Here is a 57,671-nt window from a genome sequence, read left to right on the forward strand (position 1 = left end):
TTCGTGACGGGATGGGCCAGTCCAGCAGCGCCATACGCAGTGAGGGTGTGCTCGATACGCTTATAACAAATGCGGTGATCATCGACCATTGGGGGATTGTGAAGGGAGATATCGGAATCCGGGATGGGGTAATCACAGCTATTGGAAAAGCAGGCAACCCTGACATCATGGATGGCGTGACGCCAGGTATGGTTGTTGGTGCAAGCACGGAAATTATTGCAGGAGAAGGTAAGATTGTTACAGCCGGGGGCATTGATGCACATGTGCATTTTATTTGTCCCCAGCAGATTGAAGTTGCATTATCCTCTGGAGTTACAACTATGATTGGGGGAGGGACAGGGCCTGCAACAGGGACAAAGGCAACAACCTGTACGCCGGGTGCCTGGCATATGATGCGCATGCTGGAGGCGGTAGAGGCATTTCCAATGAACATCGGGCTTACCGGAAAAGGAAATTCCTCATTCGTAGAACCTCTCATTGAGCAGATTGAGGCGGGTGCAATTGGTCTCAAGCTGCATGAGGATTGGGGCAGCACTCCGGCAGCCATTGATGCATGTCTGAAAGCCGCAGATCAATACGATGTTCAGGTTGCCATCCATACGGATACACTCAATGAATCCGGTTTTCTGGAGGATACACTGGAGGCTATAGGCGGCAGAACGATCCATACCTATCATACGGAAGGAGCCGGTGGCGGTCATGCTCCCGATATCATCCGGGCTGCGGCTGAGCAGAATGTTCTGCCTTCATCGACCAATCCCACCCGGCCCTTCACCGTTAATACCATCGAGGAGCATCTGGATATGCTGATGGTATGTCACCACCTGGACAGCCGTATTCCAGAAGATGTAGCGTTCGCTGATTCACGCATTCGTCCTGAAACTATAGCCGCAGAGGATATTTTACACGATATGGGTGTCTTCAGCATGATCAGTTCGGATTCCCAAGCGATGGGGCGTGTCGGTGAGGTGATCATCCGTACATGGCAAACAGCGGATAAAATGAAACGCCAGCGCGGACCGCTTGAGTCGGATACAGAAGAACGGGACAACGTGCGCATCAAGCGTTATATCGCCAAGTATACGATTAATCCGGCGATCACACACGGCGTCTCGCATCTTGTCGGTTCAGTTGAAATCGGAAAGTTCGCGGATCTGGTGCTGTGGAGCCCCATGTTCTTTGGAGTCAGGCCGGATCTGGTGCTCAAAGGCGGCAGTATTGCTTATGCACAAATGGGTGATCCGAACGCCTCGATTCCGACACCGCAGCCTGTATTCGGACGCCCGATGTTCGCCGCATACGGCAAATCGTTGACTGAAAGCTCAATTACGTTCGTATCGCAGGCCGCTTATGACAGTGGAATAAAGGAACGGCTGGGACTTATGAAGCGGGTGGAGCCGATTAGGAACTGCCGCAATGTATCCAAGAAGGATATGATTCATAACGGTTTTACGCCAAAAATTGAAGTTAATCCGGAAACGTACAAAGTGACGGTCGATGGTATACACATTACTTGCGAGCCTTCTGAAGTGGTTCCGATGGCTCAGCGATACTTTTTGTTTTGAACATGGAGAACGATAAGAGCATTTACACAACGGGCGTAGATTCACCGGCCTCTTGGTTGGCTTACCAACAGCTTCTTGACTCGGCTCTGCCAATCGGCGGATTTTCCCATTCTTTCGGTCTGGAAACGATGGTTCAGGAGATGCGAATTAACAATACGATACAGCTTCGTTCTTATGTGGAGAACATGGTCATCCACAATTGGGCATGTGGAGATGCTCTTGTGATCAAAGCGGTATACCGTGACGTTCCTGCTCAAGGCTGGGAGCGGCTATGGGCAGTGGAGCGTCAAATTCATATGCAGCGCCTGGCTATGGAGAGCCGAAAGGCAGCCGAAAAAATGGGGCGCCGTCTGTTGGCGTTGGCAATAGAAATCTTCCCTTCAATAGAGTGGCAGCCTCTTTCAGGCGCTTGCAAACAGGGTGATGCCTTGGGTACACATGCACTTGTTCACGGATTTGCTAGTTATCAATTGGGAATTCCAATGAGAAAAGCAGTAGAAGGTTATTTATATACTTGTATCGTGAACAGCATGAATAGTGCGCTGCGTCTGATGTCCATGGGACAGACTGAGGCTCAGAAGCTTATAGCGGCGATCATGCCTATAACTGAAAAAGCAGTATGGATCGTGGAGCAAACAGAGCCTGAAGAAGCATGGAACAGCATGCCTATGGCTGAACTGGCAATGGTTCGTCACGAGACTTTATATTCACGACTGTTTATGTCTTAGTGCGAAATATTACGATAACGAAAAGGAGGCATTATTATGTGTCAAGGACAAGGTCATGATCACCGGGAATGGGAGAAACCAGGTCTCCCAACCAACCGTCCAATTCGAATTGGGATCGGTGGCCCCGTCGGTTCCGGTAAAACAGCGTTAGTTGAGCGTTTAAGCCGTGAAATCAGCGAGGAATTCAGTATTGCCGTCATCACAAATGATATTTATACCAAGGAAGATGCACGCATTCTGGTGAGTACAGGCGTTCTTCCGGAAGAACGGATTCTTGGAGTAGAAACGGGAGGGTGCCCGCATACGGCTATCCGTGAAGATGCCTCCATGAATTTTGAAGCTGTAGAAGAGCTTGAGGGACGTTTTAAAGAGCTTGACCTTATTTTCATCGAAAGCGGCGGCGATAACTTGGCAGCGGCCTTTAGTCCTGAACTGGTGGATCGGTTCATTTATATCATTGATGTAGCGCAAGGAGAAAAAATCCCCCGGAAGGGCGGACCTGGTATTATGCGCTCTGATCTTCTGGTCATTAACAAAATTGACTTAGCTCCGTATGTGGGCGCTTCGCTTGACGTAATGAGGGAGGACTCGACCCGGATGAGAGGTGAACGGCCTTTCGTTTTCTCCAATTTATTCGGCGGTGAAGGAGTTGCGGACATCGTCTCTTGGCTAAAGCATGAGATTGCCCACGCAAAAGGGGTAATGCATAGCCATGATTCTGAATGAAAGGGAAACCTGCTACTGCTGAGTTGAGGGCGTACTTTCATCAAAGCGATGATCGGACTTTCTTGAAGGGGAAGTATCATACGGCCCCGATTAAAATTGCAAAATCCTTTCAGATGGATCAGGAGCTTGGTATCATCGTCATGGATGTTTCGCCTGGTATGCTTGAAGGCGATAACTATTCCATGGAGTGGTTTGCCGGACAAAATACTAGTCTTTATGTGACAAACCAGTCCTTCACGAAAGTTCATCCCTGTCCCAATGGTGGAAGAGCTGAGATGCGCCAGCTGTTTCAATTGGACCAGAGCGCGTTTGTTCAGTATATGCCCCAGCCAAGCATGCTTTATCAGGATGCGGAGTATATGAATACTACGGTTGTGAGGCTCGCTCCCGGAGCCGTGTGGATGCAGGCTGAGGTACTGTGCCCAGGCCGGACGCATCTTGGAGAGCGATTTAAATATCGGCATTACCAAAGTGCATTGTCTGTCTATTATCAAGACGAAATGATTTTTAATCAGCGGCAGAGAATAGTGCCTTCCTCTCAAAATCTTCAGGAAAAAGGGGCATGGGAGGAACAAACACATTGGGGAACTTTTTATGTGTTCTCTGACCGCATTAATTCCTCTCATGTAGAGGCGATCCGTGAGAAACTTCAAAGCTTGCCGCAAACACCTAAAAGTGAAGTTCTGTTTGGGGTTACGCTTACTTACCGTCATGGATTGGTGGTTACAGCGTCGGCACAGGCGGCCTGGCCTTTGCAGGAAACCCTGGAATGTGCATTTCATTTCATCCGCAAAACGGTGTTCGGAAAGGGTATGATCAATTAAACGGGGGCACAGCTTATGAATATGAAGACTGGATTTACCACTTCATCCTGGTTTAGATACATTGCGATCATCGTGTTGTTGCATATTATTGGCATAGGCGGACTGATCTATGCCGCAACCACTGCCAGCTCAGCGTATTGGGGGCTCGGTATTCTCGCCTACACATACGGTCTTCGCCACGCTTTCGATGCGGATCATATTGCTGCTATAGACAATACGGTTCGCAAGCTCAGCGAGCAGAAGCAAAATCCGGGAGGGGTAGGTTTTTTCTTCTCGCTTGGCCATTCATCCGTTGTATTTATTCTCGTTCTTCTGGTGGTCTTCTCCGTAAAATGGATTCAGACAAGCATGCCCGCTATGCAGGAAATAGGCGGATTTATCGGGATGAGCGTCTCGGGATTTTTTCTCCTCCTCATCGGAATTATGAACCTCTATATTTTGCTTCAACTACTGCAGGCTTTCCGAAAAATGCGCTCCGGCCAAATGGAGCCTGAGGCAATCAACCACCTGTTAGAATCCCGCGGTCTGCTTGCACGGCTGTTTCGTCCTTTGTTTCGGTTTGTAAACCGGAGCTGGCATGTTTATCCGCTTGGTTTTCTGTTTGGTCTTGGTTTTGACACGGCCACTGAGATTGGCTTGCTTGCTCTTTCCGCTTCAGCTGTACACTCCGCATACTCCATTCCGGGTATTCTCGCTCTTCCGGTCTTATTTGCAGCGGGCATGAGCCTCATGGATACGGCGGATGGCATGGTGATGTCCAAAGCGTACCAGTGGGCATTTATCACTCCAGCAAGGAAAATGTATTATAACATTCTCATCACCACAGTATCCGTAGCAGCTGCGCTTACCATCGGGTTTGTGGAAATCACCCAGGTGCTGACTGAAGGACTTCATTGGAGTTCACCCTTCCTGATGTGGATCAGCCGCTTGGAGTTTGGTGATTTGGGATATGCGATGGTTGCATTATTTATCAGTGCCTGGATCATATCTATCATAATTTGGAAAAAAACAAACACAGCTCTTCAATAACACATACTAATGCAATGAATCATGCAAGCCTTTCTTTGCCAGACGGCGGGGGAGGCTATTTTCGTATGGTCAGTTATGGCGTGCGTTCTGGAACTATTTAAATTTATAAATATACAAAATACAACAATAGGTGTAAAATGGCATTGTTTGAAACTGCCGGAATGACATAAAGGGATCTTCACAGAGTTGTTTGTGAAAAAAAGAGCAAAGATTTGACTGCGGCTGTGCAGGCTGCTGACAATAGGATTTCTGATGGAAAGGAGGAAGCCTTGTTCCTTTATGCAGGGCGTACCTGGCATTTGGCAAGTGCTGGCGGAACTGAAAGGGCCGGATACGGCTGTAACGGAGTTACATAGAAAACACATGGGAGATGGAACAAACGATGAAGAATAGAGCGACTGTGAAAAAGATGACGATGCTGCTAGCGCTGGTGCTAACAGTCAGTATAGTGGGCGTGGCATGTGGTAATAAGGCCAACAATGCTACTACAAGTAACGCTGCAGGAAATACTGCAACTGCTAATACACCTAAGGACACTCCGGCAGAGACCCCTGAGTTATCGCTGGGACTTCTGCCTTCGATCGATGCCATTCCGTTCATCATTGCCCACGAGCAGGGCTTTGACCAGAAGCGCGGGGTGAACCTGAACATTCAGACGTTCAAGAGCGCCAAGGACCGCGATGTAGCTTTTCAAGCGGGGAAAGTGGACGGGCTTAGCGCCGACCTGGTGGCAATCTCCATCTACAATCAAGCCGGTCTGGATGTGAAGATCACCAGCACGACCTTCGGCGAATTTGACTTGCTGACCGGAAACGATGAGATCAAGGACGTGAAGGACCTGAAAGGCAAAACTGTGATTTTGTCCAAAAACACTTCCACACAATACACAGTGGCTACGATCCTGAAGCAGGCTGGTCTGACAGAAGAGGATATCAAGGTAACTGAAGTGCCACAAATTCCAACTCGTCTGGAGCTGCTCAAGAATAACAAGGCTGACGCAGCTATTTTGCCGGAGCCTTTCGTAACGATGGGGAAAGCTGCTGGTCTGCGCGTGTTAAGCTCCACTATTCAGGCGAATGTGAATCCATTCGTGCTGGCTTTCCCGCAAACCGCAATTGATGCCAAGCCGGACGCGATCCGGGCTATGTATGCCGCTTATGACGATGCAGTAGAGTATATGAAGACGCATGACCAAAGTGATTATATCGATCTTGTGATCAAAGAAGTAGGCTACCCGGACACATTAAAGAACGAAATCAAAGTTCCGGCTTACATCCCAGCCAATCAGGTGGATGTGAAAGAGGTTGAAGCTGCCTTTGCCTGGGCACATGAAAAAGGTCTGCTGACTAAGGATATTAAGCCCGAAGAAGTGATCTCTGATGTCCAGTTTAAGAAATAGCGGACTGTGCGTGAAGGACCTGGAAGTTGAATATAAAAGCGGGCAGCTGGCGCTGGGGCGGATGAATTTCACCTTGCCAGAGCACGGCATCTATACGGTTATAGGGCCTTCCGGTAGTGGGAAATCCACGCTTCTGCGTGCCATTGCCGGCCTGCTGCCTGCCTACCAGGGCGAATTGTTGTTCAATGGGAAATCGCTGCGCGATAAAGCGACACTAGTTGGCCTTGTGCCACAGAATTACGGCCTGCTGCCTTGGAAGACTGTGCAGGCCAACATTAGAATGGCGATGAAGATCGCCCATCGGTCCACGGAGAGTAAAGCGAAGCAGGAAGAGGGGATCACCCGCTGGCTGACGGCCATGGGGATCCCGGAGCTGGCGGAACGTTACCCGCTGTCTCTTAGCGGAGGGCAGCAGCAGCGGGTGGCGATTGCGCGGGCGTTCGCTATTTTGCCTACTATTCTTTTATTGGACGAGCCATTCTCGGCCTTGGATGCCATTACGCGGGAAGCGCTGCAGCAGCTATTCCTGGACAGTTGGCTGGCGAACCCGGCCACAGCATTATTCGTTACGCATGATGTGGAGGAGGCAATTCTGCTGGGTCAGAAGATTATTATTATGCCGTCCAGCAAGCAGGATTCTCCGGTCTTTGTGGACAACGAGACATTGTTTGGCATGCAGCATGGGGAGAAACGGGACAGTGATGAATTTTTTGAGCAAATGAAGAGAATCAGAAAGGTAATGCAGGAGAAATGGTGAAAAAAAGGAAGCTCCATCAAGTGTTCAGGTTGTTATTGGTCTTCTTCTGTATGAATGTGGTCTGGTATATCGCTTATTTGCTGATGAATCACCCGATTCTGCCGAGTCCGCTGGTAGTCTATCAGGCCATGGGCGAACTCGGAGGACGGGATCTTGCGCTGAATGTCGGCTACAGTCTGATGCGGATTTTTGCGGGGGTACTGCTGGCGTTGCTTATCGGCCTGATGATTGGCTTGTTAATGGGTCGCTCGGCCACATGGAATAAGTTACTTGATCCGGTGGTGTACCTGACTTATCCGGTGCCGAAAATTGCCTTGCTGCCGGTGGTGATGCTGTTCTTCGGGCTTGGCGAGACCTCCAAGATTCTGATGATCATGCTGATTCTGCTCTTCCAGATTATTATCTCCGTGCGGGACGGCGTGAAATCTATCCCGGATAATACGTATGATGTGCTGACGAGTCTCGGTGCAGGCTCTGCGCAGAAATTTTGGAATGTTACGCTACCAGGTGCATTGTCTGTAATCCTCAGCACGATCCGGATTTCCCTTGGAACAGCCATCTCGGTGTTGTTCTTCACTGAAATCTATGGCACAGACCATGGCATGGGCTTCTTCATCATGGATGCTTGGCTAAGACTGGATTATCCGGAAATGTACGCAGGCATCATGCTGTTCAGCCTTGTGGGCTTTGTACTGTTCCTGCTGGTTGACCTTCTGGACTACAAGTTCATGAAGTGGCGGAATTAGGGGAGCTAGAGGATATTGAGGATATAGGCCAAGGATGACAAATGGTAGGCGATCTCTAATTAAGAGCATTTCTGTACTCTATTTCACCTTTTTTAAGGATAATAAGTAAAATAAGAGCATTATTGTACCTTAATTCCTGAAAAAGTGCGCTGAAAGGGCTATTGTGGAAAAATTAAGGTACAATATTGTCCTTAATTTCCACTACCCTTTAGCTGCAGCATATTTAGGGTACAAAAATGCCCTTATTTCATTTTGGGGCTTCTGTCGTGCTTTTAAAAAATGTCCCTCTAACAGCGGCACAGCGACCAGAAGTCCAAACATCCCATCGTAGTGCCGACAGACTGTTAAAACCAATTTTATTGCTCGATTAAGCTACTACCTGATTTCTCAACTTCTTTCGTTGTATATCTAAAAAACAAGGGTCGACTTTCTGTAGATGAGATGATCTTTCTTTGAGAGTCCGTTCTCCAGCATTTTAGAGCTGTTCACCATTCAGAAGCGGTACCACCAGCTGTCGGAAGACATCTACAGGCTTCCTCTTTCTGCCGTATTTATCGTTAGTAACAACTACGACTAACTCGAAGCTGGGGACAACCACGATATATTGGCCGCCGTAGCCAAGTGCATAGTAGTAGCTTGTCTCGCCGAGGTCTTCCTCAGCGTTAGGGAAGCTTGAGACCCACCAATGCCAGCCGTAAAATCCCTTGCGGGGCAGCGTTGCCTCATATAGTGGCTGCGTGGCTACATGTACAGTGGATGGGGAAATGATCTGCTGTCCTTCCCACCGTCCCTTTTGCAAAAACAATTGGCCGAATTTGGCCATGTCCTTCGGCTGCATGTAAAGCCCGAAGCCGCCGGTGTGATTGCCCTGCGGGTCGATATCCCAGCGGTACTCCTGAATGCCGAGCGGTCCGAACAGGTGCTGCTCGGCGAACTCTGCAACCGTCTGTCCTGCGGCCTGCCGCAGGATGGCCGACAGGAGCTGGGAGCCGCCGGAGTTATACTCCATGCGTGTCCCAGGCTCATCCTCCAGTGGCAGGGATAGCACATACTGGACCCAGTCGTCCGTCTTCGTCATGGTCGGAAAGGAATTCCGTCCGCCAAATTCTGTCCAGCCAAAACCTGCTGTCATCGTTAGCAGATGGGCCAAGGTGATCTCGTGCTTGCGGTGATCGGAGTCCAGCAGTAGGGAAGGAAAGAACCTTGTAACAGGGGTATCCTGGTGTGGCAGAATTCCCCGGTCTATGGCAATGCTGACCAAAGCAGAGAGAATGCTTTTGGTGCAGGAATTTATTCTATTAAGTTGTGCAGCAACCTCTGGTTCCCGGTAATGCTCCAGTACAGGGGAACCTTTGTGGAGAATCAAGGTGCTGCGGATTTCTAATTCCTCCAGCCCTTGAACCAGTGTTGTGAAGTTAAAGTCGTGTATGCCAATCATCTCCTAGGTAGTTAGTGCGCTTGTATGATGAATACGGTTCTGGAAAGTCTACCAGATCATCTGATGAAGTTCAAACTCGGCAAGTTCATTTTCGCATATATACCCGTAACGAGGTTCGTAGTTGGAAGTCTATAAGGTCGTTTATTGTATTCGTAGTGGTATTTGTTTACACTCCTATTGGAGAAGGTTATCGGACATGAAAGGGGAACAACCATTGATTGAGGAATTGCGTAAAATTGGATTATCCGATCTGGAAGCAAGATGTTATCTGACACTGCATGAAGAGGGCAACCTGTCCGGTTATGAAGTGGCCAAAAGAGTGTCGGTATCCCGTACAAATGTGTACGCGGCACTCCGATCGCTGACGGACAAAGGCGTGTGCAGGGCCATCGAGGCCGATCCGGTTCTGTATGATGCTGTTCCGATTGGACAGCTGATCAGACTCCTCAAGGCAGACTTTGAGCAGACGGCGGCGAATCTGCTGGAGCAGATGCAGAACCCTGTTCGGACGACTACCTCTTTTTACAACTGGCAGGGCGAGCGGGCGCTGAAGACCGCTATCCGGCGATTGGCTGCGAATGCAGATAAGAGCATCGTGGTTGATTTGTGGTCAGAAGATATTCATTGGGTCGAAGAACCACTGCTGGAGGCGGAGAACCGGGGTGTGGAAGTGGTGCTGATTACGATTGGTGAAAGCCACACACCGCTTAAGAAGGTGATCGTTCATGAGCGGCAGGAGGCATGGAACGGGGCGGAGAGCAGGCGGTTCTCAATCCTCTGCGATAACCGTTCCGCCTTGATTGGCAGTTTCGGTAAAACACTGCGGCTGACGGCTCTGGAAAGTGATCACCCCTCGGTGATCGAATTGCTGCAGAACGGCTTTTATCATGATGTCGTGATGGAAAGAATCGGGCAGGACTTCGCCGAGGAGCTGACAGCGAAATACGGCAGTTACTATGAGGCGATTATTGGTCCGTATAAAGGATTGCTTGAGTAGGTTTTTAAAAAATCGGGGACAGCATCTGCTACGTTTGTGGCCTGAGTTGTCCCTTTTTGTCGTCAGCAATGAGCTATGGGTGAGTTTAAGAATTTCCTGTCGTAAATAAATAATGGGAAATTAATGAAGCGGATGGTATAATTGCTAGATCATGTGTAGAGGAGGATGAACACTTTTGAAAAGCAACAACACTACTTTTATTCAGCAAAAGACTAGAACAGCACTAGTGGCAACCGTCGCACTCTCTCTGTTATTGCCCGCAGGTCTCGCCGGAGCGGCGAGCTCCGGTACTGTCAGCTCATCAACCGTCAATGTCTCGGCAAGCGCAGTTAGCGATTCTGCTGCAAACACGGAGGTCGTGACCGCTGACCCTTCCAAGGTGAAATTCTCGAAGGAAGCCGCCATTGCTAAAGTGAAGGAATTATTCCCTATACTTAAAGATGCAACCGTCAATTCCACGGAGTTGGGTTCAACCAATAGCTATCCGCCCCGCCCAAATCAAATGATCTGGAATACTCAGTGGCAATACCAGGATGGAAATTCTGGGTATGGATTCAATAGTGAAGTAGATGCCCTGAATGGTGATCTGATCAACATCCATCTTTATTTTTTTAATCAAAATAATGAAAGCTACTACCCGCCCAAAGTAACAGAGGCTCAAGCGCTGGAAAAAGCACGGGCTTTTATTGCTAAAGCTGCAGCTAGCATCAAGAGCAGTGATTTGAAGCTGCAGGAAAGCCCCCTCTATGATTATGGAAATGCATTGTTTGGACCGGTTCGCTACAATTTTACGTTCAATCTCTTGAAGAATGGACTTCCTTCCTCGGGCGATTATTTGAGCATCACAGTGGATGGCAATGGGGAAGTGGTCGGCTTTAACAAATCTTCAGACAATCTTGCCTATCCTTCGGCAGTGCCAAAAGTAACCCAAGCCCAGGCGGAGAAGAGCCTTCGGGACAGCTTTGATGTTGGATTATATTATAATCCGATTTATAAAAACGGGGTTCCCGACAGCTGGATTTTGAGCTGGTCTCCGGTGGAGCAGGCGCTCTATGCTGTTGATGCAGCAACTGGTAAGAGATTAACGGAGGAAGGCATCACGGCATCTTCCAGTCCAGTTACCTACACTGCTGTACCGCAGGCCAAGGAAGTTTTCAAGTCGCAGGGTAGTGCTGAACTTACTGCGGAGCAGGCGGCCAAGCTGGTAGAGAAGGTTGGTTACATTCCTGCCGGACGCAAACTGACCAACAAATGGCTGAACGATAGTTACCCGAGTCCAGGTCACAAGGTATGGAGACTCACCTGGGATGAAGGACAGCGAGGCTTTGGACCGGGATTTCCGTCCCAATCCTCTGCTGAGATCGATGCGGTTAGCGGAGAAATTATAAGCTTTCAGACGGAGCAATACAACTTTAGTGAAGATGGAAAACCGAAGACTCCTGCTGCACCAGCAGGTGCCAAGAAGCTGACAGCCACAGAAGCCGCGCAGAAGGCTACTGCTCTAATCAATGCACTTTACCCGCAAGCCAGCAGTGTATTGAAGCAGGTTGAATATGGTAGCGAATGGAGTACGCTTCCGGATGGCACAGGCTACAGATACCAGTACATTCTCCAGCATAATGGTATCCCTGTAAGTGGAAGTACCATCAGTTTGAGTTTGGATGTGTATGGAAGATTGCAGACCTACTACGGTAATCGCTTGAACACCGACAAGATTACCCAGGAGCCGGTAGCCAAGATTACCAAGCAGGATGCGTTGGAAAAGTATGCAAAGCAATACAAGGTGGAGCTTCAGTATAAACGGACTGGCGGCTATGCTTTCAATAATAGCTATGTAGAACCAAAGTTAACGCTGGTGTACGCATTGGTGCCAACCGAAGAGAAGAACTCGTACGAAGCTCTGAACGCTGTCACTGGTCAGTGGACGACCATCTATTCGAACCCTGTGAAGAAGGGTTCTGAAGCCAGCGACATCAAGGGCCATGCGGCCGAGCAGCAGCTTACCGAACTTCTGAAATACGGAGTATTCGAGGCGGATGAGAATGGCAAATTAAACCCCGATCAGGAGATTACTGCCGGGGATTTGATTAGCTATCTGGCCAAAGCTACTCAACCTTATTATACCAACTATAATAATGGTAGTGAACGTAAAGCAGTGGCCGGTACCAGTGTTGATAGCCCGTATTATGATGCTGTAAGTTTTGCCGTGCAAAGCGGCTGGATCAGCAAGGATACAGCGTTCCAAGCTGATAAGAAACTGACTCGTGAACAGTTGGCTGTTCTGCTAACCTCTTTTGTGAAATACAGCAAAATCTCGGCTTACCTTGACAAGGATGCAACGGTAGAACAGTTCAGTGATGCATCCGCTATCGTCAACAAGGGAGCGGTTGCTATCACTGTGAAGCTAGGACTTCTAAAGGATGAAGGCGGCAAGTTCAATCCTGGGCAGAATGTAACCAAGGCGCAAGTTGCCACTATTATCATGAAGCTGGTAGAACTGCAGGGTAAAACGGATCAAGCTATCGGCAGCGGCAGCAGATACTAATCCCAAGTATAAGCTTGTACCAAAAGAACAGCCTGCTCTCCGCCATATGGCGGGGCAGGCTGTTTGTTTTTTGCATTATTCGATATTTACTTGCCCAGTTGTTAATGCATTTCCTTGACCGGGTTGTCATGAGTTTGATCTTCCTCTTTCTTACTGCTCATGAACCATCCGATTACAGCAATAAGCACTAATACTACGTAGAAGGTCAACTTCCACCAGGTGCTGTGGGCGAAGTCCTCAGACAGCACACCGAGTGAAGGATGCGCCATGGTGATGATCGACAGCTTGACGCCGACCCAGCCGACGATGAAGAAGGCTGCAATCTCAAGTCCAGGGCGGGATTGAAGCAGCTTGACGAAGAAGGTAGCCGCAAAACGCATAATGACCAGTCCGATGAATCCGCCAGCAAAGATAACGAGGAATTGTCCACCGTCGAGACCTCCAATTTTAGGCAAGCCGCTTGCAGGGAGTGCTACGGCCAAAGCTACTGCCGCCAGGATGGAATCGACGGCAAAAGCGATATCAGCGATCTCGACTTTAAGTACGGTAAACCAGAAACTCGATTTCTTTTTAGCCTCAGGGGTCTCGCCCTCATTAGTTTCTTCGGCAGAGGGCTTCTTGACCAATAGTTTTCGGAAAATGTGGTTACCCGCAATAAATAACAGATAAATTGCACCAATAGCTTGTACCTGCCATATATCTACCAGATAAGAGATGACAAATAGTGAACCGAAACGGAATATAAATGCCCCGGCCAATCCGTAGAACAGTGCTTTCTTCCTCTCTGCATCCGGCAGGTGCTTGACCATAATAGCCAGAACCAGCGCATTGTCTGCCGCCAGTAGCCCCTCCAGTGCTACGAGGACAAGCAGTACCCATCCATACTCTAATAATAATCCCCAATCCATTGTTGTTTCCTCCTCTTTGACTGTAAGTATCCCGTAAAAAGACACTTGTTATACCATAAAATGGTAATATTAATATATAAAAAAGACCTTTACCAAACAGATTAGCCTTTGGAATAAAGGTCTAACCTGATTGGTAAAGGTCTCGCTAACAATGTATATTGCCAATAAAGCCGGAGAACATCCTCACGTTCTCGTACTGACGACTTTACTTAACAGCTACTCCCCTTTACGGGATATATGAAATTTTGAAGTTTCAGTAATGATTCTAGGTAGATCATATATTAGTTGAATCCCTATGTCAATGGTTGTGTGAGTGATCGCGGGGCACGATAATTTTACTTTTGCATGTTGTGGGGTTAGGATGTGCATATGAGGTCTATATAATTGATAGGGCATCGAATTTACGTGAAAGAGAGCGTGATCCATGATGAGAAAGCCAAGGTTTACGTTCCTGACCGCTGCGTTACTGCTCATCTTGGCGGCATGCAGCAGTATAGCACCGGCACCCGAAGGGGTCAAAGATAACAATGAGGAACACCCGCCGGTTCAGGCGGAAATCCCGTTTCTCTTCTACCGTGCGGGGGATGGAGACAGCGGGACGGCGAAGCTTGGAACCTGGGATCTCTCCCGATCAGAGCTAGCCTACGGAGATGATCTTTATTCGTATAAGGGTGACCATGCTTCACCGCTGTATTGGAGCGGAACCACATTAGTTCTGGATCGGCAAAATGCTGTGCCTGTAAGCGGATCAGATCATGGCTACACGCTTCAGCTGACCGATGTGAAGCAGATGCCTGAGGAGCAGGAGTATGTGTTCAAAGGGTTTGAGGTGGCCGGTTCTGGAAACGAAGAGAACCCTGAGTACACAATACAGGATCAAGAAGGCAGTTATAAGCTTACTCAGGATGAGCTCCCGGCATTTACAGACAGACGCTTCTATCTGGCTAACGCAACTGCTACGAAGGATAATAGAGGCTTCAGACTTGTCTTTACGGCAGCGCCCAAAGTCTTTAAGCCGGGCGAGGGCTGGATTGTCGTTGTTGATTACAGCAAGAATTCGTCCACATTCGCGGTAAAGGAATTTCCTGCTACAGGACTCCCTTTTGGCGATATGATTGTGAGTCCTGGTAATTCGATCTTGGATGGCGATCATCTGTACGTGTGGAGAAGCAGAGATTTCGGATATTTTGATCTGAAGAAGGAGACCTTTGTTACGCAAAGTGCGATTTATAAGGACATTCAGGATTTCCTGCCAGACCGGAAGCCGAACCCGAATGTGGACCCACAGATCATTCCTGTTGGCCTTGTGGGCAATGTGCTACTGCTCTACGATCCGACGCTGTACTTTGATGAGAGCACCAGTGGAGCGGTTGTATACGCCTATAATGGCGAGACACCTGCTGGTAAGCTGCTAATCAAGGGCGGTCAGCTAACCGTTTACGACAGCAATAACAAGCAGGTTGGTGAGCCACAGACTTTTGATTCCACCCTCACAGGTGGAGAGCGGTTTTCTTTTCCGAAAGTGATGGGTGATAGATAAGGATACATGTAAGGAACGGGTAAGGACAAGGAATGGATACGGAAAAAATAAAAGCATGGAGACACTCTCATTCCGCGAGAGTTCCCATGCTTTTCTTATGCCTAGAAGCTTAGCCTTTTACCGCTCCGGCTGTGATTCCTTTGGTCATTTGCTCGGTGAAGAGCAAGTAGATCAGGATCGTCGGGATGGCGATAATCGTCATAACCGCGAACTGTGCGCCGTAGTTGGACGAGTATTCCCCAGCGAATTTCATGATGGAGAAGGGTATGGTTTTCAAATCCTCCGAGGTGAGGAAGGTATTCGCCATAATGAATTCATTCCAGGTACTGATGAAATTGAGTACGCAGACCGTAGCCAGTGCAGGCTTGGTAATCGGAAAAATGATTTTGAAAATGACGCCGTAAATGCTGGCTCCGTCGATCACTGCAGACTCTTCAATTGCACGTGGAATGGTTTCCAGGAACCCGGTCATAATCAGCACACTCATCGGGATCACAATAGCTGAGTATGGCAGGATCAGGGTGTACATATTGTTGAGCATGCCCAGCTTGTTGAACAGAATGAAGTTCGGCAACAGGGTGGCATGAATCGGAATAATCATCCCCATCATGATCAGGGAGAGGACAACTCCGCTCAGCTTCCATTTCATACGGGTGAACGCATAGCCCATCATCAGGGAGACCAGGGCAGACAGCATCACCGTAATGACTGTAATGATAAGGCTGTTGGCAAAATAGCGCGGGACCCGTCCGTAGGTAAAGGCATTGACGTAATTTTGCCATTCCGGCGGGGACGGCCATTTCAGAAATGAGCTTCCGAAGAATTCACCGCTCTTCAGCAGGGAGTAGTCTACGAGCCAGATCAGCGGGAAGAGCTGAAACAAGGCAATCAGGATTAGGAAAGCCATCATCAGGATTTTTCCGCCGGATACCTTGCGGCGTTCCTCTTTATGCGGCTTCGTGCTTGGCAGCGGAGCTGCCGGTGATAAGGAATTGGTCATATGGGTTCCTCCGGTTAAAGTCTTTTCTTAGCGTTATGGAAATGCCGGCGGTATTCCGGCCCTAGAATTCACCGATATCTTTTTTGAGTACTTTGTTCAGCACAACCGTCAGCACCAGACAGAAGATGATGAACAATATCGAAATCGCATTCCCGTAACCGTATAGCGACGAGGAGAAGGCGGTTTTGTACAAGTAATTGCCGAGGAACTGCGTGCTGTTCGCCGGACCGCCATTCGTCATCAGGAATACGGTCTCCATCTGCTTGAGACAAGTCGTTACGGCGATGATGATGGCTACCCGCATCATAGGGGAGAGCAATGGAATGATGATGCGCGTGTAGAGCGTGAAGTTATTCGCTCCGTCGATCTTGGCGGCTTCGCTCAGATCACTTGGAATACCTTGCAAGCCTGAGTAATAGAGAAGTAGCGCATACCCGAAACCTTGCCACATGACGACGATGATAATACACCAGATGGCCGTATTGGGATCACCGAGCCAGTCATGCTTCAGGGCCTCCAGGCCAATGCCGTCCAGCAGCTTGTTGAGCAGACCGTAATTGGGATGGAAAATACTGCTCCAAAGCTTGGCAGTTACAACAATGGAGATGACTGCAGGAATGAAGAAGATGGTCCGGAATACCTTCTCGTATTTACCCGAATGCGTCAGGAAGATCGCCAGTAGAATGGCGAAGGGATGCTGCAGGAATACAGTCGCTGCCGTCAGCAGCAGTGCATTGCCCAGCGAGGTCCAGAATACTTTGTCGTGAAACAGGATCTCACGATAATTGTCCAAGCCGATAAAGTTGTATTTGCCGATTCCGCCCCAGTCTGTCGAGCCGTAGTAGGCGCTCATAAAGATAGGAATGCAGATCATAAAGGCAAACAGGAACAGACCGGGCGCGATAAGCAGGGCAATTGCTTTTTTGTCGCTTAATACTCTGTGCATGGAATCTCCGTCCTTTTAAAAGGGTAATCTATCTACTTCCATCGTACCGGGAAGCCACCCGGCGGAACATGCCGTAAATTTCAGATCGTTGTATGTATTTTTTAAAAAGAAAACCCCCGGCTCTGGAATAAGCCGGGGGTCTTAAGGATAGGGGGATGTGCAAGTCTATGACTTACTTGCCGGCGAATTTATCCGAAGCGGCATCCAGCGCTTTGGCGAAATCTTCGGCAGACATTTTATCGGACAGCAAGCTTTGGTGAGCCTCCATAACCTTTTGCTTGAACTCGTCGTCACCGATATCCTGCAGCGGCGTGCCGCTGGAAGATGTCATAGTGCTGAAGACGTCGATAAGTTCTTTTTGGAGATTGGTTTCAGAGCCAGTCAGGAATTGGTCAAACTGCTGCGCAGGTGTACCCGCGCCGGCTTGCCAGAGCAATTTGGACCAGTTCTCTGGAGTGAAGAAGTATTTCAAGAAATCTACTGCAGCCTCAGGATGCTTGGAGTTCTTGCTGACAGCATAACCGCCGCCGTACCATGCAGCGACATCTGTAGTCTTGCCTTTGTCAGAAGCAGGGAAGGCGAATGCGCCGACATTGTTGCGGAAGTCTTCCGAGAAGTTCTCGTCAGTAGCCAGACCGGATTCCCAGGCACCCATGAAGAACATCGCAGCCTGACCTTGACCGAACAGGTTGCGCGCTGCGCCGTAGTCAGCTGTTAACCAGCCGTCAGCGAAGGCTTTGGCATCTGCGAATGCCTTCATGTCTTTGGCGGCAGTAACGAGATCAGCGTCGGTGAAGGAGATTTTGCGGGCAACCGCTTCATCCATTTTGTTGAAATCACCGTTCACACGCTGAGCGGCAAATTCATACCAGATTGGCAGCGTCCAGGCATCCATACCGTTCATGGCAATCGGGTTGATCTTCTTGTCGCGAAGCTTTTTAACAACATCCATTAGCTCGGCAGTAGTCTTAGGTACTTCAATGCCATTGTCGGCGAAGATTTTTTTGTTATAGTACATGACCATATAGTCGGCTCCGCGTGGCAAACCGTATAGCTTGTCGTCTTTGCTGAATCCGTCCATGGAACCGGCTACAAACTGATCGCCTTCAAAATCAGACTTGTTCAGTTCAAGCAGCAGATCGTTATCCAGCAGCGGGCTCAGGAAAGACGGCTGGCCCCAGGCCTGGATGATGTCTGGCAACTGGTTACTGGAAGCATAGACTTTGATTTTGGATTTGTAGGGCTCATCTTGAAGCGCTTCCACTTCTATTTTGACGTTGGGATGCTCTTTCATGTACGCATCAATAATATCCTGTTCCACTTTGCCGGAGCCGTTAGCACGATCCGCGAGCGCGGTGAAGAACTTTAGTGTAACCTTCTCTTCAGGTGTATTTCCGCCAGAGTTGGTAGCAGGAGCCGTGGACTCCGGTGAATCTGTAGGAGTACTCGCAGCTGGCGCATTATTGCCGCCACCACAGCCTGCCAGTCCGACTGACACCATCAGACTCGCTAGCACAAGCTTTATTCCTTTTCCGTTCATCATAAACCCACCTTTTTTTGGAGATGTCATATTTTCGTTGCATTCTCATCTTAAAAGGTTCCGGCCCGCTTAAACATGGTCCAAAATTAAGAAATATGTACTCATTTTTCAGTTCTTGTAAAAAGCGCGACCGGCCAATTCGATTTTAAGCTATAATTGTTTTACCAATAAACTCCTATTTATAAAAGAAGGTGGTTCCCATGGTCTATAAATTCCGCCTTGTGAGCCGTTACCGCCATCTTCCGCTCCAGTTCAAGCTGCTCTTGTGGTTTGTGCCCTTGCTCCTCGTAACGATATTCGCGATGGGCTGGAATTCCTACAGAATTTCCTCCCAGCAGGTCGTGGAGAAGATGAGACAATCCCAGGACCATTTGACCAAGAAGACGACAGAGCAGATCGACGAGATGGTGAAAGGCATGGTTTCCTTTTCCAACACCATGTTTCTGGATGAAGGCGTGCAGCGGCTTCTGAATGCGTCAACGGAGGCGCAGAATGACCGCAATTCTGTCTTCAAGACAGTTACGAACCTGATGATTGCCAGCAATTCCATCCAGTCGTTGATCTTGTATACGCTTCAGGACCAGAACCAGGCGGCAGAGCCCTTTGCCACGAATCAGGCTGGATTGACGACCGCTATGAAGTTCTCTGATTTCGTACATACCTCATATTATGCTGAGGCGCTTGCCGCAGCGGGTAGTCCGACCTTTGGTTTGACTAGACCTTCCGACGGGATCTTTGTCGGGGATCATTATCATAAAATTGTCCTCTCTCGAATCATCAAGAATGTATATACCCTGCAACCCGCGGGCTTAGCCGTGATCGGTGTGGATGCGGGGAAGATCGGCAGCCAATATCTCGATAATTCCAAGGATGATGTGGATATGTTCGTCATCGACAGGCAGGGTATGGTCATTACGGCTTCGAACCGGAGCTGGATCGGTAAGCAGGATATCGAACTTCCATATTTTGCGGACAGCGATTCTGCTTTGACTGTGAAGGAAAGGCTGGATCAAGCTGTCGGTCATGACCAATGGATTGTGTCGCATCTTCAGTCAGAGATGACCGGCTGGTATGTTGTCGTTGTTCACTCCAAGCGGCAGCTTGTGAAGGAACTGGGACAGATCTCCCAGGTGACGTTCACCATTGCCTGTCTGTGCCTGATCATGAGTTTGATGGTGACCTGGTTTGCGGCAGCGGCCATTACAAAGCCCCTTAAGAAGCTGTCACGCTCGATGAGGAGATTGCAGACCGGGGATTTCTCACAGCGCGTATTTTTCGAAGGTAACGACGAGATTGGACTGCTGGGCCATGGCTATAATCTCATGGTACAGCGCATCAAATCATTGATCAACGATGTTTATGCCTCCACGCTCAAGCAGCGCGAAGCAGAATTGAAAACGCTTCAAGCACAGATTCGCCCGCATTTTCTCTACAACACTTTGAATACAATTTGTTGGGAGGCCGAGAAGAAGGGCGACAAGGAGATTGCTGACATGGTTTATTCCCTCTCGCAGGTCTTCCGGCTTAGCCTGAATGACGGCCGGGATACGTTTACGCTGGAGCAGGAGATGGAGCTTGTCACCAATTATTTGTTTCTGCAGAAGAACCGTTTTCGTGACCGCTTTCAATTCGAGATCTTCCTGGACGACAGCCTGAAAGATTTCATCGTGCCTAAGCTGCTGCTGCAACCGCTGGCCGAGAACGCTGTCATTCATGGCATCGAACCATTGTCCGGCAATGGACTGATTGCTATTCGCGCGTACCGCAACGAGCGGATGATTGTGCTGGAGGTGCAGGATAACGGAGTAGGCATTACGCCGGAAGGACTGAAGGAACTGCGCCAGCGTCTGGAGCTGCGCAAACCGCTAGTGGAGCCTGAGAACGGGATCCGTACCGGGTTTGCCCTTGCCAATGTACAAGAACGGCTGGAGCTATTCTTTGCAGGAACTCAGTTGGAAATTGAGAGCATTGAAGGAATGGGAACTCGCATTATTATTCAGATCGCTGTGGAGGGGCCATGATAATGAAGCTGAGGCTGCTGATTGCCGAAGATGAAGATACCATTCGTGAAGGTATTGTAAACATGATTGACTGGAGGTCACATCAGATAGAAGTGGTTGGCGAAGCGGGTAACGGCACCGAGGCACTAGCGCTAATGGAGAATCATCCACCGGATCTCCTGCTGACGGATATTCGGATGCCGCAGATGAACGGGCTGGAATTGATTGAAGCTGCTCAGCGTAAGGGCTATGGCTTTCGCTCGATTATTCTATCCGGCTACAATGAATTCTCCTATGCCAAGCAAGCAATCTCTCTGGGCGTTGTGGATTATGTGCTGAAGCCCTGCCGTCCCGAAGAGATTCTGAAGACAGTGCTGAAAGCCAAGAATGCCATCGAAGCCCAGCGCAGTCAGGAGAATGTGCTGTTCGAGAAAGAACGCTCCTGGCATAAGAACGCTCCATTGGTCAAAAGCCAGGTGCTGTCGCAGTGGATTCATCATCCCCCCGTTCCGCTGGAACGCCGCGAGGAATTGATTGAAGAGCTATCCATGGCGATTGCGCCTGAAGGCCCTCAGATCGGTCTCATCAGCTTTGACATAGAGCCGCTTTCCGCGAGAAGTAAAGGTCAGGATTTTGTCTTGCTGCGATATGCAGCGCTCAATATTATCAGAGAGACACTGGGGCCAATCTATAAAGGCCGTATCGAGACCTTTCATGACGGGAATCACCTGCTGTGGATCGGTAGTGGCCTTGCGGCAGGTGACCAGCGGAAGGTCTATCGTGCGCCTGCGAATCTGAAGGATGACATTGGGAAGCTGCAGGACAATCTGGAGAAATATCTCAAGCTCTCGATCAGTATTGCGGTCGGCTCCTGTCGCACACATCTCTCGGAAGCACATCTGTCCTACATGGAAGCGAACCAGGCGATGGAATTACGCTTTCTGAACGGCAAGGGCGGTGTCTATTTTTACACAGAAGGAACTGCGGGACAATCTGGTCCTTCTGGGGAGCTGGTCAGCATACTGGATGACGAAGAGCTGAACGCTCTGGAGGATGAGATGTTGTCCGCAGTGACTGCAGGGAGCTATGAAGTTGCTCTGGATTTGCTGGAACGTTGGCTGGACCGCTTCCGCAGCAATCCGGGCAGCCTTAAGCAGGAAGTCAATATCCGGGCGACAGCGCTGGTGGTTCGTCTAAAGCGGCTGACTCAGGAGAAGCAGGTAGCCGGTTTTGAATGGAAGCAGCATCTCGTGAACTGGATGGAACAGGCCCCGCAGGTGGAGACGCTGGAAGAGCTGTCGGCGATCCTGAACATGGTGATGCAAAGTGTCGTCGAGGCATTCTCCAACCATCGTCCGCTGCACCGCACCGTTGTAACGGCGCTGGAGATTATCAGGCAGAAATACAACACGAACCTAACGCTGGAGTATGTAGCCAAGGAAGCTTACGTGTCCAACACTTATTTGAGCTCGTTGTTCAGGCAGGAGCTGGGAGTGAATTTTCTGGATTATCTGCACCAATACCGGGTGGAGGAAGCGAAGAAGCTGCTCCGGCAGAACCTGAAGATGTATGCAGTGGCGAAGCTGGTCGGATACGGAGAAGAACGCCATTTCAGTGCCACATTCAAGAAGTGGACGGGGCTCACGCCTTCACAGTATCAGAAAGGTCTGGAGAAATAGTCTGAGGAGCGGTGTTTTCGCCGAAAACAGCAGCAGGGGGATGTGCTAGATCGTAAGGGGACAATACATTTCAGAGCAGAACAGGAGAAAGGAGTCTATTATTAGGAAGTTATCAAAAAAACTACGTTATTTCGAAAATGACTCCGGCCTCTAAATATTGCTCTTCCTGTAGCCTAAGAACAAAATGAACCCTCGGTTCTGGGCTATCTGGAGTAACATTCCGTAGCCGATCATTTATGAGTTCAGTGACTAGAGATCCTTTAACCTGTTCAATTTATAACAACCGCTCGCCTCTGCAATCACCGTAATATTCACTACCCGTGCCCTCCCTCATTCGAGGTTAAGAGGGGTTTGGATAGCGGGAAAATATACCGTTATTCGTTCGTTTTTGCTTCATTTTCCATTAATAACTGGAATTTCTCCCGTTAAATACCTCTACTTATTCGTAATGGCCTAAATATGAGGGGATTAGCGGGAGTTTTTCCAGTTATTTTTAGAAATAAGGAGATTTAATTAAAATAACAGGAGCTATTCCCGTTATTCCCATGCCCTGTAGATTAAGGTGGGCTTTTCGCATTTGTCACCCCAGTGATTGAAACCCTTGAGATCCAAGGGTCATTTTGTACTTAAGGCTACAAGAAGGCTGTTATCTAGACGTTGGGGTCATTTTCAAAATGACAATCGGCTACGGATGTACTACCCCCCGCCCCTCGCAACCTGTTCCCACATCCAGTCCCCCTCATCCTCCCCCAGCTTGTATATCAAGGATTCACCCATCATGACGCTGGGTTTGTAAGTTCACACTACATAGGTATCGCTCCTGCTCTGTTGTGGCACTCTATACGAAGCATGAGCAACTCCGCAGCTATCCGCTTGGCTCACGTTGGTCCTCGGCATCGGCCTGCTGCCAGCTTAATTACACGGGAAGCTTCGGAAGAATTATAGCAAGATGTTATCTCCTTCTGCCGCAGTGGTTAAAATATATTTACGTGTCCGCACAGCCCGGCCTTTGTTCCTGCTTGCTGCACTCATACGGACGCTGCACAGAAGGAGGCTCTCAACATGAACCCCAAATGGTGGAAAGAAAATGTGGTATACCAGATTTATCCGATCAGCTTCAAGGACAGCAATGGCGATGGCATTGGAGATTTACGCGGCGTCATCTCGAAGCTGGATTATCTGCAGGAACTGGGCGTGGATATGATCTGGATCTGCCCGATTTATAAATCGCCGAACCATGATAATGGTTATGATATCAGTGATTATTGCGACATCATGAAGGAATTCGGTACGATGGATGATTTTGACACGATGCTGCGTGAAATCCATGCCCGAGGCATGAAGCTGATGATGGATCTTGTGCTGAATCATACTTCCCATGAGCATCCTTGGTTCATAGAATCCAGAGCCTCGAAAGATAATCCTAAGCGAGACTATTATATATGGAGAAAAGGAAAGAATGGCGGTCCGCCGAACAATTGGGAATCCTACTTCAGCGGCTCGGTATGGGAACTGGATCCCCAGACGGATGAGTATTATTTGCATCTGTACTCCAAGTACCAGCCGGACTTGAACTGGGAGAATCCAGTGGTGATAGACAAGCTGCATGAAATGGTGCAGTGGTGGCTGAAGAAAGGTGTCGATGGCTTCCGTTTCGATGCGATTGCGCATATTGCCAAAACACATGGCTACCCGGATGCTCTGAATCCGGCTGGCACGCCAACCGTAAGGGCGTATGAGATGTTCTCCAACCTGGAAAATGTCCACACCCTGCTGCAGAACCTGCATGACCAGGTACTTTATTATTACGATATTATGACGGTGGGCGAGACTTCAGGGCTGGGACCGGAGCAGGCGCTGGATTATGTCGGTGACGGACGGCGGGAGCTGAATATGACCTTCCAGTTTGAGCATATGTTCATCGATGCAGCTTCCCCGGGTAGTGGAAAATGGGATGTCGTGCCATGGAGCCTGCTGGACCTCAAGCAGATTATCACGAACTGGCAGACGGTTCTGCATGATCAGGGCTGGAATGCCAATTACCTATGCAACCATGACCAGCCACGCTCAGTGTCACGGTTCGGGAATGATCTCTATTATCGTGTCCCGTCGGCTAAAATGCTGGCGACCTTCATCCACATGCTGGAGGGAACGCCTTATATCTATCAGGGCGAGGAGATCGGGATGACGAATGTTGCCTTTGAATCCATTGATAATTACCGGGATGTAGAGACACTGAATTATTATGAAGAGAGACGTCGTGCGGGGGTGCCTGAAGAGAAGATCATGGCCGCGATTCATGCCAAAAGCCGTGATAACGCCCGCACACCCATGCAGTGGGATGACAGTCACGAAGGTGGCTTCACGACCGGTGTTCCGTGGCTCAAGGTGAACTCCAATGTGATGGAGATCAACGCCATGAACGCAGTCAAGGACCCTGACTCTATCTATCACTACTATAGACAATTGATTGCGCTAAGAAAGCAGCATAAGGTAATCGTCTATGGTAAATATGAATTGCTGCTACCGGATGATAACGAAATCTATGTCTACACCCGGACCCTTGAGGATCAGCAGCTGCTGGTTATCCTGAACTTTTTTGACAAGGAGCCTGTATGTCAGCTACCATCCGGGGTCGTATCGGAGAAGAGTCAACTGCTGATATCCAACTATCCCTTGGTAAAAGGGGAGGACTTGGCTCAACTAAAGCTTCGTCCATACGAAGCCAGGGTCTATTTGCAGAGTCTGAAAGAAGGAGCCGCGAACTGAGCTTAAGAACAATGAATGGCCAGGGCGCATTCAATACAGAAGACAGGCGGGGAGTTGCTCCCGGCCTGTTGCTTTTTTACCACGGCTGCGACTTTGCTTTAAATGGAAAAGGCGTTACAATAAACGGTAATATACATAAGACATGAATGGGAAGCAGTTTGGAGAGGAGAGACATAATGGCTGAGTGGTATGAGAAGAGCTTCGGTGAGGATTATCTGATCGTCTATAGGCACCGTGACTTCGGAGGCGCGCGGCGAGAGGTGGAGCAGATGATCAATTGGCTGGACCTGCCGGCGGGTTCGAACGTACTGGATCTGTGCTGCGGGATGGGCCGTCATTCGCTAGCCTTGGCGGAAGCAGGTTTTAACGTCACTGGTGTGGACCTGTCAGAAGCGCTGCTGCGAGAGGCACGGTCACAAGAAGGAGCGGAGCAGGTAACCTGGATTCGCTCGGATATGCGGGAGCTTCCCCTGGAAGGCGGCTTTGATGCGGTGGTGAACCTGTTCACTTCATTCGGCTACTTCGAAGAGGATGGGGAGCAGATTAAGGTACTTCGTGAGATCTACCGTATGCTGAAGCCCGGCGGCAGATTCATTATTGATTTTCTGAACCCTGCTTATGTTATCCATCATCTGGTTCCCCATTCTACACGTGAAGACGGCTTGAATCATATTGAAGAGCATAGAGTGATTGAGGACGGCTATGTGAAAAAAGATATTATTCTGACTGCAGGAACGGACGGGGAACCCCGTCGTTATCATGAGCGGGTAAAGCTGTATTCACTAGAGAAATTTCGTGAGATGCTAGAGCAGGCGGGGCTGCGGATCCAGTCTGTTCATGGGAGCTATGACGAAGCTGACTATGATGCGGAGACTTCCAAGCGGATGATTTTCCGGGGCGTACGGCCGTAGATGGTATCGGGCAAAAGAATTCGTGAAGACGAAGGCTTCCCGCGGAAAGCCGACATCACCTCTTGGGACAATGGCGCGATTCTGCAGATATCGGTACCGATGGACCCGCCACTGCGCCGGGTGAACAGCTATCTGTTGCCGGGGGCCGACGGAACGGTCACGGTGATAGACCCTGGTCCGCATAAAGAGGAAAGTGTGCTGGCTTGGCAGGGCGTAATGAAGGAGCTGGACTTGCGATGGGAACAGGTGCGGGATATCGTTGTAACGCATCATCACCCCGACCATTATGGCTTGGCCGGATGGATGCAGGAACGCAGCGGCGGCAAGGTGTGGATGACGGAGCGTGCCCATGCCGAGGCGTCACTAATGTGGGGCGAGAAGTCCATAATGAATGAGGCGCTGCCTTTGTTCTTTGCCAGACATGGCATGCCGGAAGCCCTGACGGCGGAAATCCGGGTTCATCTGGAGAGCTTCACGCCGCAGGTCACCCCGCAGCCGGAGATTACCGCCCTTGATCACTCGGCGCCCTTTATTATGGGCGGCCGGGTGTGGCAGCCGGTGGTGACGGGAGGACATGCCCCGGGGCATGTCTCCTTCTACCACGCCGGCAGCGGGGCTATGATCTGCGGCGACGCCGTGCTGCCGCAGATCTCCCCCAACATCGGCCTGCATCCTGGCGGCGATGGTAGGCCGCTGCTCACGTTCCTGCAGGGACTGGAGCAGCTTGGGAGTTACCCGGTAAGCTTCGCGTATCCGGGTCACCGGGAGCCGTTCAGTGGCTTTACGGAGCGGACCCAAAGTCTGCTCCGTCACCACGAGGAACGGCTGGACACCGCCGAGGCGCTGCTGCAAGGCGGCCCGCTCAGCGGCTTCGCAATCTGCGAAGCCTTGTTCCGGGGCCGGGTGACAACGGCGCATCAGATGCGCTTCGCCATGAGCGAGGCGCTGGCCCACCTCGCCGAGCTGGTGCGGCGGGGCCGAATTGTGGAGTCCGGGACGGGGGACGCCATTTTGTTTGCACTGGTGAAGTCGGGATGACGTAATCCCGCGATAAGCTGATTTTATTATTATCAAGCATAGTACAAGATTACGCTTATGAGCGTTCTCTCTAGGGGATTGGTGATTAAACGAGCCCTGTGCCATAAATAAAGCCTCCATACCACTTTACGAGTGGGGATGGAGGCTTCTTTTTGTCCTATAGAGCATGTCCGGGGACTTTTTGGTTCATCCAAGAGGGAATTTGCGCGAACATTGATGCGGCTAATCTACATCATTTCAGGCTTAAGAATTATTCTGGCTGTTCCCCATCCTGAGGTGCCGTCTTATTGGCCGCAGGTTCGCTGTCCTCCGGAGTATGTGGCAGCCCATAATCTTTTTCCCGCTCGGCCTGCTTGCGGTGGGCAATTCTGCTGCTTGCCGCTGCGGCCACAGCGCCTACAATATCATCGAGATAGGTATGAACCTGTCCCGTGCTCTTGTCATTCAAGCGCTCCAGTACCCCTGGCTTCAGCTTATCTACATAACCGTAGTTGGTGAAGCCGATACTGCCGTACACATTGACAATGGAGAAGGCGAGAATCTCGTCCACCCCGTATAGACCCTCATCATTTTCAATCATATCCTGAAGCGGCGGGAATAGCTTGCCTTCCTCGGCCAGAATATCCAGCTGAATACCAGTCAGCACCGCATTCTGTACTTCCCGCTTGCTCAGCACCATCTCGACGTTGTGAACACACTCGTCCATCGTTAGGCCCGGATAATATTTTTGCTGCAGCAGCATTACCAGCTCTGCAATTTCCAGCAGTGTTACTCCACGTTTGTGCAGCCAGGCATAGGTTGCGTCTGCGACCGCCTTGCTGTTCAGACTGTAAGGCATTTTTGCATCAGCCATGCTCAGTCACCTCGTTAATGAGTCGTTGGTTGTCAGCGGTGGTTCCTGTCGATATAATCTTTCCGCTGTACTTGGAATTTTACTTTTACGGGACAGATTTGTCCAGAAAGGCGAAATTAGGATAAGCTCTTGTTATTTTTTGGACAGAGGGCTCGTATACATAGCAGTATTAAATGCTTATCCAACCTTGAAAGGGGCAATTCATTATGAATCGAAAGCAATATATCCGCGGCTTGTCCGCAGCCTGCCTGCTGGCCGTTCCGCTCACGCTCTCCGGCTGCAACTGGTTTGGTTCGGAATCTGCCGCAGTTGATCCGCCGCCAAGTGAGGTCGAAGCGCAGATGCTTCAGATCAGCGGGGATTCTACACTGGATTCCGGTGTGATGGGGCGAGTGACGGAAGAAGATACAGGCAACGTGGCAAGCAAGGATAAGAAGGCATCGGCCAAAGCCGATGGTCCGCGCACCACGGTATATCTGGAGGATGAACACGGCCTTCTCGCGCCGATCTCGCTCGCGCTTCCCAAGGGTGATAAGAATGACAAGGATGCCACTCTGAAGAACTCCCTTACCGCACTGGTAAGCAAAGGTCCGCTAGCAGCTTCGCTTCCGACAGGATTCCAAGGCGTACTGCCTGCCGGAACAGCTGTGAAGAACGTCACCGTTGATGCTGCAACGGGACTTGCCGTAGTCGAGTTCAATGATTCCTTCGGTTCCTATGAAGCCAGAGATGAGCGCAAGCTGCTGGAGGCGGTCACCTGGACGCTGACCGGACAGGACAATATCAAAGGCGTTCAGCTATGGGTAGACGGTAAAAAACTGACTGAAATGCCGCTCAAGGGTACACCGCTGGATCGCCCGCTCTCCCGCACCATGGGCATCAACCTGCCGAAACACAGCACGAATGTCATGAATTCCAGTGCGGTTACGGTTTATTTTTCCGCAGAATCGCCTGATGGTACTCAATATTATGTTCCGGTCACCCGTTTTGTAGACCCGGCGCAGGAGCCGCTTAAGGCAGCGCTGAATGAATTAATTACAGGTCCGGAATCAGACAACGGTCTGCAGATGGTGATGACGGAGGGAACGAAGCTGGATTCAGTGGATGCGGGCCAGAACGGTGTGGTTACTGTATCGCTGAGTGACGATATGTTCGCTGATGCCAAGGACGTACCGGCGGAAATGCTGGAATCCGTCGTACTTACCGTCGCTCAGAATACAGAGGATTCCCTTGTACAGATTGTGATGAACGGAAAGACTGCGGTGACTGGAACGGATCATGTGGATTACGGTAAGCCGGTTTCGGCCCCGGAATATGTGAACGACTTGCCGCTCTAATCACTGATTATGGCGGTCAAAAAGATGCTTTTGTGCCTGCTCTTTGGTAGAATAAAGGTTGCGCAAAAAACGTGCGCTTACACCCGCGGTTCAAACTGCGGGCAGGCGTATGGGGAAACGGCCAGGACAAACTTTTAGCTATTCGATGTAGGAGGCAGAAAAGATGAGATCAAACGGGCGAAACGTCGACGAATTGCGTCACGTGAAGATAACGACCCAAGTAAATAAATATGCCGAGGGCTCTGTACTTATAGAGATGGGCGATACCAAGGTAATCTGTACAGCGACAGTGGAAGAGAAGGTTCCGCCCTTTCTGAAGGGGCAAGGCAAAGGCTGGGTAACCGCAGAGTATTCCATGCTCCCACGGGCAACCCAGACTCGTAACCAGCGGGAAGCCGCTCGGGGCAAGCTGACAGGCCGGACGATGGAGATCCAGCGGCTGATTGGCCGGGCACTGCGTTCCGTTGTGAATCTGCAGGCTTTAGGCGAGCGGAGCATCACACTGGACTGTGATGTGATTCAGGCGGACGGGGGAACCCGGACCGCTTCGATCACAGGCGCGTTTGTAGCCATGGTGTTCGCCATCAACAAGCTGGCACAGGACCGCAAATTGAGTCAATTCCCAGTCACAGATTACCTCGCAGCCATCAGTGTCGGAGTTGTGGGTGATAAAGCTCTGCTTGACTTGAACTATGAAGAGGATTCCAAAGCGAAAGTCGATATGAATGTCGTTATGACCGGCGCCGGTGCATTTGTGGAACTGCAAGGCACTGGTGAAGACAGACCGTTCACACGCCAGGAGCTGGATCAGCTGTTAGAGCTTGGCGAGAAGGGGGTTTACGAGCTCATTGCCGCACAGAAAGAAGTTCTGGGCGAGGTCGCTCTGAAAATCCAATCGGGTCAGCCGGGTCAGGAGGTCTAGTATGAGCTCCGCTGGTGATATTCTTATTGTAGCTACGAAGAACAAAGGAAAACTGCGAGAATTCCAGCATGCCTTTGAGCCTCTGGGACTGACGGTCAAGAGCATGTATGATTATCCTGAGCTGCCTGATGTGGTAGAGGATGGCGAGACTTTTGCTGCGAATGCGTTCAAGAAGTCAAAGGCAGTGGGTGATGCCCTCGGGCTGCCTGTGCTTGCCGATGATTCCGGCCTATGCGTAGATGCGCTTGATGGCAGACCGGGTGTCTATTCTGCCCGTTATGCCGGTGAAGGCGCCACAGATTCGGATAATAATCTGAAGCTGCTCGGCGAACTGGAAGGGCTGAAGCAGGGGGAGGACACTGACCAACCGCTCTTGAGCACAGCCCGGTTCGTGTGTACCTTGTCGCTCTATGATCCGTCTACGGGGCAGGAGCTTACGGCAGAAGGATCAGTGGACGGCTGGATTACTTCCGAGCCATCAGGGGCCGGCGGCTTTGGTTATGATCCGCTGTTCTACCTGCCAGGGCATGAGAAGACAATGGCGGAGCTGACTCTGACCGAGAAGCAGGGCATCAGCCACCGGGGCGCAGCACTTCGAGCGCTGACCGAGAAGCTCGCGGCGCAAGGTGGCGTCCGGCCATAAAGGCTGATCGCTTCGTGTCAGCATAAGGCAGAAGCTAACAGGATTTACAGCCTCCCCGTTTAGCGGGAGCTACGGGCGTATAAATAAGCTTGCAGGACAAGGCGTGAGCCTTGGTTCTGCAAGCTTATTTTGCATTTATGAAAATCTTCAGTAATAAAGCGCATTTTAGAACACCACGTAGCTTCGAAAATGACGTCCTCGTCTCAATAAGGTCTCTTTTATCGCCTAATAGTAGAAAATGCGCCCTTTGAGCTTCCTTAGAACCTCCTTTGAATCATTCATTATCACAAAAGGTTAACTCTTCGGGTAAGAAATTTGCTGAAAGATAAATTTCGCTCGATAGGGCACGGGAATAACGAGAATAGTTCCTGTTATTTTGGTTAAGTTCTTCTTTTTTTAAAAAAATAACTGGAAAAACTCCCGTTAATTTCTTCTGGTTTACGCGTTCTACGGATAAAAGAGGTTTTTAACGGGAGAAAATCCAGTTATTTGGGATAAATAAGATAAACGAAAGACATTTAACGGTATATTTTCCTGCTATCCAAACGTCAAAATCACTTTATGCTCAAACGCGGGCTTAGACCAATATTCAGGCGAAGTGTGAAGTGTGGACTCCCAAATGTAGACTGTGGTCGCAGTGACTCGCCTATCCCCTGGGTTCCACCGTCTCGGCTCGCCAGACTTAGGAATGCCCGGCTACAGATGTTTTGCTCAGATGCGCCAGATTCCCAAGCCACACTAAGCCATTTCAAGCTACTCAACTTACTCCAAACCCACCCACCCCGGATTTAGAGTTAAATTAAAACTGTCTATTCACTTCTTTCGAGTGAACGGGATTCCATGAAAAGCAGAAGAAGCACCTGTTCAAGCTAGCAATCCTATACACCCACAATGGCCTAAAATCAGTCATGGTGTCTGAAGCCAGCTTAGAGCAGCTTCCAAAGTGCAGGGGTAGTAGCAGGCTCCCAGCCTGTCAGGGAAGTGTGGGGCTGGAGGCAGGTATACGTCTTGCCGCTGTAGGTGACGGTATCGCCTGCTTTGTAGGCAATCCCTACTGCCCAGGCTGTACCAGCAGGTGAAGGCGCCGGTGTAGGCGTAGTCGCTGGTGTCGGTGTCACCGTTGCAGTTGGCGCAGCTGTTGCAGTAGGTGAAGGGGTTGCAGTGACAGCAGGTGTTGCTGTCGGCGTCCCGCAAGCACTAATGAATTTCCAGACGCCATCCGGACCGCTGAGATCAGGACGGTCGCCCTGAGTCCACCATTTCGCTTCATACAGCGAGCCGTTGTAGGATACACGCTGGCCTTGCGTGTAGATTAAGGATGCATTCCAGGCTGCAGCCGTACACGACCCCGGCGTTGAAGTAGCGCTAGGTGTTGGCGTTGCGGTTGGTGTAATCGACGGTGCTGGGGTCGGTGTTGGTGTTGCTGTCGGTACAGTAGTTGGTATAGTTGTAGGTTTAGCTGTCGGTGTGGCAGAAGGTGTCGCTGTTGCTGTAGCCGTTGGTGTTGCTGTCGGTGCAGTAGTTGGTTTAGTTGTCGGTGTAGGTGCTGTTGTCGCAGAAGGCGTCGGTGTCGGCGTGACACCTCCGTACAGTTTGTCATACTCCTGCTGGGATGAGCTTCCGTTAAGCGTGACCCGTTGCGGGCCGCCGGAAAAATTCAGCTTCATCATCCCCGGAATGTCCAGGGTTGTTCCATTCGCGAGAGTCTGGCTGGCCGTACCGGTAATACGGTAGCGGTTGAAGTCCCAGGCGGTAGCGATTTGCTCCACAGTGCCTGCTCCCCAGGCGGAAGTCAGGGTGGTGGTGGTAGGCAAATCGAATTCCAGCTTCCAGCCGCCCGGAATATCGGCGCCGGTGTTGTTTGTAATTTTCAGAGAGTAGGTATAGTTCGGATGATCATAGGATCCGCTGAAGTTGATGCTGAAGTTCTTCGGTGCTGGAAGCTGCGGCTTGGGAGGTCCGCCCGGCAGTGTAGCATTCTTGAGCTGATTATAGGCGTAATCGGTTAATGAGGTGCCATACGTGTAGGTGCCGTCCGCTTGTTGGGAATAGTCGCCGGTCAGCTCCCAGAACATCATTCCGCCGAGGCCCTTTTGTTTGATGTAATCAAGCTTGTAGCCAAGGGATTCCTGGTCTTCATAGGTCAAAAATATTTTCTTATCCGCATTGAAGAGGTAGGGCGTCTTGGTTACAGGATCGAAGTAGCGCTTGTTCGCCGGGTCCTTAAGCAGATTGAGAATGTGCCAGATCGGATTTGCTCCGGCAGGCTGCTCCGGCGCTGGATCATTCCAAATCCCATAATCGCCGTCCGCGCCTCCTCCGGTGGTCGGTGCCGTGCCGTAGAGGCCGGTGTTGTTGATACCGCCGCTTACATTCTTCCAGCCCCGTGAATAATAGGGAACACCAATCACGATTTTTTCCGGGGGCAGAGTGCCCAGGTAGTAGCGGACGGCCCAATCGGTGTTCAGGACGGGCGTCCCCAGAGCGGCGGTCTCCGTATCCCGGGAATCCGGGTACAGGGCGGAATGCGGTCCGACATAACCGTTCCATGCGCCGTGAAAATCATAGGTCATGAGATTGGCCCAATCCAGATATTGATTAGCCTCTCCCAGATTCATGCCGCCGAGAATCCAGGAGGAAGCAGTGGCAGCGACAGTGAGATCATACTTTTGATTGTCCTGCGCGCCGGCTTGATCCAGCTTCTCCCGTAGCTTCTTCATAAGCAAAACGTAGTTGTTATAATTCACGCCGCGCAGCGGTTCCGCTGCCCCAAAATCATTAGGATTTCCGGACTGCGCCGTTCCAGACGGATACTCCCAGTCGATATCCACGCCGTTGAATTGGTAGGTGCGCAGGAAGCTAATAACACTGTTCGCGAACGCTTCCCGTCCGGCTTCTGAATTGGCCATGTTGTAGAATCCACCGGAGCCTGCCCAGCCACCAACCGATATCAGGGTGCGGACATCCGGATAGAGATGCTTGAATTTGATAAGCTGGTTGAAATGACCTTTAAACGGAAGAGTGGTCAATTGTCCGGGGTAATCCTTCTCAATGGCCGCTGTGCGGTCCATGAGTTCAATTGTATTCTGAGCGCTCACCTGGGCGAAGGCATAGTTAATATGGGTGATTTTGCCCCACGGAATTTTATCAACAGTGTAAAAGCCTTTGTTCGCCTGGTCTCCCCATTCCGGGAAATAGGCGACAATCTTGCGGGGATGATCTGGAGCAGGTGGAACTGCGGAAGCATTCGCTCCCTCAGCCTGGGCAACGCTTTGTGATCCGGCACCGGCACCCGCATACAGAGGAATAAGCAGAATCAGGCTCAGAATAGCGGCGAGAAAACGGGCGGGGAACGGATGCTTTGAACGTGCATTTGTTTTCATCGGGCATTCCTCCTTTGAACTCGGTCGTGTACTAAGATTAGTTCAGTTTCCACAGGGCCGGTGTATTAGCTGGTTCCCAGCTTACAATGGAAGTGTGGGGCTGGAGGCAAGTATAGGATTTTCCGCTATAGCTGACCACATCACCGGCTTTGTACGCTACACCTGCCGTCCAGGCGGAACCGCCCGGCGATACCGTTGGGCTTGGTGTAGGTGTAGCTGTCGGAGCTACTGTAGCTGTCGGCGTTGGTGTTGGAGCCACGGTGGCTGTCGGCGTTGGCGCTACAGTTGCTGTTGGGCTAGCTGTCGGAGCGCCGCATGTGCTGATGAATTTCCATACACCATCAGGGCCGCTAAGATCGGGACGGTCACCTTGGGTCCACCATTTGGCCTCATAGAGCGATCCGTTGTAGGAAGCGCGCTGACCCTGGGTATAAATCGCTGTGGCACTCCAGGCTGCAGCGCATTGTCCCGGTGTAGTAGTCGGCGTAGGTGTTACAGTTGGTGTGGCCGTAGGTGTTACCGTTGCTGTTGGTGTTGCGGTGGCAGTTGGTGTTGCTGTTGGGGAAGGGGTTGGTGTTGTAGACGGTGTCGCTGTTGGGGAAGGGGTCGGCACGACGCCTCCGGACAGATCCGCGATAAGTTTGTTCTGCAGTGTTTTGTTACGGTCGCCGCTGACCTCCCAGAACATGGCGCCGGCCAGACCCTTGGATTTCAGGTAACTGGTTTTGTAGCTGAAGGACTCCACATCGTCATAGGTGATGAAGATTCGGGTCGAAGGGTTATAGAGGTAAGGGACCTTGGCGGTATTGTTCCAATATCGGGTGTAGCCGTTCTTGTTAATATAGTTAGCTTCAAGGTCATAGAAATCGTAGCTTCCGTTCTCCCAAGTGCCTGTGCCGGAAATGCCGGCCGATACCTGATATTGTCCATTGCCTGCACTCGGTGCTCCGCCGTAGCCGCGACCATAGAAGGGCATACCCATTACGAGTTTGCTGGCGGGCACGCCACTTGCCAAATGAGATGTAATTGCTTTGTCGATATTGTAATTCTGCGGATCGGTAAGTCCTGACGAGCCTGCTGCCGGATCGTAGTACAGCGGAGCATTATGACCGGTGGTTGGATTCCAGCTGCCGTTAAAGTCGTAGGTCATAATGTTGATCCAGTCGACCACAGAGGCGATGCCAGCCATATCATTATTAGCTACATAAGACGGACCTGCGCCGGAGGCAATGGTCAGCAGATAGGTTTTGCCGTCTGCTTGCCCGGCAGCGTTCAGCTTCTCCCGTATTTTTTGCAGAAGCAGTACATAGTTCTCCCTATCCGCAGGACGAACACTATTGCCAGCCAGACCGCCGCTCACCGGGTATTCCCAGTCGAGATCGACGCCGTCCATCTTGTATTTGCGAATGAAATCAACAGCGGAGTTAGCAAACACCTCACGGGTTGCCGCCGATGCTGCTACGTCCGAGAAGCGGTTCGACCAGGTCCAGCCGCCAACGGAAATGAGGGTTTTGAGGTTCGGATTGCGCTCTTTCAGCTTCCAGAGCTGCTTCAGGTTGCCTTTAATGGGATCATCCCATTTGTCATCCCCGAAGCTCTTTCCGGCATCGATCCAAGGATCGCCGAGAACAATCGTGCCGTTTGGAACATTTATAGTTTGAGCTTGTTCATTTTGACAGGTCCAGGTTACGGGATTCGGGCCGGTAGGGTCGGAATTGCCATGAATGCCATTCCAACAGATATCAGCGAACGCGTAGTTAATTACATTCATCTTGGTAGGGTCGATATCCGATACGTTATAATTGCGTGCATAGGCAGCCCACGAAGGATAATAACCAACTAGCTTGTAATCCTGTGCCGCATTGGCGGTTTTGATGTTTGCACCCAAAGCGGAGAAGAGGGTAACCAGAAGTGCTGCGACCATTCCGATGGCAAAGGTTTTGCGTGAGCTTTTTTTCTTGAATATCATTGACGAACTACCTCCCTGGTTCAATGTTTGGATCGATACCCGTACAGCAAGAAGTTCTGGCGCTCACCCCCATCGTTTTAAAAGATTCACCTTCACCCTGTTCATTTCTATCATTTAACAGGCTAATAGAATGTAGAAAGAGCCGCAAAATGATAGAGTAACCCAATTTGGTTTAATTGTGAGTGCTTCTTTTAACTCTGTGTGCTCAATGTCAATTTTCCTTACTTCTGGAATGTAACACGTCCTATAGGGGTTGGGATAATGCCAAGAAAGACTGAAAGGGATAGGGAAAGTTGAATTAGAAGGATGATTTACATATGAAGCGGTGAAGGTAATTTCTATTTTCGGTTAAGTTTTGTTAATATGCTAGGGATAAAATTACATAATAGAGGGATAAAATTTTCAAATATATGGACTAATGCTCATAAAAACCCTTTTATAATCTTCATACAATAGTCGTTTTTAGTAGTTCATGGTATGTTAGTTGCCCTTATAGGTTAATTAGTGTGCATTGATGTATACCTATTCTCACTTCAAAAGGCGATTGAAGGAATCTATTAGTCTATTTGTTTTGGATTTGTTGGTTTTTGGGCCTAAACCATCTTTTTCAGATGAAAGTGCAGATCGACACATATCCCCCGAGACGAAGAAATATATATCATATGTATGCCTTAGCGACTTTTTTTTCAACGGATGCAACGCGCTGCCAATTTTTTCGTTATAGTAGTATACAGGGAAGGTGGTGGTACCCCATGGTCATTTGGGCTGTCTGGTTTATTGTAGCCGGTCTCCTGCTCGTTGTAGAAATGATGACGCTTACGTTTTATCTGCTTTGGCTATGTATTGGTGCTGTAGTCGGGGGTCTAGTCTCACTTATCGTGCCGGATGCTATTCTGCTTCAGGTTGTGCTTGGCTCGCTGGTTGCCATTGGTTTGACTCTGTTCTCCAAGCCGATTGTGGCCAGGTTTCGCAGTTCCAGAGGATTCAAGGATACAGGGACGGATATTGTCGGAAGACAGGGGATTGTTGTCGAGCCGATTGAACCGGGGCGTTATGGCCAGGTCAAGGTTGGCGGGGATACCTGGAGTGCATCCTCGTCACAGGTGCTGGATAAAGATGAAGTTGTCAGGATCATTGGAAGAAGCAGTACCATTATTGAAGTAGAACGATAGGGGGCATGTAAGGATGGAATGGGTCATTATTGGAGTTGTACTTTTTGTTGTGATTGTATTTGTAGCTTTGACGGTCAAAATTGTACCACAGCAGCGGGTGGGGGTTGTCGAGCGTCTCGGTAAATTTCACCGTCTGTTAAAACCGGGTCTGAACATCCTTATTCCAGTTATTGATCAGGTACGCACATATCATGATTTGCGGATTCAACAGGCGAATGTACCGCCACAGACAGTGATTACGAAGGATAACGTGCAGGTGCAGATCGACACCATCATTTTCTACCAGGTAGTTGGACCAGAAGAAGCCACTTACGGCATTTCCGATTACGTCTATGGGGTGCGCAACATTTCCACAGCAACTATGCGGCAGATTATCGGTAAGCTGGAGCTGGATGAGACCTTGTCTGGCCGGGAAAAAATCTCTACCGAGATCCGGATTGCCCTTGATGAGGCGACGGAGAAATGGGGCGTGCGGATTGAGCGCGTCGAGGTTATTGACATTAAGCCACCAGTTGATATCCAGGAAGCTATGGATAAGCAAATGAAGGCGGAACGCAGCAAACGGGCGATCGTATTGGAAGCCGAAGCTGCCAAACAGGACATGATCCTGCGCGCGGAAGGCGACAAGCAGAGTAAGATCCTGAAGGCGGAAGGGGATAAAGAAGCCCGCATTCGCGAAGCGGAAGGTTTGCGTCAGGCGCAGGAATTGGAAGCACTGGGTGAAGCGAAGGCGATTCAAGCCGTAGCGGAAGCGGAAAAGGTTCGGATTGAGCTCCTTCGTACTGCGGGTCTGGATGAGAATGTATTGGCGTATCGCTCCTTCGAGGCTCTGACTGAAATCGCTAAGGGGCCGGCGAACAAAGTGTTCCTGCCTTCTAGCACAGTAGAGACCCTGGGTAGTCTTGGGGCGATTGCTGAAGTATTCAAGGCCAGTAAGGACGGAAAGTAAGCAGATAATAGACAAAGGCTCCTTATTCCGTTAAAGTGGAAGCGAAACCGGGGGAATCAACCGGTTGAATTTCCCAAACGAGTAAGGAGAGAAGACAGTTGACACAAAGAGAAATTTCCCCGTTAGTGGAGGCGCTGGGCTTGCAGCCCCATGTCGAAGGCGGCTGGTACAAAAGGCTTTGGGTATCTTCTTTTGAGATTCCGCAGAACACGCTTGGTGAGGCTTATTCCGGCCCGCGAGGTTCGGCCTCTTCCATTTATTTTTTGCTCCATGGTGATGAAAGCTCTGATTGGCATACCGTGCTGTCTGATGAGGTTTGGCTTTGGCATTCCGGCAGTCCGATCGTCTTGAGTATTGGCGGAACCGGCGATAAGCCGGAAGACGTACAGGAAGTGATTTTGGGTACGGATATCGCAGCCGGCCAACAGCCGCAGGCGATTGTTCCGGCAGGGGCATGGCAAGCGGCCCGCACCCTTGGCGATGAGCCAGCGCTGGTGTCGTGCATTGTTTCACCAGAGTTCCATTTTGATGATTTCAAGCTGATTGAAGAGTAGGAGAGAGGCGCGGGCAGCGATTGCCCGCGTTTTTTTTGTTTGTTTTTTTCTTGGAGGACAATCTGCTATACTTATCTTTGGTTAGTACCAGATTCTGGAACCTGTTTTAAGGTTAAGTATGGTGAAGCGAACAATACACGTTTGGAGGGTGAAGCAATGAGTACATTGAACGGACCGTTCACGGGTGGACCTACATTAAATGACGGAGCGACAATGCCATGGCTCGGGATCGGTGTCTGGCAGACCAAGGATGGCGACGAGGTAGTTCATGCGGTGAAATCAGCACTAGAGGTAGGCTACCGTAGCATTGATACCGCGGCGGCGTACAAGAATGAAGAAGGTGTCGGACGAGGCATACGGGAAAGTGGAGTGTCGCGCGAAGAACTGTTCATCACCACCAAATTGTGGAACGGCCATCAAGGCTATGAGTCTGCGCTTCAGGCGTTCGAGGACAGCCGGCGCAAGCTGGGACTTGAGGTCATTGATCTGTATCTCATTCATTGGCCGGTTGCAGGGAAGTACCGCGAGTCATGGAAAGCGCTAATCCATCTGCAAAAAGAGGGCTTGGTCAAATCCATCGGCGTGAGTAATTTCCAAATTCATCACCTCAAGGACATTATAGAAGATACCGGGGTTGTGCCTGCCGTCAACCAGGTTGAATTTCACCCGCTGCTGACCCAGCGCGAATTGCTGAAGTATAGCCGCGAGCAGGGGATTCAACTGGAAGCCTGGAGTCCGCTGATGCAGGGGAACCTGGATCTTCCGCTGATTCAGGAACTGGCGGCGAAATACGGCAAAACGCCTGCACAGATTGTGCTGCGTTGGGATATCCAGCAGGGCGTAATCACTATTCCGAAATCCGTTCATGCCAACCGTATTCAGGAAAATGCAGGCATCTTTGACTTCACGCTCAGTGATGAGGATGTCAAGGCGCTGGAAGATCTGAATCAGGACAGCCGGTTTGGGCCGGACCCGGATAATTTTAATTTTTAAAACGCCCTAGCTTCGTAAAGGCATTCAATAGCTTGAATATCGTAAAATAGCAGGCTCCCAACACGGGAACCTGCTATTTTTGCTAGGATATCGACATGTAGCAATTAACGGATAGCTACGTTATATGTGCGGAGCCAGAGATCTACCTGTGACAGGTAGGCGAATAGCTGTGGACCGGACATCAATTGCCCGAACCAGGGCAGATTGGTGGAGGATTCCGGTGACGCGGCAATCTCACGGATTTTAGCAGCATCAATCAAAGGAAGCAGCGGGGACGAGGCGTCATCGAGAATATTCAGCATCCGCTGGCGCACGGCATCGAGATAGGCCGGATTATGTGTTTTGGGATAGGGGCTTTTCTTGCGGTAAAGCACATCATCCGGAAGGACGCCTTCCAGTGCTTTGCGCAGAATGCCTTTTTCCCGGTTGCCGACATTTTTGATCTCCCAGGGAATGTTCCAGACATACTGCACAAGCCGATGGTCGCAATAAGGTACGCGAACCTCCAGACCCACGCCCATACTCATCCGGTCTTTGCGATCGAGCAGGGTGGGCATGAAGCGGGTGATGTTCAGGTAAGACATAACCCGCATTTGCGCTTGCTTGCCGGTTTCCCCGGTTAAGACAGGGACTTCGGCGACCGCATCGCTGTACCGGTCTCCCAGATATTCCAGTGGCCGAATCCATTCGCCGATTTCCGGAGACAATAATCCGGCCCGCATCTTCGGAGCTACGGACCAAGGGAAGGTGCCGGAAGAGAGCATCTCTTCCCGGTGAAACCAGGGATAGCCGCCGAAGATTTCGTCAGCTGCTTCACCCGAAATGGCCACGGTTGCCTGCTTCTTGATCTCACGGCAGAACAAATAGAGGGAAGAGTCCACATCCGTCATTCCTGGCAGATCGCGAGAGTATAAGGCATTATCAAGCGCTTCGACCAGCTCGGGGGTATCAAAATTGATGTAGTGGTGGTTCGTGTTCAACTCTTCCGCCATCCGCTTGATCCAGGGACCGTCAGCACCGGGCTGGAAGGTATGGCTCTTGAAATGCTTGTCGTTGTCGACATAATCGACAGAGAAGGTGTTGATTTGCCCCTGACCGGTACGGTTGTAGTAGTTGACGGCCAGCGCAGATAAGGCGCTTGAATCCAGCCCTCCGGACAGGAGGGAGCAGACCGGTACGTCGGAAACAAGTTGGCGCTCTAGCGTATCCTGCAGCAACTCGCGCACCTTGGCGGCAGTTTCGTTCTCATTATCTGTGTGCTCGAAGCTTTCCAGCTTCCAATAGGCATAATTGCGCAGTCCTTCCCGGCTGTAGATCATAGCGTGGCCAGGGCGAAGTTCGAACATATCCTTGTAGACCCCTTGCCCGGGAGTGCGGGCAGGGCCGATGATGAAGATTTCTGCCAGACCCTCAGGGCCCACGACGGGCTGCACTTTAGGATGCTGGAGCAGAGCTTTGGGCTCGGATCCGAAGACAAAGACATCATCCACCTGACTGTAGAAAAGCGGCTTGACGCCAAGGCGATCACGTGCGAAGAACACCTGCTCCCGCCGGCCATCCCATATGGCAAAAGCGAAGATGCCGTTCAGCTTCTCTACAGAATCCGGTCCCCATTCAATATAGGAATGGAGGAGAACCTCGGTATCGCATTCCGTGCGAAATTGATGACCGCGCACGAGCAGCTCTTTTTTCAGCTCAGGTGCATTATAGAGTTCTCCGTTATAAACAATAGCATATGCATGGTCCTCATGGCGGGTAATCATCGGCTGTGCGCCGTTCTCTGGATCAATTACGCTAAGTCTGCGATGTCCAAAGGCGACAGGTCCTGAAATCCAGGTGCCTGCTGCATCCGGCCCGCGGTTAGCTAATGTATCAGTCATTTTGACCAGTAGTCCCGAGTGCTGCGTAAGATCATCGCGCCACTGGATAAATCCGGTTATTCCGCACATGATGTTTCATCCTCTCTTTTGTGCGATTGTTGTCCTTTCTTTTTGCCAAGTAATACAGATATATGCCGAAGCAAGGAATAAAATGTATGTCCTTATCCGAACACTAGAGAAGAGGGAAATTTGCCGGGAAGGATGGATGACAAGTGTATTATATTAAAGATGCCAAAATTCGCAGAATGACGGAATATGACGGTGCGCCATGCGCAGAGGTAGGGGTATTGTCAGGGGCTGCCGAGGATTCCGGGCTGCTTGTATATATCGTGGAGGACGAGCGCGAGGACGGGTACGAAATTGTGCGTATTGTGACGAATGATGCCAGCACTGCTACGGATTGGTTCGACAATAACCTGCATGATGCCTTTGTGGATGTGACTTCAAGTGCCTTTACCGGCAGCATTGTTATGAGCCCTGAAGAGGAACGATCCAAGTTCCAGCGAGAGCTGTTGATTTTTGGGGATTTGAAGAAGCAGCTGGAGGATCATTTTCGGGGACTCTCCTAAAAAAGAAAGCCCGGTTTCGCTTTGTCAAAGACCCGCTTAAGGCGGGTCTTTGTGCATGGTGATCTCGTGAGAGCGCCCGGAAGAAGGTGCTGATTAGATGAGAAAATGAAAAAAATATGCGTTTTCCATTGTTATGCCTTGAAAAAAAAGCTGAATAAGGTATAATAGATAACGTTGCGTTAATACATAGACATGTCCCGGTAGCTCAGCTGGATAGAGCATGCGCCTTCTAAGCGCACGGTCGGGGGTTCGAATCCCTTCCGGGACGTCATGAAAAAGCCTTCCATATGGAAGGCTTTTTCTGTGTTTTCTGTTACTTTTCTCGGATAGGAGTGCTGTCGTCAGCTTACAACTGTGGCCATATCTCTGACCATACGGCATTCAAGATTCCTTGCATATTCTCCTCTTGGCTGTTAATGGCGATGACAGCCTGCTTGTCCGGTAGGACAATACAGAACTGTCCGTAGGCTCCATCTGCCCGGTAGGCCTGATGCGTACACATCCAAAACTGGCAGCCGTAGCCTTGTCCCCAATCCGCCGGTCCATCGTTATCGATCCGCTTCCCGGTAGCATAGTCAATCCACTCGGCCGGGATCAATTGCTTACCTTCCCACTGTCCTCTTTGCAGCATAAGCTGTCCAAAACGACTCAATTCTTCTGTATTGATCACAAGCCCAGCGCAGCCGAGTGTTCTGCCAAGCGGGGTAGTCTCCCAGTAGACATCGTGGATGCCAAGCGGTGCGAACAGGCGCGGGACGAGATAGTCTTTCACAGTTTCACCTACGGCTTCTTGTATCATAGCCGAGATCATGATGGTGTCCCCACTGCTGTACATGAACTTTTCACCTGGTTCACGGTCGAGCGGCAAGGATAGATAATGCTTTACCCAATCTTTCTCGGGCAAAGTGGCTCGTTCTTCCGCCCAGAATGGCGGGTTATCATGTCCTGAAGACATACGAAGTAAATCATAAAGTGTCAGCTCACCCGGCTGCATGGAGTCATCAGTGACACCGGGTAGAGGAGGATACTCGGGAAAAAGATCCTTGAGTTTGGTATCCAGTGAGAGCTTGCCTTCTTCAATGGCCAGTCCAGCTGCCATAGCGGTAAAGGATTTGCTGATCGAATGCTGGATACGGCGGACATCTTCCGCGAACGCTACTTTGCCCAGCAACTTTCCTTGTTGCAAGACACGGATGCCAAAAACATTCAGCCCGGATTCCCGGATCAGGGTTTCAAATGAGGTCAAGTTGAGCATAGTTTCCCTTCTTTCTGCAAATGCTTCTATAAGTGTACAACTTGATGGAGAAACAATACAAGTGGAAACGTTTCCTGAAATAGTAAAGAAAAAAACGGAAATCAGGTTCTTCAAGCTCTTTACTAAGTTAATGGAATGAAATGATTCAAAGATAAAATTACTTTTATTAGTTATTGACATAAATTATGATTTAAAGTGAATAAAATTCTACTGAATAATTAAATTGCTACTTTTTTGATGTTAGATATTTTTGTTGACAATCCCAAAAATGATGTTCATAATGAACAAAGAAAGCGAATACAGCTAGAGAAGAGTTTCTTATTGTTATCATGGGAAACGTTTCCCATAGATTTTAGTTGTTTTCATAACCATGTTTTACGTTATGAGAATTTGATAACCGGAGTGGAGAGAAAGAACATGAATATTAAGGATATTGCCAAACTATCAGGTGTCGGCATAGCCACGGTCTCGCGGGTCATCAATAATACCGGCGTAGTCAGTGAGGCTACCAGGGCCAAGGTTATGGAAGTTGTTAAAGAGTACAACTACATTCCTAACGGAAATGCACGCAACCTGAAAAAGACACAATCCAATACGATTGCACTCATGGTTAAAGGGATTTCCAACCCGTTCTTCGCCAATATGATCAAGGAAGTTGAGCGCCAGGTCAACCTGCGCGGCTGTCCGCTCTTGATCCAGCATGTCGAAGACGGGGTGGACGAGATTAACACAGCCCTTCAACTGGTCAAGGAGAAGAATCTTTACGGAGTTATTTTCATGGGCGGTACTTATGACCACTCAGAAGAAAAGTTCAAGCAATTATCCATTCCATTCGTGCTTACGACCATCACAACGACGCAGGATGTTGATCCTTCGGTCTTTTCCAGTGTGGTCATTGACGATGTTCAGGAATCGTATAAGGCAACAAGCTATCTGATCTCGCTTGGTCATCGGAAGATTTGCTTCTTGGCCAGGTTCCCGTTGGTGCAGCATACGACTGGGAACAGACGCTTGCTGGGGTACATCAAGGCACTTGAGGAGCATGGTATTGAGTATGATCCCGCGCTGGTGGAGGATTGTGAATACAGTCCAAGTTCGGGGTTCACGGCAACCAAACGCCTGCTCAACAAGAAGAAGGAAATCACCGCTGTGTTTGCAGCATCGGATACGATTGCGATCGGGGCAGCCAAAGCGCTGCTGTCGCTCGGACTTTCCATCCCGAATGATGTGTCGATCATCGGCTTTGACGGCATTGAGATGGCCGAGTATTATCACCCATCCCTCGATACCATCAGCCAGCCTGGTGTGGACATGGCGAAAGCCAGCGTTGAAATTTTGTTTGATCTGATCTCGGGGCAATCTGCGAACAAGCACACGGTATTCGAATCGGTGCTGGTTAAGCGCGGGTCTTGCAGAAAAATCAAATAAATCGGCGTCAGTATTGAACCAAAGGAGATAGCATATGGCACTTTTAACTGTTGAGACAGGTTCTCCTACCTTGAGAATGACGACCACAGTCAATATCATCTCACCCGTTGATGCCGGCACAGGATCAGGCGGAACGCTTTATCTGCTGCACGGCGCGGGTGACAATGCTAGCACTTGGCACAGACTAACCACCGCAGAGCTGTATGCAAGCCAATATGGCTGCACGGTGATTATGCCTCAAGTGGGCAGAAGTTACTACACGGACATGGAGTACGGGTTAGATTACTTCCGCTATATTACACAGGAACTGCCCGAGTTCTGCGCGCGTCTGCTCAATCTTGAGACCGACCCGCAGAAGACGTTCATCGCTGGTTTGTCGATGGGCGGGTACGGCGCACTGAAATGTGCACTGACTTATCCGGAACGCTACAGCAAGGTCGTGTCCTTGTCTGGCGTCACTGATCTTCAGAAACGCTTGAATGATCCGCACATGGGCCCGGAGATGTCAAGGGAGATGATGGGGGTCTTTGGCAATGGGTTGCAGGTGAAGCCGGACCAAGATATCCGCGCGCTCGCGGACAAGCTGGTGAAGGATAACAGGGCGTTACCGGCCATTCTGACCTGCTGCGGCTCGGAGGATCCTTTTGCCGAGATGAACCGGGATTTCGCCTCATATATGGAGACGACACCTTATGATTTCAGATATGTTGAAACCCCCGGCATGCATGAATGGCGATTCTGGGAGCGGCATCTGAAGACAACCTTTGATTTTCTGTATAACTAAAAGTCTCAAGTAGAGTGAGGAGATGCAATTTGAAACCCGCAGCCGCATTACCGGCAAGTAAGATGAATGACAGCAAGTTTCGGCTGTTGATGAGGGAAATATGGAAGAACAGAATGGTGTATACCCTGGTGCTACCAGGTTTGGTCTGGTTAATTCTGTTCGCGTATCTTCCAATGGGCGGTTTGTCGTTGGCCTTCAAGGATTTTAAAGCCAATTTGGGAATATGGGGCAGTCCTTGGGTAGGATTCGAAAATTTCAAGTATGTATTCCGGGACCCGGCGTTTGCTGGTGCGGTATGGCGTACACTCGCCATTAACATCGGTAAGCTGATCATCCAGTTCCCGTTCCCGATTATCCTGGCACTTCTGATTAACGAACTGCGCATGACCCGTTATAAGAAAGCGCTACAGACTGTATTTACCTTCCCGAACTTCTTGTCCTGGATCGTTGTGTCCGGTGTGGTCATCAACGTTCTTTCTTATGATGGTCTGGTGAACAGCCTCATTAAATTACTCGGTGGAACAGGCATTAACTTCCTGGGTTCCGAGAAATTGTTCGTACCGATGTTGTATTTGGCAGACATTTGGAAATCAGCCGGATGGGGAGCGATTATCTTCCTGGCTGCGATTTCCGGGATTGATACGGATCAATATGAAGCCGCTCAGATTGATGGAGCTACACGTCTTCAACAAATTTTCAAAGTTACGATTCCGAACATTTTGCCGACCATTACCATTATGTTCATTCTATCTGTAGGTGGTCTGATGTCTTCCGGATTTGACCAAATCTTCAATATGGCAAATGCGGCGACTAAGAATGTCTCGGAAGTGCTGGATGTGTACATCTACCGGATTACGTTCCAGTCCGCTACGGACTTCTCGTTCTCCACCGCAGTCAGTCTGTTCCGTTCGATTGTCAACATGATATTACTGCTTCTGGCTGACAGAGCTGCCAAGCTTATGGGCGGCGACGGTTTATTCCGGTAAGAAAGGAGAGCTAAACAAATGAGCAAGAAATCCAAGGCCAAGGTAGGCAGTCAGAAGATGACGACAATGGATTATGTCATTTTCGCAATTTTGACTGTAGGTGCTTTAGCCATCCTGATTCCTTTTTGGAATGTAATCATGATTTCCTTTTCCACGCAAAAGGAATATGCCGACAATCCATTAATGCTATTCCCGAAACACCCGACACTGGAGTCGTATAGAGCGCTCTTCGCGGAAGGTCTCATCGGGACAGGTTATCTGAATACAATGAAGATTCTTGTACTAGGTCTGCCGTTAAGCTTGTTCTTGACGACAAGCATGGGCTACGGCCTGAGCAGAAGCAAGTTTCCAGGTAAAAAACTGATCTTCATGCTTGTTCTGTTCACGATGATCTTCAACGGCGGGATTGTACCGCTCTATCTCATCATGAAGGACTTGCACCTGACAGGCACACTATGGTCCGTCATTTTGGCGGGAAGCTTCAGTGCCTTCAACCTGATTCTGATGTCCAACTATTTCAGCGGCCTGCCTGAATCCTTGATGGAATCGGCACGGATCGACGGGGCTGGAGAATGGAAAATCCTCTTTAGAGTGGTATTGCCATTGTCGGCACCGATCGTAGCTACAATCACGCTGTTCTATGGTGTAGCTTTCTGGAACGGCTGGTACGAAGCGATGATCTTCCTGCGAAAAGCGGACCAGATGCCATTGCAGAATGTGCTGCGATCTATCATTACGGAGGCGCAGGTCAACGCAGCTAATGCCAGCAGCTTGGGTGCTGCCGGCAAGCAGTCCTTCTCCATGGGTATGAAAATGGCGGCGGTATTCGTAACCATGGTTCCGATCATGTGTTTCTTCCCGCTGCTACAGAAGCATTTTGCTAAAGGGGTATTAACAGGGGCTATCAAGACCTAGTTTATACATGAGTAACATCAAGAGACAGATAGTCACACACAAACAGGAGGTCTATCATGAACACATTCAAAAGAAAGTCAGTCAGAACGATTTTGGCAGCTGTATTAGGCACTTCCATGGTCTTGCTGGCAGCATGCTCGAACTCAAGCAACAATGGAGCTGAAGCAGGCAACTCCGATTACGGAAATCCTACAGATGGTTACAAAAATAACCTGAATATCTCCATTGCCAGCACGATCAAAACAGCGAACTCTGATTTCGATAACGAATTCCATAAATATTTTACCGATAAATTCAACATCAAATGGGATTACAACTACGTAGAGTGGGATTCTTGGGCAGAGAAGCTGCGCCTGTGGATCAACTCTGGCGATCTGCCGGACGTAGCGAGCTGGAACTATGTTCACGGTGATGCCCTCAATTATATCGATCAAGGTCTGTTGTACAAACTTCCGGATAACTGGAAAGAGCGTTGGCCAAACGTAGCAGCAGCTTACAAGCTGACTGGACTTGGTGACAAGCTGGAAGAATTGGTCGGCGGTACTTATGTTCTGCCAAGACCGGTATACAACGAGAACAAGCCGGCTGATCCGCTTGTGAACCAAATCGGCGTTATCGCCCTTCGTTCTGACTGGGCCAAGGCAGTAGGTTTCCCGATTAAGGATGCTTACACTACAAGCGAACTGATGGATTTTGCAAGACTGCTTAAAGAGAAAGATCCAGGCAAGGTTGGGGCGAATCTGGTTCCTATCTCCTATGATGTCAACGATGCACTGACCAACATTATTATGGCTAACAGCGCACATTCACGTGTGGAATCTGCCTTCTACAAAGATGCGGATGGCAAATACCAATGGGGACCTGCCAACCAAGAAACGCTGACAGGCTTAAAGGATCTGCAACAAGCGTATAAAGAAGGTCTGCTGCACCCAGAGTTCTACACTTGGAAGAACGGTGAAGCTAACCAAAAGTTCAATGTTAACGGTGTATCCGGGATTACTAGTCTTGGAGGACTGGCTTCCTACAGAAAAGACATGGATCAAAGAATGAAGGATAACCTCGGCTTGAACAGCGATGATGTCGTGCATACCGCTATCGTCCTTGGTGATGACGGTAAATACCGCAACCTGGAGCAAGTTAACTTCTGGTCTGCTGTAATCTTCTCGCCAAACATCAGCAAAGAGAAATTCGAGCGCATCATGGACTTCATGGAATACACAACAGCCAAAGAAGGCAACTTGATTGTTAACATGGGCTTTGAAGGAAAAGACTGGAAGTATGGTGAGAATCAGGAGTTGGAAAGCCTTCTGCCTGAAGGACAAACCCTGGATAAGAAATATCCAAACCGTTTTGAAGGACTGTATGTCCTGGCGGATGACTTCAGCATTGTGAATCCTGGCATCAAGAAAGAATATCGTGAGCGTTCCGTGCAATTGTTCAAGGAAAAAGCTGAACTTGGAATGAAAGACAAATCACTTGCTGATTACGATTGGGACTTCCAACTGTATGATTCCAAAGCCAAGAACCAGGCGTCCTTCGACTATGCTACCGAATATACGAACCTGATTCTGCAACCAGGTGATCTTGAAAAGAACTGGAAAGACTGGGTTAACAGCAAAATGTCACTTGTACAACCTGTTCTTGATGAATTGAACAACTTGAAAAAGTAATTCCTGCCCCATGCGCGGAGGAACCGAGCGTGGTTAGTATCTTTAATTAATCGTGCGGACGGGAAAGTATTGATTCCCGTCTTCCCGGGCTCGCCCGGGCCGAACCGCTACAGAACCCGGGTGCGAATTGCTGCACCCGGGTTCTTCCATTAGACATTATATATAGAAATCATACAACGGGGGATTTGAAATGGACGATCGGCAACTGGTCATCTTGTTAAATCAGATGACACTTGAGGAGAAGATTGCTCAATTACAACAGCTAGCCGCTAACTTCTATGAAGGGGCGGAGAGCGGAGGGCAGATTACTGGCCCGATGGAAGCAATGGGCATGACAGATCAAATGATAGAGAGCAGTGGTTCTGTGCTTGGTCTGGCAGGGGCGGAGCAAGTGATTGCCGTGCAGAAAGCTCATCTGCGTAAGAACAGACTGGGCATTCCGCTGCTGATGATGGCTGATATCGTTCACGGCTTCAAGACTATTTTCCCGGTGCCACTAGCTATTGGCTGTTCCTGGGATTTGGAAGAAGCGGAGCGCAGCGCAGCTGTTGCTGCTAAGGAAGCTGCGGTCTCGGGGGTACATGTGACCTATGCGCCGATGGCTGACCTGGTGCGTGACCCGCGCTGGGGAAGAGTGATGGAGTCCACAGGCGAGGACCCTCATTTGAATAGTCTGTTCGCCCGCGCGTTTGTGCGCGGCTTTCAGGGAAGCGATCTGGCAGGGGATAAGGACCGCGTGGCGGCCTGCATCAAGCATTTTGCCGCTTATGGACTTTCTGAAGCCGGACGTGATTACAACACGGTAGATTTGTCTGAACGCCATATGCGTGAATATTATTTGCCGGCCTATCGTGCGGCGCTGGATGAAGGCTGTGAAATGGTGATGACCTCGTTCAATACCATTGACGGGATTCCGGCCAGCGGGAATGTGAAGCTGCTGCGCGAACTGCTGCGTGAAGAATGGGGCTTTGACGGGATCCTGATCTCCGATTGGGGCGCAGTGAAGGAACTGATCCCGCATGGTGTTGCTGAGGATGAAGCCGAGGCAGCTCTGAAGGCTATACGCGCCGGTGTGGATATTGAAATGATGACGGCTTGTTATGTACACCAATTGCCTGCTCTTGTGCGGGACGGCCTGGTGGATGAGAAGCTGATTGATGAGTCTGTACTGCGCATTCTGAAGCTGAAGCAGAAGCTGGGATTGTTCGAGAATCCTTATCGTGCTGCTGATCCAGAGGCTGAGCGTGAGGTAGTGTTCTGCGAGGAGCACCGTACAGCCGCACGTGAGCTGGCTGTTAAATCCAGTGTGCTCTTGAAGAATGATGGGGTGTTGCCTCTCTCAAGAGATCAGAAGGTGGCCCTGATTGGTCCATTCGCCCGCAGCGGTGACATTCTTGGTCCATGGTCCTGGACGGGCTCCATGGAGGATGCTGTCAAGCTGGAGACAGCGATGACCGCACGGGTTGGCGCGGATCATATTACCGTAGCTGAAGGCTCAGGCATAGAGACTATGACTGAAGAGCAATGGCAGGAGGCGGAAGCCGCTGCGCTGGCTGCAGATGTTATCGTGCTGGCACTCGGGGAAAGCTCCGAAATGAGCGGTGAAGCGGGCAGCCGCGCCGATATCCGTCTTCCGGAAGCGCAAAGAGAATTGCTGCTTCGCCTGAAGGCACTGGACAAGCCAATCGCTGTTGTATTGTTCAACGGACGTCCGCTTGATCTCGGCGGTGTATATGAGACAGCAGACGCCATCCTGGAAGCCTGGTTCCCGGGTAGTGAAGGAGGAGCGGCAATTACAAGCTTGCTCTACGGCGATGAGAACCCTTCAGGACGGCTTAGTATGTCCTTCCCGGTATCGGTGGGACAAATCCCGGTATACTATAACCATTTCAACACAGGTCGTCCTGTGGATTCGCCGGATGCCGATGGACGTTATGTCTCGCAATATCTCGATATTCCGAATGAACCACTGCTGCCGTTTGGCTATGGTCTTAGTTATACAACCTTTACTTACAGTGAACCCGTCGTATCCTCGGGTATCATGTCCAAGGATCAGCCGCTTCAGGTGTCGGTGACTGTCACCAATACCGGAACGGTTGCTGGCCAAGACATTGTTCAGCTTTACATTCGAGATATTTCAGGCGAAGTAGTAAGACCTGTTAAGGAACTGAAGGACTTTGCCAAAGTTAGTCTCCTGCCTGGAGAGAGCAGTGAGATTCACTTCACACTTACAGAAGAACAGCTTCGCTATCACCATAGTGATCTCAGCTTTGTTAGTGATCCGGGACAATTCCAATTGTTCGTCGGTCCAAACAGCCGAGATGTGAAGAGCCACAGCTTCCGCCTGGAGAAGGCGGCAGTAGAAAATATACGGCATGTGCTGTCGTAAAGGATAGGAGTGATCAGGAATGACAACTAATAACACTAACATCTCCCTGAGTACTGGAGAACTGTCGTTTACTTTTCTGAATAGCGGGGATGTATTTAAAGCTTCATACGGACGGACGATGATCAACCAGCTTTTGTCCGGTCTGCTGGATGGCGCGCTGTCCAACCTTTATCTGCGTTTGCACCTTGATGGAGGCATTCAAGCATTTCCTTTGCTAGGCATCCGTTCTTCCAGCACGGTTCGCCAGGATGGCAACCGAGTGGTTTGGGAAGGCAAAGCCGGACATGTGGAATATCAAGTGGTCTTCACCCTGGGTTCGGACAGTATCTGGTTCTGGGATGTAACACTGACAGGTAGCGATGTTGAGGTTGATCTGGTGTACGGTCAGGATGTCGGTATTGCCGATATCGGCGCGGTACGCAGTAATGAAGCATATTTGTCGCAATATATTGACCATGCGGTATTCGAAGATAGCACTAAAGGTTACGTCGTTTGCTCCAGACAGAACCAGCCGCAAGGCGGGAAATTCCCGTATCTACAGCAAGGTTCCCTGACCGGAGCAGCCGGATTCTCGACGGACGGGTTCCAATTCTTCGGCCTGTCCTATAAGGAGACGAATGAACCTGAATCTTTAAGCCGCGAGAAGCTGGCGAATGAAGTATATCAATATGAGTTTGCCTATACGGCGCTGCAATCCGCACGGGTGAAGCTGGACGGTAATGCCCGCTTTGTCTTCTACGGTTTGTTCAAGGAGAATCACCAGGATGCAGTGACTGGACTGGAATTCGCAGACGAGATCACTGCCGCATGGAATGCGGTAAAAGATGCCGAAGTCCAAAGCGGAGCAGCGGCTGAACGTCCTGCCTTAACGTCTGAGCTTGGAGCGCCATTGGCCGCCCTGTCGTTGACTACGGAAGAGATCAATGCCTTGTACCCGGTTCGTCATCAAGAAGAGTGGGAAGGGGATACGCTACTCTCCTTCTTCACGGATACTTATGAGCATGTAGTCTTGAAGGAAAAAGAACTGCTGGTAGAGCGTCCGCATGGTCATATTCTGATGAGCGGGGACAATGCCCGTCTCAACGATAAGGTCATTACTACTACTTCTTATATGTACGGAATTTTCAATTCCCAGGTCGTTATCGGCAACACGAATTTCAACAAGCTGATGACCAATCCTAGAAATGCGCTGAATATTGCTAAAACATCAGGTCAGCGTATTTATGTACAAATCGATGGGCAGTACAGACTGTTGACTATGCCATCCCTGTTCGAGATTGGCTTCAACTATGCCCGTTGGCATTACAAGACCGAGAATGAGGTCTTCATTATTACGAACTACACGACAGCGAATGAACCTGAGCTGTTGCTGAATGTTCGGGCAGAGAGCGGTACAGCCTATCGTTATTTGGTAACGAACCAAATTACGATGAATGTCAACGAATATGAACTGGCTTACAAGGTAAAGCAGGAGAATGGCAGTATCATCTTCCAGGCTGACAGCGAATCGCTAAGCGCTGACGTATATCCTGAGCTGCAGTACCGTTTCCAATTGCAAGGTGCTGAGCTGTCGTTGACCGATGAGTCTAAGCTGGTTAGCGGCGTTGCTCCTGAGAAGGCGCCACTAGCTGTTCTGGAACTGTCGTCTAGTGCAGAATGGACCCTGAGTATTCAAGGTTTGTTAGACGGACAAGCCCTACCTGAACGTCAAACGACAGTGGAAGCGGAGATTGCTTCTTATCGTGAATTCTATACCGGTGTTATGAACGGGTTCCATCTGAGCGATAAAAACGGAGAAGAAGGCGAACTGTTCAAAGTAAACGCGCTTGCTTGGTGGTACACGCATAATATGCTGGTTCACTATTCCGTTCCGCATGGTCTGGAGCAGTACGGCGGCGCGGCATGGGGAACACGTGACGTCTGCCAAGGCCCTGTTGAATACTTCATGGCTACGCACAAGTATGAGCAAGTTCGTGAGATCATCTTGACCATCTTCGCTCACCAATATGAGGATGATGGCAACTGGCCGCAATGGTTCATGTTCGATAAGTATACGAAGATTCAACAGGAAGAGAGCCATGGCGATATTATCGTTTGGCCGCTCAAAGTATTGGGAGATTACCTGGCGGTTACTCGTGATTATGGAATCCTGCAGGAGCAGCTTCCATACACCCGTAAACATAGCTTCGACTTCACGGAGGAGACTGAAAGCCTGCTGGATCATGCGCGTAAGGAGATCGGCTATATTCAAAGCCATTTCCTGCATGACACCCATCTATCCTCCTACGGCGACGGAGACTGGGATGATACGTTGCAGCCTGCGAACCCGCAGCTTAAGCAATACATGGTGAGCAGCTGGACGGTTGCTCTGACCTATCAGACGCTAAACCGCTTCTCCAAGGTACTGGAGGCTGTTGATGCAGACACTGCACAGCAGCTTGGCAAGCTGGCCGAAGGCATCCGTGAAGACTTCAACACACATATGCTGCAATCCGAAGTTATCCCTGGCTTCCTCTACATGGAAGATCCGGAACAAGTGAAGCTGATGGTACATCCTAGCGACACCGAGACAGGGATTCAATATCGTCTCCTGCCGATGACACGCAGCATGATCAGTGAACTGCTGACGCCTGAACAGGCTGAAGCACATTATGCGGTGATTCAGGATAAATTGTTCTGCCCTGACGGCGTGCGGTTGATGAACCGTCCGGCTCAATATGTCGGCGGAGTCAGTAAGCATTTCAAACGTGCAGAGCAGGCTTCGAACTTCGGCCGCGAAATCGGACTTCAATATGTGCATGCACATATACGTTACGTGGAAGCGATGGCTAAGCTGGGCAAGAATGATCAGGTCTGGAGTGGACTGGCTGCCATCAACCCGATTGGTATCCGTGATGTAGTACCAAATGCTGAATTGCGCCAAGCGAATTCTTACTTCAGTAGTTCGGACGGTAAATTCAATACTCGTTATGAAGCGCAAGAAGGCTTTGACAAGCTGCGTACCGGTGAGGTTGCGGTAAAAGGCGGCTGGAGAATCTATTCCAGCGGTCCTGGGATCTACATGAACCAGCTGATCTCCAACGCCCTTGGTATTCGCCAAGAAGGCGGGGATCTGATCCTCGATCCGATTCTGCCGGAGTCGCTTGACGGCATGAAGTTTGCTTTTGAATATGCTGGAGCCAAGGTGGACTTCATCTATCATCTGACAGGTGGAGAGATTTCGCGGGTTACAGTGAACGGCAACGATGTAGCTACCAAAGACAACCACAACCGCTACCGCAGCGGTGGTGTCCGCATCGATCGTAAAGACTATGACCAGTTCAGCAAAGCTGAGGGCAATGTCGTAGAGATCTACCTGTAAAAAGCATGCTATATGGAATGCATTAAAGGAATAAACATAGCCAAGAAATAAGAGAGCTTATATAAGAAGGATTGAAGTGTAATTAACGGCATTTTCGTACCTTAAATCCTCTGCAGCTAGGGGTTAGTGGAGATTAAGTGCAATATTGTACCTTAAATTTTCCAAAATAGTCCATCCAGTGTACCTTTTCGGAAATTAAGATACAATTATGACCTTATTCCCCTGATTTACCTATATTGAAGAAAAATAAGGTACAAAAATGCTGTTAGTTGGAGAGGGAGCCCTCTTTTTCACAGTTAAGACAACTGGTGAAGCGGACTATACCGCTTCTAGTGGTTGAAATCTGTCGACAGACAGTCTATGAACCGATGCGAGCTCTCCTATGGAAAGCATTCAGGCGAGAGCTTTGCGCCTGTAGTTCCAAACTTCTCCGTTAGCTCATCTTAGCTCTTTGTTAATTTCTTTTGTTCGATTGTATATAACTAAAAAAAGAGGCGATTCCTGGCTGGCCAGCCGGAATTGCCTCTTTTTTGTTCATCTATATAAATTAGAAAATTAAGTTAGAACAAAGTCTGTTGGGAATACATCTTCGAAGCGATCTTGCTTCTCGTATATATTATGCCAAGTTTTAGCGATAAGATCGGAATTTCCAGCCGTTCCGATTGTATCAAGATTCTAATTGAGAGATGTCCTACAAATATGCCTTACAAATCATGTTCTTGCCGCTGAAGCCGGGGAGACATTGGGGTAATCAGAATTTGAGGGCTCTGAAGGATCGATCAATAGCCCGTTCGGGTTATTTTTATGATGTTCACGTAGTTGTCAGAAAGAGTTGATCCTTTCTTGAACGTTTAAAGACGAAGTCGTGACCTCAATTGAATTGTTTCAAATTGAAGATATAATAATTTTGAATATCAGGATTCATAATATGAAAAGCAGAGACGCAGGGGTGCAGGGAAGCCTTTTTGTCTATCTTGTGAAAAAAATCTCTATTAGCCCATTACGAGGTCAAAAAAGGGTTTATGAAAGAAACAGAACGGGGACGCTGAGTAGCATAATTCTGATATTTATTATACGAACAGAGCTTGAGAGGAGGCATTAGCCTATGGGAGTAGATACGGTATTTTGGAGTAAGCTGGTTACAGGGATGACCCTGGGGTTCCATGCTATTTTCGCAACACTTGGCGTCGGCATACCGCTGATGATTGCCATAGCCGAGTTGATCGGTGTCCGCAAACAAGATCCTCACTATACACTGATGGCCAAGAGATGGTCACGAGGATTTGTTATTTCCGTAGCAGTCGGTGTTGTGACAGGCACCGCAATTTCATTACAGCTAGCTTTGGTATGGCCTAATTTTATGAAAATGGCGGGCAATGTCATCGCGCTTCCGTTATTTTTGGAAGTGTTTGCTTTCTTTTTTGAAGCTATTTTTCTAGGAATCTATTTGTATACATGGGACCGGTTCAAAAATCCATATATTCATTGTCTGCTGATGATTCCCATTGTCTTGGGAGCAGGGATGTCCGCAGTGTTTATCACAACGGTCAATGGATTTATGAATCAGCCGCAAGGCTTTGTCATGAATGCCGGGCAATTCACAGCCGTTAATCCGTTACAGGCCATGCTGAATGCTGCAACCTTCTCCAAGGTGTTTCATGTATTAAGCTCCGCTTATTTGACAGGAGCCGCTCTCTTGGCCGGTGTTGCAGCTATAACCATGCTGAGAAAAGGCGTTACGCCTTACCACAAAAAAGCCTTGAAACTTATGATGGGGGTAGTTTTACTATTCAGCTTGCTCAACACGTTGGCAGGGGATGTCTCGGCTAAATTTTTGGCTGAGCATCAGCCGGAAAAGCTGGCTGCCGGGGAATGGCATTTTAAAACGGAAAAGGGCGCAGATTTGATTTTACTCGGCTTCCTTAATGCGGAGCATGAAGTCATAGGTGCACTTCATCTTCCGAAAGTTCTCAGCTTCCTGGCTTTTGGAGATTTTAATGCAACAGTCACAGGGCTTGATCAAATCCCGAAAGAGGAATGGCCTCCGCTGCTCATTCATTACTTCTTTGATGCGATGGCCGGAATCGGATTTGCACTACTGGCGATTTCCCTGCTTTATTTTCTCTTTGTCTTCTGGAAGAAGCGTAATGAGCTTAATAAATGGCTGCTTCGAATAATAGCACTAGGTGGAGTGCTTGCTTTTATGGGCGTCGAGTTAGGTTGGTTTTATGCTGAGCTGGGACGGCAGCCTTGGATCATCCGGGGATATATGCGTGTGGATGAAGCAGCGACCTCTTCACCCAATGTGCGGATTTTATTTTTCTTCTTCCTGCTCCTTTACATCGTACTGGGGATCATGTGTGTACTTGTGTTAAGACGCTTGTTTAACAATAATCCGCCAGAAGTCGAGATGGAAAAGTGGGCGAAGGATAAACGCAATCTCACTACAGAAGAAGGGGAGCACGCGTAATGAATTATGAATTGATTGGCATCTCGGTGCTCTGGCTGTTCTTGTATGGCTATTTAATAGTAGCTTCTATTGATTTTGGCGCAGGCTTCTTTGCTTTCTACGCT

The 57,671-nt window shown here is 49.6% G+C and carries 43 protein-coding genes and 1 tRNA gene (2 of these 44 cut by a window edge); 34 read left to right on the forward strand and 10 right to left on the reverse strand.

The genetic code is table 11. The features are described from left to right. From ureC to HPT30_RS08400, 8 genes are all read left to right on the forward strand, one after another. Positions 1–1,565, forward strand: the 3' portion of a protein-coding gene (gene ureC, locus HPT30_RS08365; RefSeq protein WP_175370947.1) for an urease subunit alpha. Its footprint begins 151 nt before the window's first position; the window shows 1,565 of its 1,716 coding nt (coding positions 152–1,716); its start codon lies beyond the left edge, outside the window; it ends in the stop codon at positions 1,563–1,565. A gap of 2 nt (positions 1,566–1,567) precedes the next feature. Further along, on the forward strand, positions 1,568–2,293 hold the full coding sequence (locus HPT30_RS08370; RefSeq protein ID WP_175370993.1) for an urease accessory protein UreF: 726 nt from the start codon (positions 1,568–1,570) through the stop codon (positions 2,291–2,293). 36 nt (positions 2,294–2,329) lie between these two features. Next, complete coding sequence (gene ureG, locus HPT30_RS08375; protein ID WP_175370948.1) at positions 2,330–3,019, forward strand: urease accessory protein UreG; 690 nt, start codon at positions 2,330–2,332, stop codon at positions 3,017–3,019. After that, complete coding sequence (locus HPT30_RS08380) at positions 3,016–3,843, forward strand: urease accessory protein UreD (RefSeq protein WP_175370949.1); 828 nt, start codon at positions 3,016–3,018, stop codon at positions 3,841–3,843. The genes ureG and HPT30_RS08380 overlap by 4 nt, the downstream gene beginning before the upstream one ends. 21 nt (positions 3,844–3,864) lie before the next feature. Then, positions 3,865–4,872, forward strand: a complete 1,008-nt coding sequence (locus HPT30_RS08385; RefSeq protein WP_175370994.1) for a HoxN/HupN/NixA family nickel/cobalt transporter — start codon at positions 3,865–3,867, stop codon at positions 4,870–4,872. A 382-nt stretch (positions 4,873–5,254) separates the two neighbouring features. After that, on the forward strand, positions 5,255–6,271 hold the full coding sequence (locus HPT30_RS08390) for an ABC transporter substrate-binding protein (protein WP_175370950.1): 1,017 nt from the start codon (positions 5,255–5,257) through the stop codon (positions 6,269–6,271). Further along, a complete protein-coding gene (locus tag HPT30_RS08395; RefSeq protein WP_175370951.1) occupies positions 6,252–7,028 on the forward strand; it encodes an ABC transporter ATP-binding protein in 777 nt (258 codons plus the stop codon). Before HPT30_RS08390 ends, HPT30_RS08395 begins: the two co-directional genes overlap by 20 nt. Positions 7,029–7,048: 20 nt before the next feature. Further along, positions 7,049–7,774 carry an ABC transporter permease gene (locus HPT30_RS08400; protein WP_286155112.1) on the forward strand — a complete coding sequence of 242 codons (726 nt, stop codon included), beginning with the start codon at positions 7,049–7,051 and terminating at the stop codon, positions 7,772–7,774. Positions 7,775–8,249: 475 nt separating this feature from the next. Here HPT30_RS08400 and HPT30_RS08405 read toward each other — a convergent pair whose 3' ends face one another. Next, entirely contained in the window at positions 8,250–9,212 is a 963-nt protein-coding gene (locus HPT30_RS08405; protein WP_175370952.1) for a serine hydrolase domain-containing protein, read from the reverse strand. Between the two features lie 214 nt (positions 9,213–9,426). Between HPT30_RS08405 and HPT30_RS08410 the strand changes: the two genes are divergently transcribed. Both HPT30_RS08410 and HPT30_RS08415 read left to right on the forward strand, forming a co-directional pair. Beyond that, positions 9,427–10,209: a TrmB family transcriptional regulator gene (locus HPT30_RS08410; protein ID WP_175370995.1), complete on the forward strand. Its 783-nt coding sequence runs from the start codon at positions 9,427–9,429 to the stop codon at positions 10,207–10,209. A 175-nt stretch (positions 10,210–10,384) separates the two neighbouring features. Further along, positions 10,385–12,754 (forward strand): YcdB/YcdC domain-containing protein, encoded by a 2,370-nt coding sequence (locus HPT30_RS08415; RefSeq protein ID WP_175370953.1) that lies wholly within the window; start codon positions 10,385–10,387, stop codon positions 12,752–12,754. 101 nt (positions 12,755–12,855) lie between these two features. Here the strand turns inward: HPT30_RS08415 and HPT30_RS08420 are convergent, their stop codons facing one another. Further along, positions 12,856–13,662, reverse strand: coding sequence for a MeeY/MeeF family manganese export membrane protein (locus tag HPT30_RS08420; protein ID WP_175370954.1), 807 nt, complete (start codon positions 13,660–13,662; stop codon positions 12,856–12,858). A gap of 424 nt (positions 13,663–14,086) precedes the next feature. Between HPT30_RS08420 and HPT30_RS08425 the strand changes: the two genes are divergently transcribed. Further along, entirely contained in the window at positions 14,087–15,202 is a 1,116-nt protein-coding gene (locus tag HPT30_RS08425; RefSeq protein ID WP_175370955.1) for a hypothetical protein, read from the forward strand. A gap of 109 nt (positions 15,203–15,311) precedes the next feature. Here HPT30_RS08425 and HPT30_RS08430 read toward each other — a convergent pair whose 3' ends face one another. The 3 genes from HPT30_RS08430 to HPT30_RS08440 form a co-directional block, all read right to left on the reverse strand. Continuing rightward, positions 15,312–16,202 carry a carbohydrate ABC transporter permease gene (locus HPT30_RS08430; protein ID WP_175370956.1) on the reverse strand — a complete coding sequence of 297 codons (891 nt, stop codon included), beginning with the start codon at positions 16,200–16,202 and terminating at the stop codon, positions 15,312–15,314. A gap of 61 nt (positions 16,203–16,263) precedes the next feature. Then, positions 16,264–17,148 carry a carbohydrate ABC transporter permease gene (locus HPT30_RS08435; protein ID WP_175370957.1) on the reverse strand — a complete coding sequence of 295 codons (885 nt, stop codon included), beginning with the start codon at positions 17,146–17,148 and terminating at the stop codon, positions 16,264–16,266. 172 nt (positions 17,149–17,320) lie between these two features. Next, a complete protein-coding gene (locus tag HPT30_RS08440; protein ID WP_175370958.1) occupies positions 17,321–18,691 on the reverse strand; it encodes an ABC transporter substrate-binding protein in 1,371 nt (456 codons plus the stop codon). A 197-nt stretch (positions 18,692–18,888) separates the two neighbouring features. On the opposite strand from HPT30_RS08440, the gene HPT30_RS08445 reads away from it, so the two are divergent. From HPT30_RS08445 to HPT30_RS08465, 5 genes are all read left to right on the forward strand, one after another. After that, the gene (locus HPT30_RS08445; RefSeq protein WP_175370959.1) at positions 18,889–20,709 is read left to right on the forward strand and encodes a cache domain-containing sensor histidine kinase; all 1,821 of its coding nucleotides are present in this window, start codon (positions 18,889–18,891) and stop codon (positions 20,707–20,709) included. 2 nt (positions 20,710–20,711) lie between these two features. Then, positions 20,712–22,367 carry a response regulator gene (locus HPT30_RS08450; protein ID WP_175370960.1) on the forward strand — a complete coding sequence of 552 codons (1,656 nt, stop codon included), beginning with the start codon at positions 20,712–20,714 and terminating at the stop codon, positions 22,365–22,367. Between the two features lie 1,062 nt (positions 22,368–23,429). Next, positions 23,430–25,136 (forward strand): glycoside hydrolase family 13 protein, encoded by a 1,707-nt coding sequence (locus HPT30_RS08455; RefSeq protein ID WP_175370961.1) that lies wholly within the window; start codon positions 23,430–23,432, stop codon positions 25,134–25,136. A gap of 176 nt (positions 25,137–25,312) precedes the next feature. Beyond that, positions 25,313–26,047: a class I SAM-dependent methyltransferase gene (locus tag HPT30_RS08460; RefSeq protein WP_175370962.1), complete on the forward strand. Its 735-nt coding sequence runs from the start codon at positions 25,313–25,315 to the stop codon at positions 26,045–26,047. Then, complete coding sequence (locus tag HPT30_RS08465; RefSeq protein WP_175370963.1) at positions 26,048–27,085, forward strand: MBL fold metallo-hydrolase; 1,038 nt, start codon at positions 26,048–26,050, stop codon at positions 27,083–27,085. It abuts the gene before it with no gap. A 250-nt stretch (positions 27,086–27,335) separates the two neighbouring features. Here HPT30_RS08465 and HPT30_RS08470 read toward each other — a convergent pair whose 3' ends face one another. Then, entirely contained in the window at positions 27,336–27,938 is a 603-nt protein-coding gene (locus HPT30_RS08470) for a phosphatidylglycerophosphatase A family protein (protein ID WP_175370964.1), read from the reverse strand. 206 nt (positions 27,939–28,144) lie between these two features. On the opposite strand from HPT30_RS08470, the gene HPT30_RS08475 reads away from it, so the two are divergent. The 3 genes from HPT30_RS08475 to HPT30_RS08485 all read left to right on the forward strand — a co-directional run bounded on the left by HPT30_RS08475 (position 28,145) and on the right by HPT30_RS08485 (position 30,840). Further along, positions 28,145–29,275, forward strand: a complete 1,131-nt coding sequence (locus HPT30_RS08475; protein ID WP_175370965.1) for a GerMN domain-containing protein — start codon at positions 28,145–28,147, stop codon at positions 29,273–29,275. A gap of 163 nt (positions 29,276–29,438) precedes the next feature. After that, positions 29,439–30,197, forward strand: a complete 759-nt coding sequence (rph, locus tag HPT30_RS08480; protein WP_175370966.1) for a ribonuclease PH — start codon at positions 29,439–29,441, stop codon at positions 30,195–30,197. A 1-nt stretch (position 30,198) separates the two neighbouring features. Beyond that, positions 30,199–30,840, forward strand: a complete 642-nt coding sequence (locus tag HPT30_RS08485) for an XTP/dITP diphosphatase (protein ID WP_175370967.1) — start codon at positions 30,199–30,201, stop codon at positions 30,838–30,840. A gap of 926 nt (positions 30,841–31,766) precedes the next feature. Here HPT30_RS08485 and HPT30_RS08490 read toward each other — a convergent pair. Both HPT30_RS08490 and HPT30_RS08495 read right to left on the reverse strand, forming a co-directional pair. Beyond that, positions 31,767–34,223: a glycosyl hydrolase family 18 protein gene (locus HPT30_RS08490; protein ID WP_175370968.1), complete on the reverse strand. Its 2,457-nt coding sequence runs from the start codon at positions 34,221–34,223 to the stop codon at positions 31,767–31,769. Positions 34,224–34,260: 37 nt separating this feature from the next. After that, complete coding sequence (locus tag HPT30_RS08495) at positions 34,261–36,192, reverse strand: glycosyl hydrolase family 18 protein (RefSeq protein WP_175370969.1); 1,932 nt, start codon at positions 36,190–36,192, stop codon at positions 34,261–34,263. Positions 36,193–36,944: 752 nt separating this feature from the next. Between HPT30_RS08495 and HPT30_RS08500 the strand changes: the two genes are divergently transcribed. From HPT30_RS08500 to HPT30_RS08515, 4 genes are all read left to right on the forward strand, one after another. Continuing rightward, entirely contained in the window at positions 36,945–37,364 is a 420-nt protein-coding gene (locus HPT30_RS08500; RefSeq protein ID WP_175370970.1) for an NfeD family protein, read from the forward strand. A 13-nt stretch (positions 37,365–37,377) separates the two neighbouring features. Then, positions 37,378–38,313 (forward strand): SPFH domain-containing protein, encoded by a 936-nt coding sequence (locus HPT30_RS08505; protein ID WP_175370971.1) that lies wholly within the window; start codon positions 37,378–37,380, stop codon positions 38,311–38,313. Between the two features lie 98 nt (positions 38,314–38,411). Further along, the gene (locus HPT30_RS08510) at positions 38,412–38,867 is read left to right on the forward strand and encodes a cupin domain-containing protein (RefSeq protein WP_175370972.1); all 456 of its coding nucleotides are present in this window, start codon (positions 38,412–38,414) and stop codon (positions 38,865–38,867) included. A gap of 156 nt (positions 38,868–39,023) precedes the next feature. Then, complete coding sequence (locus tag HPT30_RS08515; protein ID WP_175370973.1) at positions 39,024–39,860, forward strand: aldo/keto reductase; 837 nt, start codon at positions 39,024–39,026, stop codon at positions 39,858–39,860. A 104-nt stretch (positions 39,861–39,964) separates the two neighbouring features. On the opposite strand, the gene asnB is transcribed toward HPT30_RS08515, so the two are convergent. Then, positions 39,965–41,809: an asparagine synthase (glutamine-hydrolyzing) gene (gene asnB / locus HPT30_RS08520; protein WP_175370974.1), complete on the reverse strand. Its 1,845-nt coding sequence runs from the start codon at positions 41,807–41,809 to the stop codon at positions 39,965–39,967. A gap of 143 nt (positions 41,810–41,952) precedes the next feature. On the opposite strand from asnB, the gene HPT30_RS08525 reads away from it, so the two are divergent. Together HPT30_RS08525 and HPT30_RS08530 are read left to right on the forward strand one after the other, a co-directional pair. Further along, positions 41,953–42,309 (forward strand): hypothetical protein, encoded by a 357-nt coding sequence (locus tag HPT30_RS08525; protein WP_175370975.1) that lies wholly within the window; start codon positions 41,953–41,955, stop codon positions 42,307–42,309. A gap of 194 nt (positions 42,310–42,503) precedes the next feature. Next, positions 42,504–42,577, forward strand: a tRNA-Arg gene (locus HPT30_RS08530). 78 nt (positions 42,578–42,655) lie between these two features. On the opposite strand, the gene HPT30_RS08535 is transcribed toward HPT30_RS08530, so the two are convergent. Next, positions 42,656–43,564 carry a serine hydrolase domain-containing protein gene (locus tag HPT30_RS08535; RefSeq protein ID WP_175370976.1) on the reverse strand — a complete coding sequence of 303 codons (909 nt, stop codon included), beginning with the start codon at positions 43,562–43,564 and terminating at the stop codon, positions 42,656–42,658. Positions 43,565–43,981: 417 nt separating this feature from the next. Between HPT30_RS08535 and HPT30_RS08540 the strand changes: the two genes are divergently transcribed. The 9 genes from HPT30_RS08540 to HPT30_RS08580 form a co-directional block, all read left to right on the forward strand. Next, positions 43,982–44,992: a LacI family DNA-binding transcriptional regulator gene (locus tag HPT30_RS08540; RefSeq protein WP_066376773.1), complete on the forward strand. Its 1,011-nt coding sequence runs from the start codon at positions 43,982–43,984 to the stop codon at positions 44,990–44,992. A gap of 34 nt (positions 44,993–45,026) precedes the next feature. After that, entirely contained in the window at positions 45,027–45,776 is a 750-nt protein-coding gene (locus tag HPT30_RS08545; protein ID WP_175370977.1) for an alpha/beta hydrolase, read from the forward strand. Positions 45,777–45,805: 29 nt separating this feature from the next. After that, complete coding sequence (locus HPT30_RS08550; RefSeq protein WP_217622302.1) at positions 45,806–46,762, forward strand: ABC transporter permease; 957 nt, start codon at positions 45,806–45,808, stop codon at positions 46,760–46,762. Positions 46,763–46,780: 18 nt separating this feature from the next. Continuing rightward, positions 46,781–47,677 (forward strand): carbohydrate ABC transporter permease, encoded by an 897-nt coding sequence (locus HPT30_RS08555; protein ID WP_175370978.1) that lies wholly within the window; start codon positions 46,781–46,783, stop codon positions 47,675–47,677. Positions 47,678–47,733: 56 nt separating this feature from the next. Next, positions 47,734–49,347 (forward strand): extracellular solute-binding protein, encoded by a 1,614-nt coding sequence (locus HPT30_RS08560; protein ID WP_175370979.1) that lies wholly within the window; start codon positions 47,734–47,736, stop codon positions 49,345–49,347. A gap of 190 nt (positions 49,348–49,537) precedes the next feature. Beyond that, positions 49,538–51,736, forward strand: a complete 2,199-nt coding sequence (locus HPT30_RS08565) for a glycoside hydrolase family 3 N-terminal domain-containing protein (RefSeq protein ID WP_175370980.1) — start codon at positions 49,538–49,540, stop codon at positions 51,734–51,736. Positions 51,737–51,755: 19 nt separating this feature from the next. Further along, entirely contained in the window at positions 51,756–55,097 is a 3,342-nt protein-coding gene (locus HPT30_RS08570; RefSeq protein WP_175370981.1) for a GH36-type glycosyl hydrolase domain-containing protein, read from the forward strand. Positions 55,098–56,202: 1,105 nt separating this feature from the next. Further along, positions 56,203–57,567 carry a cytochrome ubiquinol oxidase subunit I gene (locus HPT30_RS08575; RefSeq protein ID WP_175370982.1) on the forward strand — a complete coding sequence of 455 codons (1,365 nt, stop codon included), beginning with the start codon at positions 56,203–56,205 and terminating at the stop codon, positions 57,565–57,567. After that, on the forward strand, positions 57,567–57,671 hold the beginning of the coding sequence (locus HPT30_RS08580) for a cytochrome d ubiquinol oxidase subunit II (RefSeq protein WP_175370983.1). It continues 909 nt past the right edge of the window; only the first 105 of its 1,014 coding nucleotides appear in the window; its start codon is at positions 57,567–57,569; its stop codon lies beyond the right edge, outside the window. Before HPT30_RS08575 ends, HPT30_RS08580 begins: the two co-directional genes overlap by 1 nt.

Source organism: Paenibacillus agri, from assembly GCF_013359945.1.
Lineage (GTDB): Bacteria > Bacillota > Bacilli > Paenibacillales > Paenibacillaceae > Paenibacillus_AQ > Paenibacillus_AQ agri.

Bases quoted from the DNA above. Each gene is read 5' to 3' on its own strand.
- HPT30_RS08370 (WP_175370993.1), top strand. From the start codon at position 1,568: ATGGAGAACGATAAGAGCATTTACACAACGGGCGTAGATTCACCGGCC.
- ureG (WP_175370948.1), top strand. From the start codon at position 2,330: ATGTGTCAAGGACAAGGTCATGATCACCGGGAATGGGAGAAACCAGGT.
- HPT30_RS08380 (WP_175370949.1), top strand. From the start codon at position 3,016: ATGAAAGGGAAACCTGCTACTGCTGAGTTGAGGGCGTACTTTCATCAA.
- HPT30_RS08385 (WP_175370994.1), top strand. From the start codon at position 3,865: ATGAAGACTGGATTTACCACTTCATCCTGGTTTAGATACATTGCGATC.
- HPT30_RS08390 (WP_175370950.1), top strand. From the start codon at position 5,255: ATGAAGAATAGAGCGACTGTGAAAAAGATGACGATGCTGCTAGCGCTG.
- HPT30_RS08395 (WP_175370951.1), top strand. From the start codon at position 6,252: ATGTCCAGTTTAAGAAATAGCGGACTGTGCGTGAAGGACCTGGAAGTT.
- HPT30_RS08405 (WP_175370952.1), bottom strand. From the start codon at position 9,212: ATGATTGGCATACACGACTTTAACTTCACAACACTGGTTCAAGGGCTG.
- HPT30_RS08420 (WP_175370954.1), bottom strand. From the start codon at position 13,662: ATGGATTGGGGATTATTATTAGAGTATGGATGGGTACTGCTTGTCCTC.
- HPT30_RS08425 (WP_175370955.1), top strand. From the start codon at position 14,087: ATGATGAGAAAGCCAAGGTTTACGTTCCTGACCGCTGCGTTACTGCTC.
- HPT30_RS08430 (WP_175370956.1), bottom strand. From the start codon at position 16,202: ATGACCAATTCCTTATCACCGGCAGCTCCGCTGCCAAGCACGAAGCCG.
- HPT30_RS08435 (WP_175370957.1), bottom strand. From the start codon at position 17,148: ATGCACAGAGTATTAAGCGACAAAAAAGCAATTGCCCTGCTTATCGCG.
- HPT30_RS08440 (WP_175370958.1), bottom strand. From the start codon at position 18,691: ATGATGAACGGAAAAGGAATAAAGCTTGTGCTAGCGAGTCTGATGGTG.
- HPT30_RS08445 (WP_175370959.1), top strand. From the start codon at position 18,889: ATGGTCTATAAATTCCGCCTTGTGAGCCGTTACCGCCATCTTCCGCTC.
- HPT30_RS08450 (WP_175370960.1), top strand. From the start codon at position 20,712: ATGAAGCTGAGGCTGCTGATTGCCGAAGATGAAGATACCATTCGTGAA.
- HPT30_RS08455 (WP_175370961.1), top strand. From the start codon at position 23,430: ATGAACCCCAAATGGTGGAAAGAAAATGTGGTATACCAGATTTATCCG.
- HPT30_RS08460 (WP_175370962.1), top strand. From the start codon at position 25,313: ATGGCTGAGTGGTATGAGAAGAGCTTCGGTGAGGATTATCTGATCGTC.
- HPT30_RS08465 (WP_175370963.1), top strand. From the start codon at position 26,048: ATGGTATCGGGCAAAAGAATTCGTGAAGACGAAGGCTTCCCGCGGAAA.
- HPT30_RS08470 (WP_175370964.1), bottom strand. From the start codon at position 27,938: ATGGCTGATGCAAAAATGCCTTACAGTCTGAACAGCAAGGCGGTCGCA.
- HPT30_RS08475 (WP_175370965.1), top strand. From the start codon at position 28,145: ATGAATCGAAAGCAATATATCCGCGGCTTGTCCGCAGCCTGCCTGCTG.
- rph (WP_175370966.1), top strand. From the start codon at position 29,439: ATGAGATCAAACGGGCGAAACGTCGACGAATTGCGTCACGTGAAGATA.
- HPT30_RS08485 (WP_175370967.1), top strand. From the start codon at position 30,199: ATGAGCTCCGCTGGTGATATTCTTATTGTAGCTACGAAGAACAAAGGA.
- HPT30_RS08490 (WP_175370968.1), bottom strand. From the start codon at position 34,223: ATGAAAACAAATGCACGTTCAAAGCATCCGTTCCCCGCCCGTTTTCTC.
- HPT30_RS08495 (WP_175370969.1), bottom strand. From the start codon at position 36,192: ATGATATTCAAGAAAAAAAGCTCACGCAAAACCTTTGCCATCGGAATG.
- HPT30_RS08500 (WP_175370970.1), top strand. From the start codon at position 36,945: ATGGTCATTTGGGCTGTCTGGTTTATTGTAGCCGGTCTCCTGCTCGTT.
- HPT30_RS08505 (WP_175370971.1), top strand. From the start codon at position 37,378: ATGGAATGGGTCATTATTGGAGTTGTACTTTTTGTTGTGATTGTATTT.
- HPT30_RS08515 (WP_175370973.1), top strand. From the start codon at position 39,024: ATGAGTACATTGAACGGACCGTTCACGGGTGGACCTACATTAAATGAC.
- asnB (WP_175370974.1), bottom strand. From the start codon at position 41,809: ATGTGCGGAATAACCGGATTTATCCAGTGGCGCGATGATCTTACGCAG.
- HPT30_RS08535 (WP_175370976.1), bottom strand. From the start codon at position 43,564: ATGCTCAACTTGACCTCATTTGAAACCCTGATCCGGGAATCCGGGCTG.
- HPT30_RS08540 (WP_066376773.1), top strand. From the start codon at position 43,982: ATGAATATTAAGGATATTGCCAAACTATCAGGTGTCGGCATAGCCACG.
- HPT30_RS08545 (WP_175370977.1), top strand. From the start codon at position 45,027: ATGGCACTTTTAACTGTTGAGACAGGTTCTCCTACCTTGAGAATGACG.
- HPT30_RS08555 (WP_175370978.1), top strand. From the start codon at position 46,781: ATGAGCAAGAAATCCAAGGCCAAGGTAGGCAGTCAGAAGATGACGACA.
- HPT30_RS08560 (WP_175370979.1), top strand. From the start codon at position 47,734: ATGAACACATTCAAAAGAAAGTCAGTCAGAACGATTTTGGCAGCTGTA.
- HPT30_RS08565 (WP_175370980.1), top strand. From the start codon at position 49,538: ATGGACGATCGGCAACTGGTCATCTTGTTAAATCAGATGACACTTGAG.
- HPT30_RS08570 (WP_175370981.1), top strand. From the start codon at position 51,756: ATGACAACTAATAACACTAACATCTCCCTGAGTACTGGAGAACTGTCG.
- HPT30_RS08575 (WP_175370982.1), top strand. From the start codon at position 56,203: ATGGGAGTAGATACGGTATTTTGGAGTAAGCTGGTTACAGGGATGACC.